This is a genomic window from Stenotrophomonas sp. STEN014, from assembly GCF_056760315.1.
Genome location: NZ_JBRREN010000011.1, coordinates 1 through 57,671 on the forward strand (window position 1 = coordinate 1; position 57,671 = coordinate 57,671).

Below are 57,671 nucleotides of genomic sequence, written 5' to 3' on the forward strand. Positions count from 1 at the left end.
TCTCCTGGTCGTTGTCCACGCACAGCACGCGCATGCCGGCCAGCGAATCGTCATTGCCGAATGCCGAGGACGCCCGTGGCACCGGCGGCGGGGGCCCCCGCGGGGGGCCCCCCCGCGCGGGGGGGGGGGGGGGGGGTTTGGCGCCCCCCCCGCCCCCCCCCTCGGCGGCCCCCCCCCAGCGCCGCAACCGCACGCGACCGTCGAGCAGCGGCTCAGGCATGGCCACCGACCGAGGGCGTTTCCTGCTCCTGCCTGGCCAGTTCATTGGCCACCGTCTCCGGCGACTGCGTGTACGGCGCCAGCAGCGCGTAGAACGCCGGCACCACGAACAGCGACAGGAAGGTGGACACGGTGACACCGAAGATCACCACCACGCCGATGGTGGCGCGGCTGGCCGAACCGGGACCGCCGGCCACGACCAGCGGAATCGCGCCGACCACGGTGGCGATGGAAGTCATCAGGATCGGGCGCAGGCGCACCATCGCCGATTCGACGATGGCCTGGTGCACGCTGCGGCCCTCATCACGCAGCTGGTTGGCGAATTCCACGATCAGGATGCCGTTCTTGGCCGCCAGCCCGACCAGCATGACGATGCCGATCTGGCTGAACAGGTTGAGCGTGCCGCCGCTGATGTACAGCCCGAGCAGCGCGCCGAGCACGCCCAGCGGCACGGTGAGCATGATCACCAGCGGGTGGATGAAGCTCTCGAACTGCGCGGCCAGCACCAGGTACACCACCAGCAGGGCCATGCCGAAGGTCAGCAGCACCGCGCTGCCGGTGCTCTGGTACTCGCGCGACTCGCCTTTCCAGTCGATCTGCGCGTAGTCGGGCAGCTCCTCACGGGCGGCCTCCTGTACCCAGGCGATGGCCTCGCCCAGGGTGTGGCCGGGAGCGAGGTTGGCGCTGATGGTGATCGAGCGCAGCCGGTTGAAGCGGTTCAGGCTGCCGGCCTCGGCCACCTCGCTGAGCGTGACCAGGTTGGACAGCGGCACCAGTTCACCTGAGCGCGCGCGGACCTGGATGGCGGCCAGATCGGCCGGCGAGGCGCGGCCTTCACGCCCGGCCTGCACCAGCACGTCGTACTCCTCGCCGTTGTCGACGAAGGTGGTGACGCGGCGCGAGCCCATCATCGTTTCCAGCGCACGGCCGATGTCGGTCACCGAGATGCCCAGGTCGGCCGCACGCTGGCGGTCGATGTTGACCCGCATCTGCGGCCGGGTTTCCTTGTAGTCCGAATCGGCGCCGACCAGACCGGGGTAGTCGGCCATGCGGGCGAGCAGACGGTCGCGCCACTGCGCGATCTCGGCGTATTCCGGGCCGCCGAGCACGATCTGGAACGGCTGGCCCATGCTGCGCACCAGACCGCCACCGACCATGGTGCGCACGCGCACCCCGCTCAGCCCGTTGAGTTGTTTCTGCAGGTCGTTGGCCACGTCGCTGGTGGCTTCGGTACGGTCACGCCAGGGCTGCAGGAACACGCTGATGCGGCCGGTGTGCATCTCCTCGCTGTTGCCCCAACCGCCGGGCACGCGCGGGTTGGCGCGCACGATCGGTTCCTGCGGGCCCACGAACTGCGCAACGATCCGCTCGACCTGCTGCACCTGGCCGACGGTGTAGTCGAAACCGGCGCCTTCCGGGCCGTCGATCACGATCTGGAACGAGCCGCGGTCCTCGGCCGGGGCCAGCTCCGAGGGTAGCAGGGTGAACAGCCCCCAGCTTGCCCCGAGCGCAGCCAGCATCACCCCGCCGAACACCCAGGTCCGCTGCACATGCCGGTCCAGCACCCGGCCGTAGGCGGCCGAGACACGTTCCAGCTGGCGGTTGATGAAGCCGTGCAGGCGCCCGACCTTGCGCTCGCTGTGCGGCCGGAGCAGCTTGGAGGCCATCATCGGCGTCAGCGTCAGCGCCACGAACGCCGACAAGGCCACGGCCGCGGCCAGCGCCACGGCCAGCTCGCGGAACAGGCGGCCGGTATTGCCTTCCAGGAAGCCCACGGGCAGGAACACCGCCACCAGCACCGCGGTGGTGGCGATCACCGCGAACGCCACCTGCGCGGTGCCGCGCCGGGCGGCCACCAGCGGCGGCTCGCCCAGGTCGATGCGGCGCTGCACATTCTCCACCACGACGATGGCGTCATCGACCACCAGGCCGATACACAGCACCAGCGCCAGCAGGGTGAACAGGTTGATCGAGAAGCCGAACGCGAACAGCGCGATGAACGCGGCCACCAGACACACCGGCACGGTCACCGCCGGGATCAGCGCCGCCCGCATGCTGCCCAGAAACAGCCAGATCACCACCAGCACCAGCAGCATCGCTTCCACCAGCGTGGCGTAGACGCGCTCAACGGCGGCCTCGATGAAGGTGGTGTTGTCGAAGGCGACGAAGATCTGCGTGCCCTTGGGCAGGCTCGGCGCGATGCGTTCGGCCTCGGCACGGGTCAGCCGGGCCACGTCCAGCGCGTTGGCGGTGGAGGTCTTGACGATGCCCAGGCCGATGCCCGGCTCGCCGTTGCTGCGGTAGTAGGCGCGACGCTCGGACGAATCCAGCTCGACCTTGGCCACATCGCCCAGCCGCACCACATAGCCGTCGGCGCCCTTGCCCAGCGGGATGCTGGCAAAGTCGGCCGGGGCCACATAGCTGCGCTCCACGCGCAGGGTGAAGTCGCGGTCGTCCGATTCGATGCGCCCGGCCGGCAGCTCCACGTTCTCGCTGCGCAGCGCGGCTTCCACCTCGCCCACGGTCAGCCCGCGCGCCGCCAGTTGGTCGCGGTCCAGCCACACCCGCATCGCGTAGCGCTGCCGGCCGCCGATGCGGATCTGCGCCACCCCGTCGATGCTGGAGAAGCGGTCCACCACGTAGCGCTCGGCGTAGTCGCTCAGCTCCAGCGTGTCCATCGAGCTGGAGCTCATGTTGAACCAGATGATCGGGTCGGCGTCGCTCTCGACCTTGGCGATCTCCGGCGGGCGCGCTTCTTCGGGCATGCGGTCGGCGACGCGGCTGACCGCGTCACGCACATCGTTGGCGGCGGCCTCGATGTCGCGGTTGGCATTGAACTCGATGCTGACCGAGGCGCGGCCATTGGTGCTGCGCGCGTTGATCGTGTCGATGCCCTCGATGCCGGCCAGCGCGTCTTCCAGCACCTGGGTGACACGGCTTTCGATCACCGCGGCCGAGGCGCCGGTGTAGTCCACCGACACCGACACGATCGGCGGATCGATCGCCGGCAACTCGCGCAGGGTCAGCCGGCTGAACGACATCAACCCCAGCACCACCAGCAGCAGGCTCATCACCACGGCCAGCACCGGCCGCTTGATCGAAAGGTCGGACAGCTTCATCCGGCAGCCGCCTGCGTGGCGGGTGCCTGCGCGGCGGCGGCCGGCTTGGCATCTTCGATCTTGATGCCCGGACGCAGCTTGCCGGTACCGTCGATGACGATGCGCTCGCCGGCGGTCAGGCCGTCAGTGATCTCGACCACGCCGGCGCGGCGGGTGCCGGTCTTGACGTCGACCCGCTCGACGCTGGCGTCGTCCTTGACCCGGTAGATGAAGGAGTCACGGCCGACCTGGACCACCGCGATCTCCGGGATCACCAGCGCCTGCCGCTCGGGGCGGAACAGGCGCACATCCAGCAGCATGCCCGGACGCAGCGCGTGGTCGGCATTGGCGAAATCGGCGCGCACGGTCACCGCGCGGCTGCCCGGATCGACCCGCGCATCGATGGTGCTCACCCGTCCCTCGAAGGTACGCCCGGGCCAGGCGATGCTGCTGCCGACGACCTTGTCGCCAGGCTGCAGCGTCGCCAGCTCGGCCTCCGGCAGCGGGAAATCGACATGCATGCGCGACAGGTCATCCAGCGTGGCGATCGGTGTGCTCGGCGTGAGCAGCGCGCCGGGGCTGACCTGGCGGATGCCCAGCACGCCGGCGAACGGCGCGCGGACCTGGCGGTCACCGATATCGGCACGCATCTGCCGCACGCGGGCCTCGGCGGCATCGCGGATGGCTTTTTGCGTGTCCAAGGTGGAATGGGACACCAGCTGCTGCGCAGCCAGCTCGCGCTGGCGCTGGTACAGCCGGTCGGCCTCGGCGAAGGTCGCCTGGGCCGAGGCCAGCGCGGCCTGCTGGGCGTCGCCGCGCAAGGTGACCAGCGGCGCTCCGGCCGCGACCTGCTGGCCGCTTTCAAAATGCACCGTGTCGACGATTTCGCTCACCTTGGCGGTGATCACCACCGACTCGCGCGCCTTGGTGGTGCCCAGCGCCTGCAAGGTGTCATTCCAGGCCGACAGCTGCACGATCTGGGTGGTCACCGGCACAGCACCAGCGGTCTGGCGTGGCGCCTGGGCGCCTTCACGATTGCAACCGGCCAAGGCCAGCGCCAAGACAGTGCCACCGGCAACGGTGGCGACAAAACGCCCCAACATAGGTAAATCCGTCAGCTACACGATCGGTCAGTCTAGCTGGCCGAAGTGACGGCCGGATGTGCCGTTAGAGGGGGGCGCCCGGATCGGCCCCGCTCCGGGCCGGCCTGACGCTGGCGGCTCAGCGCAGCGCCAGCCGCACCACCTGGTCGACCATCGCGTCCAGCGCCTCGCCATCGGCATACAGGTGCAGCTCCGGGTTCTCCGGCGCCTCGTACGGCGAATCGATCCCGGTGAAATTGGGAATCTCACCGGCGCGGGCCTTGCGGTACAGGCCCTTGACGTCACGGGCCTCGGCCACCGCCAGCGGCACATCGACAAACACCTCGATGAATTCACCGTCGGCAAAGCGCTCGCGGGCCATCTGCCGCTCGGCGCGGAACGGGGAGATGAAGCTCACCAGCACGATCAGCCCGGCATCGGCCATCAGCCGCGCCACTTCGGCCACCCGGCGGATGTTCTCCACCCGGTCCTCGTCGGTGAAGCCCAGATCGCGGTTCAGGCCATGGCGCACGTTGTCGCCATCGAGCAGGAAGGTGTGGCAGCCACGCGCATGCAGGCGTTTTTCCACCTGATTGGCAATCGTCGACTTGCCGGCGCCGGACAGCCCGGTGAACCACAGCACCTTCGGCTGCTGGCCCTTGATCCGCGCGCGCGCGGCCCGGTCCACATCCAGATGCTGCCAGTGCACGTTGCCGGCGCGGCGCAGCGCGAAATCCAGCGTGCCGGCGGCGACGGTGGCATTGGTCTGGCGGTCGATCAGGATGAAACCGCCCAGCGCGCGATTGTGGGCATACGCGGCGAACGCCACCGGCTCGTCCAGTGACAGGTTGCAGTAGCCGACTTCATTGAGTTCCAGCCGCTTGGCGGCCAGTTTCTCCTGAGTGTTCACATCGATGCGGTGTTTGATCTCGCTGATGCTGGCGGCCACGGTGCGGCTGCCGATCTGCAGCCAGTACGGACGCCCGGGCAGCAGCGCGGCATCGTCCATCCACAGCACATGCGCGGCGAACTGGTCGGCCACCTCCGGCGGATCACCGGCGGCGGCGATCACATCGCCACGGCTGACATCGATTTCATCACTCAGCGTCAACGTCACCGCCTGCCCGGCCGTGGCCACGGCCACTTCGCCATTGACGCCCAGCACCTGCCTGACAGTGGAGCGGCGCGCCGAGGGCAGCACCACCACTTCGTCGCCGGCGCGCACCTGGCCGGCGGCAATGGTGCCGGCAAAACCACGGAAGTCCTGGTTGGGGCGGTTGACCCACTGCACCGGCAGGCGCAGCCCGCTGGCCACGTCGTGCCCGCTGATCTGCAGCGTATCCAGATGTTCCAGCAGGCTCGAGCCGTCGTACCACGGCATCAGGCTGGAATGGCTGGACAGGTTCTGCCCTTCCAGCGCCGACAGCGGAATGGCCTGCACATGGGCGATGCCCAGCTGCGCGGCCAGCGCGCGGTAATCGGCGACGATCTGCTCGAACACGCTCTGGTCGTAGCCGACCAGGTCCATCTTGTTCACCGCCAGCACCACCTGGCCGATGCCCAGCAGCGAGATGATGTAGCTGTGGCGGCGGGTCTGCGGCAGCAGCCCCTTGCGCGCGTCCACCAGCACCACCGCCACATCGGCGGTCGAGGCGCCGGTGGCCATGTTGCGGGTGTACTGCTCGTGTCCAGGGCAGTCGGCGACGATGTACTTGCGGCGGTCGGTATCGAAGTAGCGATAGGCCACATCGATGGTGATGCCCTGCTCGCGCTCGGCGGCCAGCCCGTCCAGCAGCAACGCGTAATCGATGCGCTCACCCTGGGTGCCGTGGCGGCGGCTGTCGGCCTCCAGCGCGGCCAGCTGGTCGTCGAACAGGCGCTTGCTCTCGTACAGCAGGCGACCGATGAGCGTGCTCTTGCCATCGTCCACGCTGCCGCAGGTGATGAACCGCAGCAGCGGCTTGGATTCGTGCTGCTGCAGATAGGAGGCGATCTGTGAAGACGGGGTTGCGGCGTTCATCAGAAATAGCCCTCCAGCTTCTTCTTCTCCATCGAGGCGGACTGGTCGTGGTCGATCAGCCGGCCCTGGCGCTCGGAGGTGGTGGACACCAGCATCTCGGCGATAATCGCCTCCAGCGTGTCGGCTTCAGACTCGATCGCGCCGGTCAGCGGATAGCAGCCCAGCGTGCGGAAGCGCACCTTGCGCAGCTGCGGCACTTCGCCCGGCCTCAGCGGCAGGCGCTCGTCATCGACCATGATCAGGCTGCCGTCGCGCTCGACCACCGGCCGCTCGGCCGCCAGGTACAGCGGCACCACCGGAATCTTCTCGCGGTAGATATAGAGCCAGATGTCCAGCTCGGTCCAGTTCGACAGCGGGAACACCCGCACGCTCTCGCCGGCGTGGATGCGGGCGTTGTACAGGTTCCACAGCTCCGGGCGCTGGTTCTTCGGGTCCCAGCGATGGCGGTCATTGCGGAAGGAGAACACACGCTCCTTGGCCCGCGACTTCTCTTCGTCGCGACGCGCGCCACCGATGGCGGCATCGAACTTCCACTTCTCCAGCGCCTGCTTCAGGCCTTGGGTCTTCATCACATCGGTATGCACACCGGCGCCATGACTGACCGGGCCAATGTCCTGGGCGATGCCATCGGGATTGATATGCACCCGCAGCTCGGTGCCGGTCTCGACCACACGGCGGTCGCGGAAGGCGATCATCTCGCGGAACTTCCAGCGCGTATCCACGTGCAGCAGCGGGATCGGCGGCACCCCGGGGGCGAACGCCTTCAGCAGCAGATGCAGCAGCACCGAGCTGTCCTTGCCCACCGAGTACAGCAGCACCGGGTTGTCGAAGGCCGCGGCGACTTCCCGCAGGATGTGGATGCTCTCGGCTTCCAGCCGGTCCAGATGCGACAACGATGCGGTGGCAGTCATTGCTTCACCAAGGTAGTGGCCAGGGCCAGTTGAAGAGGGTATCAGTGCGGCGGGAACGGCTTCCGGCCAGGGCAGCGAGTGTGGCGCGCAGCGACCGCACAACTGAAATGAGCGCACGGCATGACGCGATAACCCCCGGTCCTTTCCGCTGGCGCGGGCCGCTGCCTAGCATCAGCGTCCCTACTCGGACCGGACAGCCCCATGACCTCCGCCGCTGCCGTCGTGCCCCCCAGCCCCTTGCCTGAAGACCGCAGGGTCCTGCTGACACGTCTGGTGGAAGGCCTGGACGGCAACAGCCTGTGGTGGTTGTCCGGCTTCGCCGCGGGCTTGGCCCAGGGGCATCCACCGCCGTCGCTGGCGGTCATCCCCGGCGGCCAGCCGGTCCCGCAGCCGGCCCAGTCGCGGCTGACGGTGATCTACGGCAGCCAGACCGGCAATGCCCGCCACGCCGCCGAGCAGCTGGTGGCCGAGGTCGAGGCCGCCGGCCTGCCGGTACGGCTGGTCCGCGCCGACGCCTACCCGACCCGCGAGCTGGTCAACGAACGCGTGCTCTATATCGTGATCAGCACCCAGGGCGAGGGCGACCCGCCGGATGACGCGATCGGTCTGGTCGAGTTCATCACCGGCAAGCGCGCACCCAGGCTGCCGGAACTGAAGTACGCCGTGCTCGGTCTGGGCGACTCCAGCTATGCCCAATTCTGTGGCATCGCCCGCACGCTCGACACGCGCCTGGCCGAGCTGGGGGCCTCCCGCCTGCAGCCGGCCGGCGAAGCCGATCTGGATATCGATACCGTGGCCGCGCCATGGCGAGTCCAGGCGCTGGCCGATGCCCGCACCCACATCAGCGAGGCGGCCAGCCCGGCACCAAGCAACGTCACCCCGCTGCGCCATGCCAGCGTGTACAGCGCCCGGCACCCGTTCAACGCCGAGCTGCTGTCACGCCAGCTCATCAGCGGCCGCGACTTCAAGGGCCCGGCCTACGCGCACTATGGCGCCGCCGACAAGCGCGTGCATCACCTGGAACTGTCGCTGGAGGGCAGCGGACTGCACTACGAGCCGGGCGACGCGCTGGGCATCGTGCACCGCAATCCGCCCGCGCTGGTGGAGGCGGTGCTGGATGCCACCGGCCTGGACGGTGCCACGGCTGTCGCCCATGACGGCCACCGCCGCCCGCTGTCGCAATGGCTGGCCGAGCACCGCGAACTGACCCGCATATCGCGCCCGCTGCTGGCCGCTGTGGCCGAGCGCAGCGCGCACCCGGAACTGGCGCGCCTGCTGGACCCGGCACAGAAGAACGAACTGGCTGCGGTGTTCGAAGACCACCAGCTCATCGATGTACTGAGGCGCTGGCCAGCCGAGTGGAGTGCCGAGGCCCTGCTGGCCACGGTGCGCCCCGCCGCCCCACGCCTCTACTCGATCGCCTCCAGCCGCAAGCGCGTGGGCGAGGAAGTCCACCTTACCGTCGACGAGCTGCGCTATGACGCGCACGGCAGCGCCCACCAGGGCGCGGCCAGCAGCTTCCTCGCTGCACTGGCCGAAGGCGCCTCGCTGCCCGTCTACATCGAGGCCAACGAACGCTTCCGGGTGCCGGCCGATGCCAGCCGCGACATCATCATGATCGGCCCGGGCACCGGCGTGGCGCCGTTCCGCGGCTTTGTGCAGGAGCGCGCCGAAACCGGCGCTGCGGGGCGCAACTGGCTGTTCTTCGGCGCGCGCCATTTCAATACCGATTTCCTCTACCAGACCGAATGGCAGGACGCCCTGCGCCGCAAGGAATTGCATCGCCTCGACCTGGCCTTCTCCCGCGACCAGGCCGACAAGATCTACGTGCAGCAGCGCGTGCGCACGCGTGGCCGCGACCTGTACGACTGGCTGCAGAACGGCGCACACCTGTATGTGTGCGGCGCGATCGGTATGGGCAAGGACGTGCATGCCGCGCTGCTGGACGTGGTGCGTGAACACGGTGGACTGGATGAGGACGGCGCCCGCGAGTACCTCACGCAGCTGCACACGGAGGGGCGCTATGGCCGGGATGTGTATTGACGGCCGAGTGCGGTCGCCGCGGTCGCGGTGATATGCCTGGCGCCTGAACGGTGCGCCTGCCCCTCCCTTTCCGGCATAGCGAACAGAACATGAGCAACCACTCCGTCGAATCCATCAAGGCCGAAAGCAACCGGCTGCGCGGCTCCCTGCTCGAGAGCCTGGCCGATCCGGTCACCGGCGCGCTGCGCGAGGACGACCAGACCCTGATCAAGTACCACGGCAGCTACCAGCAGGATGACCGCGATGTGCGCGACGAGCGCCGCCGGCAAAAACTCGAACCGGCCTACCAGTTCATGATCCGCACCCGCACACCCGGTGGCGTGGTCAGCCCGGAGCAGTGGCTCAAGCTCGATGCCGTGGCCACCCGCTTCGGCAACCACTCGCTGCGCATCACCACCCGCCAGGCCTTCCAGTTCCATGGCGTGATCAAGCGCGAGCTGAAGGCGACCATGCAGGCGATCAACGCCGCGCTGATCGACACCCTGGCCGCCTGCGGCGACGTCAACCGCAACGTGCTGGTCGCGGCCAACCCGCTGCTGTCGCGCGCACACGCCACGCTGTATGCCGATGCCGCGCGCACCTCCGAGCACCTACTGCCCAACACCCGCGCCTACTACGAGATCTGGCTGGACGAGGAGCGGGTGGCCGGCAGCGGCAGCGAGGACGAGCCGGTCTACGGCGAGCGCTACCTGCCGCGCAAGTTCAAGATCGGCTTCGCGCTGCCGCCGCTCAACGATGTGGACGTGTTCGCCAACGACCTGGGCTTCATCGGCGTGCTGGACGCTGCCGGTGAACTGCTCGGCTATGACGTGACCCTGGGCGGCGGCATGGGCGCCACCCACGGCGATGCCGAAACCTATCCGCGCCTTGCCAACAACGTCGGCTTCATCCCGCGTGATGCCCTGCTGGATGTGGCCACCGCCGTGGTCACCACCCAGCGCGACCTGGGCAACCGCGAACTGCGCAAGCGGGCCCGCTTCAAGTACACCATCGACGACCACGGCCTGGACACGGTGACCGTAGAGATCCAGCACCGTGCCGGCATCACCTTCCAGCCCGGCCGCTCGCAGCCGTTCGTCCACAACGGCGACCGCTACGGCTGGGTCGAGGGTGGCGACGGCCGCTGGCACCTGACCCTGTCGCTGTCCTCCGGACGGGTCGCCGACCGTCCCGGCGCGCCGCACCTGACCGCACTGCGCGAGATCGCCCGCATCCACCAGGGCGAGTTCCGCATGACCGGCAACCAGAACCTGGTGATCGCCGGCGTGCCGGCCGACCAGCGCGACCGCATCGATGCGCTGGTGGAAGCCGCAGGGCTCGACATTGGCAACCGCGCGCCGACCTCACTGGCGCGCGCGGCCATGGCCTGCGTCGCCCTGCCAACCTGCGGCCTGGCGATGGCAGAAGCCGAACGCTACCTGCCCGACTTCAGCGCCAGGCTGCAGCCGCTGCTGGAGCGGCACGGGCTGGTCGATGCGCCGATCCTGCTGCGCATTTCCGGCTGCCCGAACGGCTGCTCGCGCCCCTATCTGGGCGAGATCGCGCTGGTCGGCAAGGCCCCGGGCCGCTACAACCTGATGCTCGGCGCCGATCACCGTGGCCAGCGCCTGAACACGCTGTACCGCGAAAACATCACCGAGCCGGAGATCCTGGCCGCGCTGGAACCGCTGCTGGCCCGCTATGCCGGCGAGCGCACCGGCGGTGAAAGCTTCGGCGACTTTCTGCACCGCGCCGGCATCGTCGAACTGCCCACCTACCCCACCCACCGCCAGATTCCCGTGGAACTGCACGCATGAGTGCCCTGTCCGCCGCCCCCTCCCCTTCGTTCGCTGCCGGCCTGCCGGATGACCTGGGTCCGTTGAACGCGCAGCTCGAAGCGATGGGCGCGGCCGATCGCGTGCGCTGGGCACTGCGACATGCCCCGGGGACGCACGTGCTGTCCTCCAGCTTCGGCGCGCAGTCGGCGGTGACCTTGCACCTGCTCAGCAGCCAGCAACCGGACATCCCGGTGATCCTGGTCGATACCGGCTACCTGTTCCCGGAAACCTACCGCTTCGCCGACGCGCTGACCGAGCGCCTGAAGCTCAACCTCAAGGTCTACCGGCCGCTGGTCAGCCGCGCCTGGATGGAGGCCCGTCACGGCCGGCTGTGGGAACAGGGCGTGGTCGGTATCGAGCAGTACAACAACCTGCGCAAGGTCGAGCCGATGAAGCGCGCGCTGGACGAGTTGCAGGCCGGCACCTGGTTCACCGGCCTGCGCCGTGGGCAGTCAGCCAGCCGCGCCACCACGCCGGTGCTGCAGCGGCGCGGCGAGCGCTACAAGATCAATCCGATCGCCGACTGGAACGACCGCGACGTGTGGCACTACCTGCAGGAACACCAGCTGCCCTACCACCCGCTGTGGGAACAGGGCTATGTCTCCATCGGCGATTTCCACACCACCCGGCGGTGGGAGCCGGGCATGCGCGAGGAGGACACCCGCTTCTTCGGCCTCAAGCGCGAATGCGGGCTGCACGAGGAGATCTGAACCGGCTCAGCGCGCCACGCCCTCCTGGCGTGCCCAGAAATCGCGCAGCTGCTGAAGTCCCGGCGGGTCATCCGCGCCGCCGCCGTCCAACGCGGTCGCTTCGCGGCGCCACTGCTGGCTGCTGAGCTGCTGCAGCACGCTGTTGCCGGTCTGGCGGCAGCCCATGTACCAGTGCCGGAAATACAGCTGCGACACCGGGCCGTGCTGCAGCTCCTGCAGGTCCACATGCAGCCGCGAGGCACGGATACGCGCGTAGATCCGCGCCACCCCCGCTGCCTCCCCCTCGAAATACTGGAAGAAATGGCGCCCGTCATACAGCAGCACGCCGGTGACGCCCTCCATCCGGTTGTGCGCACGCGCGCCCACCAGCAGATGATCCAGCTCGTCGCTGCCGAGCCCGGACACGGCGGTACTGCGATAGGCCACCGCGGCAAATTCCATGCACATCCCCGAGCTCGTAGAAACGGCCTGCAGCGTAGCAAAGCCTCACCGTGGGCAGATGCGCCAGCTCGAACACACCACCGGCCAGACGGCGACGCCAGCGCGGTCGGTTGCCCGCACCGCCTCAGCTGGTGATGGTCTGGGTCAGTTCTTCCCAGCTCGGCGGCCGCGGCCAGTCGGCCGCCTGGTTGCCGTCGAGCACGCGGCGCAGATCGCGCTTGTCGATCTGCGGGGCCAGCACGTGCACCAGTTCCAGCGCGTAGTCGCGCAGCACCCGGTCGCGCGGCAGCACCGCCCAGGCGATGCACTCGGGAATGGCCGCCGGTGCCGGCCATGCGCGCAGATCGCTGTCACCGGCACTGACGGCCATCTCCGCCAGCAGGCCCACACCCAGACCGGTACGCACATAGGTCTTGATCAGGTCCGCATCCAGCGCGGTCAGCGCCAGATCCGGCTCCAGCTTCTGCGCGGCGAAGGCCCGTTGCAATGACGAGCTCGGCCGCGTCGAGGATTCGTAGCTGATCAGCGGATGGGCCGCCAACGCGGCCATGTCCGGCGCCTTGCCCGGGCGGTCCAGCGGATGGCCCCTGGGTACCAGCACCAGCCGCCGCCAGCGGAACAGCGGCACCGCGATGCCGGTGCTCGGTTCGCCGCCGGCCGTACTGATGATGGCGATGTCGGCATCGCCCTGGCTGAGCAGGTCCAGCGCGTCGCTTTCGGCGGCCTGCTGCAGATGCACGCTGACCTGCGGATAGGCCAGCTTGATCCGCGCCACCGCTGGCGGCAGCACGAACCGGGCCTGGGTGTGGGTGGTGGTGAGGATCAGCTGGCCGTGGCTTTCACGGCGCTGGTTGGCCGCATAGGTGCGGATGTTGTTGGCCTCGGCCAGCACCGCGCGAGCACGGCTGATCACCTCCTCACCGGCCGGCGTCACCGACTCCAGGCTGCGCCCCTTGCGTACGAACAGCAGAAAGCCCAGTTCGTCCTCCAGCTGCTTGAGCTGTTTGGACAGCCCCGGCTGGGTGGCATGCACCCGCGTCGCCGCCAGCGTGATGTTCATCTCGGCATCGGCAATGGCGACCAGATAGCGCAGTTGGGTGAGGGTCATCGCGGGAGACGGAACACCGGTCGAGGGGGACGGAGGACTGTAGGTCAAATTTCCCCTTCAGCTTATAACTGAAAGTCATGTGCGAGGTGGCGCAAGTCATTTCCGGGGATTCCGGGCCGCCGGTACGGTCATTCATCCCTTCCGCAGCCCCGTGCCACCGACCTTGGACACCTCCCTGTTTCCGCTGTTTGCCGACCTGCGGGGTCGGGCCGTCCTGGTGGTGGGCGGGGGAGCGGTGGCCGAACGCAAAGTCCAGGCGCTGCTGCGCGCCGGCGCACTGCCACGGGTCGGCGCACTGCAACTGAGCGAGGCCCTGCAGGAACTGGCGCGTTCCCTGCGCATCCAATGGTTGCAGGGGCCGTTCGCACCCCACTGGCTCGGCGAGGATGTCTGGCTGGTGATCGCCGCCACCGATGATCCGGCGACCAACCAGGCCGTGGCGGCCGCCGCGCACGCGCGCCGCCTGTTCGCCAACGTGGTCGACGATGCCGCGCTGTCGGCCTTCCACGTGCCGGCGGTGGTCGAGCGCGGTCCGCTGCAGATCGCCATTTCCAGCGGCGGCGGCGCGCCGATGGTGGCCCGCCACGTGCGCCGCCGGATCGAAGTGCTGTTCGACCAGGCCTGGGGCCAGCTGGCTGCGCTGGTCACCGACCAGCGCGCGCACATCCGCGCCCGCTTTCCGGAGCTGGGGGCGCGCCGCCGCTTCTTCGACCGGCTGATCGACGGCCCGTTGCTGGACCTGCTGCGGCGCCGGCAGTGGGTCGCCGCCGAAGGCCAGCTGCGGCAGGACATGGCCGGCGAACCGACCGCGACGCCCGGCTCGGTGGTGCTGGTCGGCGCCGGTTCCGGCGATCCGGGACTGCTCACGCTCAACGCGCTGCGCGCGCTCAACCAGGCCGATGTGATCCTGCACGACCGGCTGGTCAGCACCGAGGTATTGCAGCTGGCGCGACGCGACGCCGATTTCATTGAAGTGGGCAAATCCGCGCAGGGCCACAGCACCGCGCAGGACCACATCCACGCGCTGATGCTGGAACACGCCCGCGCCGGCAAACGCGTGGTGCGGCTCAAGGGCGGCGATGCGTTCGTGTTCGGCCGGGGGGGCGAAGAACTGCAGTTCCTGCGCGCACACGGCATCGCTTACGAAGTGGTACCGGGCATCACCGCCGCGCTGGCCTGCGCGGCCTATGCAGGCATTCCGCTGACCCATCGCGACCATGCCCAGCAGCTGCGCCTGGTCACCGCGCACTGCAAGGGTTCGCTGGACACGCTGGACTGGAACGCGCTGGCGCTACCGCGGCAGACGCTGGTGTTCTACATGGGGGTGGCGACGCTGGCCCAGATCCGCAGCGGTCTGCTCGCAGCAGGCCTGTGCGCGGCGACGCCGTTCGCCCTGGTCGAAAACGGCTCGCGCACCAGCCAACGGGTAGTCCGCGGCCAGCTGGACACCCTGCCCGAGGCCGCCCACCTGTACCGGGTGCAATCGCCGGCGCTGCTGATCCTGGGCGATGTCGCCGCGCTGGCCGACGAGCTGCACTGGTTCGGTCACGCGCCGCTGCAGGTCCCCCCCACCCTTTCCTCACCTCCCGCAAAGACCTCGCCACCGACACTGGCCGACGCCGCCTGACCGCCTTCCCCGGAGCATTCAATGGCTATCTACAACACTATTCTCGACACCATCGGCAGCACCCCGGTGGTCAAGCTCAACCGGCTCGCCCCGGCCGGCGTGGACCTCTATGTGAAGGTCGAATCGTTCAATCCGGGCGGCTCGGTCAAGGACCGGCTGGCGCTGGCGATCATTCTCGATGCCGAGAAAAAAGGCCTGCTCAAGCCCGGTGACACCATCGTCGAAGCCACCTCCGGCAACACCGGCGTGGCGCTGGCCATGGTCGCCGCCGCACGCGGCTACAAGTTCGTGGCGACGATGGTGGAAACCTTCTCCATCGAACGCCGCAAGCTGATGCGCGCCTACGGTGCCAAGGTGATCCTGACTCCCGCGGCCGAACGCGGCAGCGGCATGGTGCGCAAGGCCAGGGAACTGGCCGACCAGCACGGGTGGTTCCTGGCCAGCCAGTTCGCCAACCCGGCCAATCCGGCCTACCACCGCCAGACCACCGCGGCGGAGATCCTGCGTGATTTCGCCGGCCGGCGCCTGGACTATTTCGTCAGCGGCTGGGGCACCGGCGGTACCCTCACCGGCGTGGGCGAGGTGCTGAAGGTCGCGCGCCCGGACACCCGCATCATCGCCACCGAACCGGCCGGCGCCGCACTGCTGGCCGGCAAGGAGTTCACTCCGCACAAGATCCAGGGCTGGACGCCGGATTTCGTCCCGGACGTGCTCAACCGCGCGGTCTACGACCAGCTGCTGGCGGTGCAGGACGACCGTGCGATCGAGACCGCACGCCGGCTGGCCGCCGAGGAGGGCATCTTCGTCGGCATCTCCGCCGGCGGCACCGTCGCCAGCGCGCTGGATATCGCCGCCGACGCCGACGCCGGCTCGGTGATCCTGGCGATGCTGCCGGACACCGGTGAGCGCTACTTCTCCACCCCGCTGTTCGCCGATATCAACGAGGGCTCGGACGACGACTGGCTGGCCGGCCTGCCGTAATTTGCATTTCAGCAGTGATCACCCATGAAGGCCGCTACCCGCGGCCTTCATGCATTCCGGCAACTGCAATCGCAGGCTGTGAGACACGCCAGCGCCAGGCTTCGCCGGCAGCGGGTGCACGCAGGCGCCCGTCACGTTTCTCTCATACAGGGCGGTGGAAGATCGGGACCATGAGCATCGAAATCTGGCACGGCGACATCACCGAACTGGACGTTGACGCCATCGTCAACGCCGCCAACGAAACCCTGCTGGGCGGTGGTGGCGTGGACGGGGCGATACATCGTGCCGCCGGTCCCGGCCTGCTGGCCGAGTGCTGCCAGCTGCCGGAGCTGCGCCCCGGCGTCCGCTGCCCCACCGGCGAGGTCCGCGCCACCGGCGGCCATGCGCTGCCGGCACGGCATGTGTTCCACACCGTGGGCCCGGTATGGCGCGACGGCCGCCATGATGAGGCCGCGCTGCTGGCCAACTGCTACTGGCAGTCGCTGCGCCTGGCCGAACGGATGGAGCTGCAATCGATCGCGTTTCCGGCCATCAGCTGTGGCGTGTACGGCTACCCTTTGCACCAGGCCGCCGATATCGCGGTGACCGAAACACTGACCTGGCGGAAGAGCCATATCCGCCCGCTGCGCATCATCCTGGTGGCCTACAACGCGGCGGCATTCAAGATCTACCAGCAGGCCCTGAACCGCAGCGGCCAGATCGACAGCAGCGGGGGAAGCTCGGCATTGATGCAGGGGCTGGCGGCCGCGACCTGAGCCGGGAGCCGGGAAGGAAAAACGAAAACGCCGGCACAGGGCCGGCGTTTCGCTGTTTCAGGACACGGAAGAGGCGATCAGCCTTCCCACTTGCCCAGTGCGGCCAGGCCGTTTTCCTTGGCACGCTCGTACACGGTCTTCTGCGCAGCGGCGTAGTTGCCCTTCATGTCCTTGGCCCACAACTTCAGCGCGGCCTGCTGCATGGCGCGGCCGTAGGAGAAGCTCAGCGGCCACGGCAGGGTGCCCAGCTGGTTCATGGCATTGAGGTGGGCGGTGGACTGCTCGTCGCTCTGGCCGCCGGACAGGAACACGATGCCCGGCAGGATCGCCGGTACCACCGACTTCAGGCACATCACGGTCGATTCGGCCACTTCCTCGACATCGGCCTGCTCGTCGCAGCCCTTGCCGGAGATGACCATCGACGCCTTCAGGATGGTGCCTTCCAGCACCACGTTCTGCTGGTACAGCGCATCGAACAGCGCGCGCAGGGTGGCCTCGGTGACTTCGTAGCAGGTCTCGATGTCGTGGTCGCCGTCCATGATCACTTCCGGCTCGACCATCGGCACCAGGCCGGCTTCCTGGCACAGCGCGGCGTAACGGGCCAGCGCGTGGGCGTTGACCTCGATGCAGGTGCCCGAGGGGATGCTCTCGCCGATGTTGATCACCGCACGCCACTTGGCAAAACGCGCACCGAGCTTGTAGTACTCCTGCAGCCGCGCGCGCAGGCCGTCCAGGCCCTCGGTGACCATCTCGCCCGGGCAGCCGGCCAGCGGATGCGCGCCGGTATCGACCTTGATGCCCGGGATCATGCCGTGGTCGGCCATGTACTTGGCGAACGGCACGCCGTCCTTGGTCGACTGGCGGATGGTCTCGTCGTACAGGATCGCGCCGGAGATGTGCTCGTTGAGCTTCGGCGTGGTCAGCAGCAGCTCGCGGTAGGCACGGCGGTTCTCTTCCGTGTTCTCGATCCCGACACTGGCGAAACGCTTGGCAATGGTGCCAGTGGATTCGTCAATGGCGATGATGCCCTTGCCCGGGGCAACCATGGCCTGGGCGGTTTCAGCCAGCAGTTCGATGCTCATCTCTTTACCTGTGACGGAGTGCGGGAAAACCGCGATTATAGCCCGCCCGCCCTGCGGGCTGGTCGCCCGCAGGGTCTGGCGCGGGTTTTGTCCCGTCCCGACAGGACAAAACCTGTCCGCTCCGATCAGCTTCCTGACCGGAGCGGTGACGCATGACGTCAGAGGTCGCCCAGGCCGCTGGCGCGGCCGTCGGCACCGACTTCGAGCAGGCGCAGGGTGTTGGTCGCGCCCAGGGTTTCCATATGCTCGCCGCTGGTGAAGACCACGCGGTCACCGGCCTGCAGCTGCCCGGCCTCGACCAGCAGGCGGATCGCACCGCGGGCGGCTTCGCGCGGGGTCAGGCCGCGGCTGTCGAAGTTGATCGGGAACACATCGCGCATCAGCGCCATCTGCCGGCGCGCGCCATCATGGCGGGTCACCGCGAAGATCGGCGACTTGGCGCGGAAACGCGACAGGAACCGCGCGGTACCACCGGATTCGGTCATCGCCACGATCGCGCGCACGCCCACGTGCTGGGACAGGAACATCGTGGCCATGGCGATGGCCTGGTCAGCCCGTTGCAGGTTGCGCGGCGAGGCGTTGAAGTCGGTTTCGGTCTGGAACTGGCGCTCGGCCCCCAGGCAGATGCGGGCCATCGCCTCGACCGCCTTGACCGGATAGGCACCGGCCGCGGTTTCGGCCGACAGCATCACCGCATCGGTGCCGTCGATCACCGAGTTGGCCACGTCCAGCACCTCGGCGCGGGTCGGGATCGGGCTTTCGACCATCGACTGCAGCATCTGCGTGGCGGTGATGACCACCTTGTTCTGCGCCAGCGAGGCCTTGATGATCTTCTTCTGCAGGCCCGGCAGTTCGGCATCGCCGATCTCCACACCGAGGTCGCCACGGGCCACCATCACCACGTCGCTGGCCTCGACGATCTCCTCCAGGTTCTCGATCGCCTCGGTGCGCTCGATCTTGGACACCAGCGCGGCATAGCAGCCATGCGACTGGGCGATTTCGCGCGCATCGTTCATGTCCTGCGCGTTGCGGCAGAACGACACGGCGATGAAGTCCACGCCGATCTTGGCGACGATGCCGATCAGTTCCTTGTCGCGCTCGGTCAGCGCGCCCAGCGACAGGCCGCCGCCCTGCTTGTTCAGCCCCTTGCGGTCGGACAGAACGCCGTCGTTGAGCACGGTGCTGATGATCCGCTCGCCCTGCACCTCGACCACCTGCAGCTGCATCAGGCCGTCGTCCAGCAGCAGCACGTCACCCGGACCCACGTCCTGCGGCAGCCCCAGGTAGCTGACGCCCACCTGGCTGGCCGTGCCCGGCCCGGCGTTTTCGCTGGCAATCAGGTCGAAGCGGTCACCCGCCTTCAACTGCACCTTGCCCTCGGCAAAGCGCTCGATGCGGATCTTCGGGCCCGGCAGGTCGGCCAGGATGCCCACTTCCATACCGACGCGGGCCGCGGCGGCGCGTACTTCGGCGGCACGCTTGGCCTGACCGGAAGGATCACCGTGGGAGAAGTTCAGACGCACCACGTTCACGCCGGCGCGGAACAGATCGTCCAGCACGCCCGGCGCGTCGGTTGCAGGCCCGAGGGTGGCGAGGATCTTGGTACGGCGCTGGCGTTCGATCATTGTGTGGGGTCTCCCTGAAAGACCATCGAAATTAGCATATTCGCGCTATGACAACGATGTCGCGGCGAGTGTCGCGTGACAAATCCCGCGATGTCCCGCAGACAGCAAAGACAGCCTGGCCAGACATCGGCGTGCGTACGCCATCGCACGTCCTCGACTACGCCCGTAGGCGACACGGCCTTGACCCTTGCCGGTCAGGTGTAAACGACAGAAGTCCCGTCAGGCCATCAGCCCCTTCCCGCGAGACATCCATCTGACACCGCCCGGACAACAAAGACATCGCACCGCATCCCTCTTTTTCGGCGAATCGTCCCACCGTGCGCAAGCGACCAAGCAAAACGCCGGCTCACGCCGGCGTTTTGCGTACCATCAGGCCTGCAGCAGCAGCGGAATATCCTCCGGAGCTGCGGCCAGTGCGTGGACGCCGGCGGCCTCCAGTTCCTGCCGCCCGCCAAAGCCCCACAGCACCCCGATGTTGCGCATGCCATGGTGGCGGGCGCCCTCGATATCCATGCGGCGGTCGCCGATCATCCAGCAATCGGCCGGCTGCAGTGACAGCCGCCCCAGCGCCTCGGCCACCAGCTCCGGCTTGTGGCTGCGCGTTCCACACGGGGTAGCGCCGATCACGTCCTCGAAGCAGTCACCGAACGGCAGATGCGCGACGATCCGCTGCGCGTGCGGCTCGTTCTTGGCGGTGACCACGGCCAGGCGGTGGCCGGCGGCTTTCAACGAACGCACCACCTCGCCGATGCCTGCATAGATCTCGTGCTCCTTCCAGCCGTCGCTGTCGAAGCGCTCGCGGTACAGCTCCACCGCCTGCTCGACCTGCTGCGGATCACCGAACACCGGCGCGAAGCTGGTACGCAGCGCCGGACCGATCCAGCGCCGCAGCTCGTTCTCCGCCGGCACCGGCTGGCCCATCTTCTCCAGCGCATAGGCCACGCAACGAGTGATGCCCACTGACGATTCGATCAGGGTGCCATCCAGATCGAAAAACAGCACATCACGGCTCACGATCCGCGGGCCTCCAGCGCGGCCACGGCCGGCAGGGTCTTGCCCTCCAGGAACTCCAGGAACGCACCGCCGCCGGTAGAGATATAGCTCACTTCCTTGGCGATGCCGTACTTGTCCACCGCCGCCAGGGTGTCACCGCCACCGGCGATCGAGAACGCCTTGGAACTGGCGATGGCGCGTGCCAGCGCCTCGGTGCCCTTGCCGAACGCGTCGAACTCGAACACGCCTACGGGTCCGTTCCAGACCACGGTGCCGGCCTTGGCGATCAGCTCGGCGTATTGCGTGGCGGTGGCCGGGCCGATATCCAGGATCATGTCATCGCTGCCCACCGCAGCCACCGGCTTGATGGTGGCCGGGGCGTCGGCGGCGAAGGCCGGGGCCACCACCACGTCGGTCGGCAGCGGAATCTCGGCGCCGCGCGCCTTGGCGTCGGCGTCGATCTTGCGTGCGGTATCAAGCAGGTCGTTCTCGACCAGCGATTTGCCCACGCCATGGCCTTCGGCCGCGATGAAGGTGTTGGCGATACCGCCACCGACGATCAGCTGGTCGACCTTGCCGACCAGGCTGGACAGCAGTTCCAGCTTGGTCGAGACCTTGGAGCCGGCCACGATCGCCAGCAGCGGGCGCGCCGGGTTGGCCAGGGCCTTGTCCAGCGCGTCCAGCTCGGCCATCAGCAGCGGGCCACCGGCAGCAACCGGGGCGAAACGGATCACGCCGTGGGTCGAGGCCTGGGCGCGGTGCGCGGTACCGAAGGCGTCCATCACGAACACATCGCACAGCGCGGCGTATTTCTTCGACAGGGCTTCATCGTCGGCCTTCTCGCCGACGTTCATGCGGCAGTTCTCCAGCAGCACGATCTGGCCCGGGGCCACGTCCACGCCGTCCACCCAGTCCTTGACCAGCGGCACGTCCACGCCCAGCAGTTCGGACAGGCGCCTGGCCACCGGCGCCAGCGAATCGGCGGCGCTCCACACGCCTTCCTTGGGGCGGCCCAGGTGCGAGGTCACCAGCACCGCGGCGCCCTTCTCCAGCGCCAGCTTCAGGGTCGGCAGCGATGCGGTGATGCGCTGTTCGGAGGTGATCTTGCCGTCCCCGTCGATCGGCACGTTCAGATCCTGGCGGATCAATACACGCTTGCCGGAAAGGTCGAGGTCGGTCATACGAACGATGGACATGGCAGGATCTGCTCCGCAGGTGGGGTAGTCCGGCATTTTCGCCCGCCCTGCCAACCGGGGCAAACTGGAGGTCATTGCGATGCAGACACGTCTGTTCCAACCGGAGCTGCACAGCGCGCGGCTGCGGCTGCGCGAAGTCCGCCCCGACGATGCCCCGGCCCTGTTCGCCATCCATTCCGACCCGGTGGTGATGCGCTACTGGAGCTATCCGGCCTGGACGGAACTGGCACAAGCTCAGGCCAAGATCGCCGAGATCCAGCGCCAGCGCCGCGAGCAGCAGATCCTCATCTGGGCGATTACCGATGCCGGCAGCGACCGGCTGATCGGCAGCAGCGCGGTGTTCGCGATCGACCCGGGGCAGGGCCGGGCCGAGATCGGCTACAGCCTGCACCGCGACTGGCAGGGCCGCGGACTGGCCAGCGAAGCGCTGCGCCTGATCCTTCGCCATCTGTTTGATGGGCTGCAGCTGCGCCGCGTGGAGGCCGATGCCGATCCGCGCAATACCGCCTCGTGCCGGTTGCTGGAGAGATTGGGCTTCGTCTGTGAGGGGCTGCTGCGCGAACGCTGGCGGGTGAACGGCGAGCTGTGCGATACCGCCTTCTACGGTCTGTTGCAGCGGGACTTCAATGCCAGCTGAAGTCGCAAAGCCCCCGCCGGCCCAGGGCCCGCCCCCTCAATCCTGTTTCTTTTGCTCGCCACCGCCACGCACCAGGCTCAACGCGAACCCCGCGACCGCCAGCGCACCCGCCACCAGGACCGCCCACAGCAGCAGACTCTTCCAGTCGTGCGGCGGCTTGGCCGGCTGGTATGCGGCATCGCCGGCCCGCACGGCGCGCTCGCCCAGCATCGCCGTGGCCGGTTGCCACTGCCTGCCATTACGCGCGCGCAGGGCATCGAGCATCGGATCGAGGGCGGCTTGCGTAGCGGCCACATTCGCACTGCCGGCCACCAGCAGATAGGGGGCACGTCCCTGCGCCAGGAACACCACGCTGCCGGGCCGATATCCCAGACGCAGCAGCGGCGCCCCGGCCGGGAGGGAGCCCGGTTCGGCCTGCAACCGCCACTGGCGATCGGTGAGGGTGCCGGAGGTTTCCAACGGCGCCGAGTGCTGCTGGGTGCCCCCCTCACTCAGGCTCCAGGTATTCCAGCCTGCGGTCAGCCGCTGCCAGTCCGGCGTGCGGCCATCGACACCGGGCCGATCCGGATCGCGACTGGACACACTCCAGCTCACGGCACTGTTGGCCGGCATCCGCACATCCAGCCGCTGCACCGGCAAGCGGCCCTGCAACCGGTACAGGTAACCGTCCTTGGCGTTGCCGCCGGCCTCGGCCGTGAGTTCCAGCCACTGCCAGTCGCCGCTGTCCACCGCATCGACCAGTTCACCGCGCAGACCGCGCAAGGCCGGGGCACCGCTGCGCTGCAGCGGCACCAGCCGCAGGTAGCGCAGATCCGTGACGACCTTGAGGGTATTGCTGCGCAGTGCGCGGCCCTGGTTGTTCAGCTGCACCAGACGCACCTGCGGGTCGAGCACCTGCCAGCCACGCAGGTCGTCGCTGGCTTCCAGCCGATAGCCCAGATCCAGTGTCGCCCCGGGATCGGCCCAGTCCACATGCAGCGCGCGAAGCTTGCCGGCGTCCTCGCCCAGATCTACCAGCCAGACCGGATCGGCCGCCCCGACATTGCCGCCGGCCGCGACTGAATTGCGGATCGACAGCAGCTTGCCGCCGCTGTCGCGTTGCACCACCACACTCAGATCGTCATCGGCGGTGGTCGCCGCCACCGGCAACGCGAACCAAGGCAGCTCGACCATGCGCGGCAGCCCGGACACCGGCGTGGCTGCCGCGTAGACCGCACTGGCCACCGGCTTGCCGTCGGCATCGAGCACCCGCACATCGCGCAGATCGCGCCAATAGGCGGCGGCATACACGGAAGCTTCCAGCGGCACGCGATACGCACCGGCGTCGGGCTGGGACAACCGCAACGGCCACTGGGCGGCGAAATCATCGGCGGCCTGCACGCTCATCGGCAGCAGGGCCAGCCACAGCAAACGCTTGATCATGCGGACGCGTCCTCATCGTTGTTCGGGATTGCCGCTGCGCGACGCGGCGGTGCCGGCGCCAGCCAACCCACCAGCGTGCACAACAGGCCGTAGGCGATGAACGCGCCGATGCCGAGCAGATCGCCCAGGTTGTCGCGGTCGATCAGCAGCAGCTTGATCAGCACCACCGCCATCAGGATGGCACCGGCCAACCACAGTCCCCACTGCCCGCGGCGCGAACCGGAGACCCAGCCGACCACCCCCAGCAGGCTCCACACCACGGTCAGACTGGTCTGCGCCAGCTGGCCGCCCAGCAGACGCTCATTCCACGGTTCACCGCCCCAGTGGTGCACCGCACGCAGCGTCATCACCATGACCAGCACCAGCCCGGCCAGCGCCATGCCGACCAGCTGCGCCGGCACACTGCGTTGCTTGTGCCCTTGCCACAGACGCATCGCCGCCAGCACCAGCACCGCGATCTGCGCCAGCTCCAGCGGATTGAATCCCACGATCCACGGCAACGGCGCGGCATCGCCAGCACTGGCCAGGGCGGTCAACCACCACAGGCCGAGTACACCGAATACCGCCGCCTGCAACGCAGGTCGCCAGCGATCAAACGCCGCGCCCAGCGGTTGCGCCAGCCACGACCACCGCCGCAGCGACAGCACCGCCAACAGCAGCCAGGGCAATGCCAGCAGCAGACCGACCCAGCCTTGGGCCAGCGCGAAGCGACCTCCGAGGTGCCAGGCCAGCAGCGACAACACGGTCGGCCACAGCAGCCACCACGCCAGCTGGGCCAGCCCTGCCACCGCGCCGCTACTGGCCCGCAGGCACAGCAGGCTGCGCACGCCCAGCGCGGCGAACAGCGCCCACGCCCACAGCCCGTGCCCGGCGAACGGCTGGCCGTATTCGGACAGCTGGGCAAACGCCACCGGGAATGCCAGCACCAGGCCGCCCAGCGTGGTCAGTGACAACGCCAGAGCCGGCGCACGCCGCTGCACCTCGGCCGCCAGCCAGCCGGTCACCCCCAGCATCAGCAGCACCGCATGCAAGCGGCTGCCGGGCTCGACGAAGTCGCCGATCTCCAGCGCGAGGTTGCCCAGCCACCAGGCCAGCCCCCATCCGTAGGCCACGGCGGCGAGCTGCCGCCTGCCCACATCCCGATACAACCAGGCCGTGGCGAAGCCGGCCAGCGCGACCAGCAGTGCCCCCATGAAGCCGGCATTGGCGATGGCCAGCGTATCGACGTGATGGCCCCGGCTGGTCCCCAGCATCAGGGCGGCTGCGGCGGCGAGCTGCAGACCGATGCCGCTCCAGCGCGCCAGTCGCCAATCCTGCATCAGCCCGAGCCAGACCAGCCCGGCGCCTTCCAGCGCGAATACCGAAGCGGTGGCGCCGGCCGACAACGCCAACGGCACCGCCAGCGTGGCAAAGCCCACCGCGAGGATGGCGTAGCCACGGGCCAGCATCTGCAGCCGGTCGCGGTTGAGCAGCGCGCGGGCCAGCAGCGCATACAGCAGCGCCACGCCCAGCGCGCACAACGCCAGCGGCATGCGCTCGCCCTGCAGCAACCCGGCCTGCAGCGAGAAGGCGACCAGCGGTGTGCCGAACAACAGGCAGCCATCGATCCGCGCATTGCCGGATGTCGCCGCCTTGCGCGCGTACAGCAGTGGCAGCAGCAGGTAGAAGCCGAAGAACAGCAGCAGGAACGGCTCGGTGCTGGCGAACTTGGCCGGCTCGTAGTCCAGCACGCCCCAGACCGTGCCGATGCCCCAGGTGAAGGCGAATCCCAGCAGGTTGAGAATGCGCCACGGCCGCACCCAGGCGATGGCGAAGATACCGGCATTGAGCAGCGCGTAGTACGAGAACAATGCCACCTGGTTGCCGCTGCCACTGGACAGCCAGATCGGCGCCATGAAGCCGGCCAGCACTCCGAGGAGGGCCAGCGTGCGCGACTCCTGCAGCACCGCCATCACCGACAGGCCCGCGATCAGCACCACGCTCAGCCCAAAGGCCGGGACCACGCCGATCATTCCGTAGTTCTTGCAGGCGGCGAACACCACCAGCAGCAGGATGCCGATCATGCCGCCCTGCATCGCCAGGGCGAAGCTGGGATGGCTTTGGCGCTTGCGCCACGCAAATACCAGGCCGGCCAGTGCCGCGGCGCTGACGCCGGCCAGCTTCACGCTGGCCGGCAGGCTGAACCAGCCCTGGTCCGTGGCGTATTTGAGCAGGGCCGCGACACCGGCCAGCATCACCAGCATGCCGACCTTGATCGGCACGTTGCCGGTGGTGAACCACCGCTTGAGGTGTTCGATGCCGCGCTCGATGAAACTCGGCGCGGGCGGTGGCGCCCCTTCCGGCCGCGGGCGCGGCGCGGGCGCAACCGTGGCCGGCGATGGCGGCACGTGCTCGGCAACCGGCCGCTCCGGCAACGGCGGCGGCGCGGGGGTCACCGGCATCACGGTTGAAGGCGGCGGCGCAGCCAGCGGTCCAGGCGGCTGCGGCTCGGCCTGGACCGGCGCGCTCCCGGCGAAGCGGTCATCGGCTTCCGGCGCTCGCCACACAGGCCGCGCGGCGGCGGCCGCATCCTGCGGCGACGGCGCAAGGGCAGCTTCCAGCGCCGCCACCCGGCGCTTGAGCGAGGCCACCGAGACCAGCGCCATCACCAGCAGCACCGGTACCAGCAGTGCCACGGCCAGCAACAACAACCCCACGACCACCAGCGTGTCATCCATTTCCTGTCCCTGTCCCCCGACGGAGGGCCGCCACACCTTATCCGGGTGCGGCGCAAACGGAAACTGCTGGCGCGCGTGGCGAGCGCGTGTGCCGCCAGATCCATACAAGACCGGTCCCGGGCCAGTCCGCCCGGTGACTACCCGGGCAGTCCCCACCCTCGCCGGCCGGGCCTGCGCCACCTCCGGCAGCTTTCCCGCCCGGGCTCCGCGCGGCCTGCTCCGGTTGCGCAGCCAAAACAAAGGGCGCCCGAAGGCGCCCTTTGCTCAGCCCAACACGGTACGGATCAGGCCGCGATCACGCGCACCATTTCCAGGCACTTGTTGGAGTAGCCCCATTCGTTGTCGTACCAGGCCACCAGCTTGACGAAGGTGGTATCCAGCGCGATGCCGGCATCGGCATCGAACACCGAGGTGTGGGTCTCGCCGCGGAAATCGGTGGCCACCACCTTGTCCTCGGTGTAACCCAGGATGCCCTTCAGCGCGCCTTCGCTCTGTGCCTTCACTTCGGCGCAGATCTCGGCGTAGGTGGCTTCCTTCTCCAGCTCGACGGTCAGGTCGACCACCGACACGTCCGAGGTGGGCACGCGGAAGCTCATGCCGGTCAGCTTCTTGTTGAGTTCCGGGATCACCACGCCCACGGCCTTGGCCGCACCGGTGGAGGACGGGATGATGTTCTCCAAGATGCCGCGGCCGCCGCGCCAGTCCTTGTTGGACGGACCATCGACGGTCTTCTGGGTGGCGGTGGCGGCGTGCACGGTGGTCATCAGGCCGCGCTTGATGCCCCACTTGTCATTGATGACCTTGGCCAGCGGGGCCAGGCAGTTGGTGGTGCACGAGGCGTTGGAGATGATGCTCTGCCCGGCGTAGGTCTGGTGGTTGACGCCGAAGACGAACATCGGCGTGTCGTCCTTGGACGGGGCCGACAGCAGCACCTTCTTGGCGCCGGCATCAAGGTGCTTCTGCGCGCTGGCCTTGTCCAGGAACAGCCCGGTGGATTCGATCACCACGTCCACGTCCACTTCGTTCCACTTCAGGTTGGCCGGATCGCGTTCCTGGGTCAGGCGGATCTTCTTGCCGTTGACCAGCAGGTGGCCACCCTCGATGGCGACATCTGCGTTGAAGCGGCCGTGCACCGAATCGTACTTGAGCATGTAGGCCAGATAGTCCGGCTCCAGCAGATCGTTGATGGCCACGATCTCGATGTCGTCGCCGAAGTTCAGCACTGCCGAACGCAGCACATTGCGCCCGATGCGCCCGAAACCGTTGATGCCGACCTTGATTGCCATGTTCACAAGCTCCTGCAGCCGCAAACCCGTTGCGGCGGGGGTGGAAAGGGGCCGTTATTCTAACAGTAGCCGGTCCCGGTTCCGGTGCGGCAGCAGTGCCCCGCAAATGAGCGCCAGCTGAGTGCAAACGCGTGTTTGATCAGGATCAAAGCGCTCCCCGGCCGGCATCCGGACACTGGCGCCACCTCCAACAAGCAATGGAATTACACATGCGCAAGACCTCCGCCCTGCTGCTCTCCAGCCTCGCCGCGGCTATGGCCCTGGCCGCCGCGCCCGCCATGGCCCAGTCCAAGGGCGATTGGACGCTGGGCGTCGGCGTGCACGCGGTTGATCCCACGTCCGACGCCGGTGACCTCAACGGTGCCGCGCTGGGCCTGGGCGCGCTGCCGACCAAGGTGGACAGCGATATCAAGCCGACCGTCACGTTCGAATACTTTGTTGCCGACAACGTGGGCATCGAGGTGCTGGCCGCCCTGCCGTTCAAGCATGAAGTCAGCATCGATGGCGTCGGCAAGGTCGGTGAGACCAAGCATCTGCCGCCGGTGGTCTCGCTGCAGTACCACTTCGCCAACAGCAGCAAGGTCACCCCGTTTGTCGGCCTAGGCGTGAACTACACCAAGTTCTTCGACACCGACAGCAAGGGCGCACTGGATGGCACCAAGCTGAAACTGGAGGATTCCTGGGGCCTGGCCGCCCATGCCGGCCTGGACTACGCCATCAGCGACAAGGGTGCACTGCGCGTGGACCTGCGCTGGGCCGACATCGACACCAAGGTCAAGGTCAATGGCGCCAAGCTGGGCACCGCCAAGATCGATCCGCTGGTCTACGGCGTGGCCTACGTCTTCAAGTTCTGATCCTGCCCCTCCCGGATCATCGCAACGCCCCGGCCCTGGCCGGGGCGTTGTTGTTCCAGCGTCGCCAGATGTGGCAACAGCACCACCTCGCGCAGACGTTAGAATCGGGCCATGAAGAATCTCCCGACCCTGCTGGCCACCGCCAGCCTCGCCCTTCTTGCCAACACCATGGTGGTTTCCGATGCATATGCCTGGGGTGCACAGGGCCACCGGCTGGTCGGCCGGGTCGCCGAAACCGGCCTGAGCCCGACCGCCCGGGCCGAAGTGGACCGCCTGCTTGCCGGCGAACCGGTTCCCTCGCTGGCCGCCATCGCCCCGTGGGCCGACGAACTGCGCGCCAACGATCCCGATCTGGGCAAGCGCTCGGCCAACTGGCACTACGTCAACATGGCCGAAGACGGCTGCGCCTACCAGGCCGCCCGGCATTGCCCGGATGGCAACTGCGTGGTGGAGGCGCTGAAGCAACAGAGCGCCCTGCTGGCCAACCACAAGCTGCCCGATGCAGCACGCCTGCAGGCGCTGAAGTTCGTCGTGCATCTGGTCGGCGACATCCATCAGCCCATGCACGCCGGCTACGGCCACGACCGCGGTGGCAACAGCTACCAGCTGCAGTTCAATGATCGCGGCACCAACCTGCATTCGGTGTGGGACAGCGGCATGTTCTACGCCCTGCAGTTGAATGATGACCAGTTCCTGCAACGCCTGCAGGCACTGCCGGCGCCGACCGGCGTCAGCGCACCGCAGCTGCAGCGTGATGCCGGCCAGTGGGCCGAGCAGACCTGCCATATCGCCACCCGTCCGGGACTGTATCCACCCGGCCGCAAGATCGGCGAGGCCTATGCCGCGACCTGGCGACCGGTTGCCGAGGTACAGGTCCGTCTGGCTGGTGAACGTCTGGCCGCGTTGTTGAACGCATTGCTCGACGGGCAATGATGCCGCCTTTGGAACGTCATCTGAACGATCATATTGAAGAAGCCGCGAGCTCCCGCCCGCGGCTTCTTCATTTACGGCGTCCATCAATTCAAATCGCTGCTTCTCCGTACACGCACCCGGCCCTGCTCCACCTCGAAGGTGAAGCCATACAGCAGCGTCACCGGTACCGGCTCCACCTCGGCAGCACCGGCGCAGTTGCCCGGCGCCAACGCAGCCGTACCTGGCGCAAAGCGGCAGATCGCCGCAGGATGGAACACCCACTTCGCCGTGGCATCCAGTGTTGCCCGCAACAGAGGCGCATGCTCGGGCACCGCGCCGGCGCTGCAGCGGGTGTGCTCAAGCAGCGACTCCGCACGCTCGACGCTCCCGTCAGCCATCACAATCACCCGCACGCACAGCGTGGTGGGTGGCAAGGTCTGACGTTCATAGCCCGGCGGCAAGCTGGGTGATGGCGCCTGCAGGGGCTCCGGCATACGGAACGTTTCAGTGGCGCCCAGCACGTACGGCTCAATCGCTCCGGCGCCGCCGCTCCTCTGCTCGGGTGCCAGCAGCTGCCGCCCGATGTTGTAGCTGCCGGCCAGTTCCCCGTCTGCCACCGGTCGCGTGGCGCAGCCTGCCAGCAGCAACAGCAATGCCCCCGTCATGAGCCGCACGATCAGCTCCCCGAGCTTTCTTCGGTATGCGTGGCGCTCTCATCCAGGTCAAACCAGACCGGTACGCGCACCGCGCCAGCAACGGCCTGGCCATCTTTCTGCGCCGGGTTGAATTTCCACTGCCGTGCGGCTTCCACCGCGGCCGTATCGAATACCCCCTGCGGCTGTGAGGTTTCGACCTTTACATCTGTGGGCTGCCCTTCCGCATCCACCTCGATCCGCAGCACCACCTTGCCGCTGACGCCGTTCTCGAATGCAGCCTTGGGGTACACCGGTGGCGTCATGCGATCGGTCGTCGGATCGTTCTCTCCGGCTTCCGGCTCGACCGAAATCTTTCCTGACGACGCGGCTCTCGAGCTGCCACCAACCTCGTCGGTTTGAAGCTTCAGTGCCAGCAACGAGCTGCCACCACGGGTCGTGACTTCGACAGCAGCCATCTTGCCTGCCGCCACCAGCAGTTCCGGCGAAGACACCAACACCCCATCGGCCTTCAGCGTGCCCTGCAAGCGCAGCTTTCCAGCCTCCGCAGGCACCACAGTGAACTCGGCATCCCATTTCACCCCGTTGGCCGACTCCAGCGTGAAAGCGAACGGCTTGCCTACTGGCTGATGCAGTTCGAACTGCTGCTGCGTTCCATCGGCATCGGCCTGTACCCGCGTTGCGTAGACGGCGCCGGCCTCAGTCATCGCCGCCGTTCCGGGCTGTGCCGCCCATGCGGTGTAGCCCACGCCACCGCAAAGTCCTGCAGACAACACCACCATCGCCAACCACTGCTTCTTCCCCGGTACCGGACGCTTCAACATGGCAATACGCTCCTTCAATGGATGCTGGTTCTGCCAGTGGCACCCCACCGGCAACGGAGACAGCGCCAGCCCGGTCTTGAGCATGGCGTTGCCATAACTGCGACGTGCACCTGCGGTATGGGCGATGACGCGTTCATCGCAGGAAAGCTCCTGATCCTCCCGACACCGGCGCACGGCTGGCCCGAGCAACGGGTTGAACCAGTACACGCATTGCAGCAGTGCCAAGGCGGCATTCACCCAGAGGTCGCCACGGCGCAGATGCAGCTGCTCATGCAGCATCACCAGCTCGCGCTCCTCGGCGTTGTAACGCTGCTCAAAGTCGGCCGGCACCACAATCCGGGGCCTCAGCACACCGACTATCGCCGGCAACCCGGCGACAGTTTGCGCCTGCCAGTGACCATCGTCGCGCTGTGTCAGCGCCCCCAGCCCACGCATGAAGTGACGCTGCTGCCACAGCAACCACACCGCCATCAGCAGCGCACCAGCCAGCCACAGCGCCAACCAGCCCGGCACTCCTTCGGATAGTGCCGCTGCGGCATCGGGAATGGTCTGGCCCACTTGCACGGCCATGTCGGTCGCGGCCATTGGCACCGTCGTCAATCGCGGCGCAGGCAGCCATACCGCGAACAACGCTGCCGGCACAATCAACCACATCAGATACGCGGCACTGGCACCGAGCCAATTGCGAACTGCCCCTCGCAACAGCAGTACCACTACCATCGCCGCGCTGGTGGCGACGGCTCCTTCCAGCAATCCCGCCAGAAAATCAACGCTGGTCATCGTCGAGGTCCTCCAGCAGTTTGCGCAGCTCGGCAACGTCGTCGCGGCTCAATCGCCGATGCTGGCTGAAATGCGCTACCAGCGGCGCAACACGTCCATCGAACAGGCGTTCGATCAGGCTGCTGCTTTCCTCCAGCACCCAGGTGTCGCGTTGCACCAGCGGCGAATACAGATAACGACGGCCATCCTTCTGCGCGGCGATGGCGCCCTTGTTGAGCAGACGATTGAGCAGGGTCTTGACCGTCGCCTCGGCCCATTCGTTGCCGCCGGGCAGTCGCGCAATCACCTCGTCTGCGGACAGCGGATGCAGTCCCCACAGCACCTCCATCACCACCGCCTCGGCCGCGCTGATCTGGATCATCGTTTACGCCTGTAATTTTTTTCGATTACACGCGTAAACAAAATCCCTGTCAAGCGCAACGCCACCGGCACTAAGCTAGGTCCACCCCGGATCGGAGGTGAAGTCGATGGTCAGCCAGAATCCGGCGTCGCGGGCGCCCAGGCGGGTGGCGATCTCGTCGCGCAGCCGGTCCACTTCGCTGATCGAGCCGAAGCTCCACTGCGGGCGGGTGAGGATATGGATCTCGACGAACTGCATGCGTCCCATCTTGGCCACATGGCTGCTGAAGCCGGAGAAGCCATGCTCGGCGACAAAGGCCTCCATCACCTGCCTGACCCGCTCATCCAGCTCCGGCGGCGCCACCTGCAACACCTCGCGCATCGCCTTCCAGGTCGTGTGCAACGGCAGCGGCAACACCGCCAGGCAGATGCCGGCCAGCACCAGCGAATCCAGGTACGGAACCAGCCACTGCCGGTCACCGCCACTGAGCAGCGTGGCGAGCAGGAATGCGCCCAGCACCGCCAGGCTCATCATGCCGCTCAGGAACCAGGCCCGTGCATCCAGGCTCAGCAAGGCCGACTGCAGCTGCCGGGCCTTGGCGCTTACGTAGAGGGACATCACCAGATTCACCACGCTCAGCAGCGCCGACCAGAACAGGGCGATGCCCAGCTTGACCTCATGCCCGCCGGTGGTCAGGCCGATCACCGCGTTGGCCAGCGCGTAGATGCAGGCCAGCGACAGGATCGCCCCGCCCATCGCCTCGACCATCGGCTCCAGGTGCCAGTAGCCGTACTGGAAACGGGAGCTGCCCTCGCGCGCGACCAGCCGCAGCACCGACAGCGCCACCAGGGTCAGCGCGACGTCCACCAGGCTGTAGACGCCATCGAACAGCACCGCCTGCGAGCCGGCGAGCAGGCCACCGAAGAAGCCGGAGGCACTGACCCCGACCGTCACGCCAATGGACAATTTCAGAATGCGCTGCTCTTGGCTTGTGTCCATGGGCGTCCATGACGGCGGGGCTGGCCGGTTTCAGCCCTTCAATACTTCTACTTTATAGGTGGCGATGCCGTCTTCACGCTCGATGATCAGCCCGTGGACATCGGACTCGAATCCCGGGAAGCGGACGTTCTGCTCGCGGGCGATCCGCAGGGACTGGATGATCGGATCATTGGCCCGGCCAAACCGCTCACCGGGCATGATCGTGGGGATGCCCGGGGGATAGGGAACCAGCATGGTGCCGGCCACCCGTCCGCTCACCTCCTCGATATCGACCCGCTCGATATCACCCCGCACCAGATGGTCGTAGGCCTCGGCCGGTGTCATCACCGGCTCGGGGAGTTCCACGTACATCTCCTTCATCACCCTGGCGACTTCGAACTCGGCATTGAACGCGTGCAGGGCCTGGCACAGGTCCCGCAATCCCCAGCCCGCATAGGCGTGCGGATACGCCGCGGCCAGCGTCGGCAGGGCCTGCGACAACGGGGCGTTGCTGTCATAGAGCTGCTTGAAGGCCATCAGCTCGGTGACCAGCGTGCTCCACTTGCCCTTGGTCACACCCATCGAGAACAGGAACAGCACCGAGTAGAGGTTGGTCTTCTCCACGGTGATACCGCGCGTCCACAGGAACCGGCTGAGAACTGCGGCAGGAATGCCGTTCCGCTCCATATGGCCGTCCATCGCCAGCCCCGGGGTGAGCAGCGTGACCTTGATCGGATCGATCAGCACATAGTCGTCGACCAGCCCCTCGAAGCCATGCCAGTGCTCGCCCTTCTGCAGATACCACTGCGAACGCCCGGCGATCTCCGGTGCTGGGCCCTGCTCCTTCGCCAATGCGCGTTCCACCGCGGCGGGCTGCCACACCTTGAACCACCACGTGTCATGGCCCAGATCCTGCTGCACGTGCAACATCGCATGGCGGAACGCGATGGCCTCATCGTGCATCTCCTGCACGAGCGACTGGCCGGCCGAACCGGTCATCATCCGCGACGCCACATCGCAGGAGGCGATGATGCCGTAGTGCGGGCTGGTACTGGTGTGCATCATGAAAGATTCATTGAACCTGGCCACATCCAGATCGCGATTGGCCGAGTTGCGTACATGGATCATCGATGCCTGCGAGAACGCGGCCAGCAGCTTGTGCGTGGAATGGGTGGTGAAGATGATCGCGTCCTGCTCGCGCGCCTTTCCCTTGGCCATGCCGTAGTGGTTCTCATAGAACGGATGGAAGGCGGCATAGGCATACCAGGCCTCGTCGAAGTGCAGGAACTCCACCGTGCTGCCGATGGCCAGGGCGATGCGCTCGGCGTTGTAGCACAGCCCGTCATAGGTGGAATTCGTCACCACCGCGATCCGCGGCTTGATGCCCTTTTTCCAGGCGGCCCGGGCCACGGGATTGGCATCGATCGCCGCCGCCATGATCGCCTTGTCGAACTGGTCCAGACCGATCGGACCGATGATGCCGTGCGCGTTGCGGCTGGGACGGAAATACACCGGAATGCCGCCGGTCATCACCAGCGAATGCAGCAGCGATTTGTGGCAGTTGCGATCGACGAACACGATATCGCCGCGGGCCACGGTGCCATGCCAGACGATCTTGTTGGCGGTCGAGGTGCCATTGGTGACGAAGAAGGTGTGATCGGCGCCAAAGTTCCTGGCCGCCTCGGCTTCGGCGTCCTTGATCGGACCGGTATGGTCCAGCAGCGATCCCAGCTCGGGCACGGAGATGGAAAGATCGCTGCGCAACGTGTTCTCACCGTAGAACTGGTGGAACGCGCGGCCCACGGGAGACTTGGTGAAGGCCACGCCACCGGCATGGCCCGGGGTATGCCACGAATAGCTGCTCTCGGCCGCATGGTGGATCAGTGCCTTGAAGAACGGCGGCAGCAGCTTGTCCATGTAGGATTCGGCCGCGCGCATCACCTGCCTGGCGATGAAATTCTTGGTGTCCTCGAACAGGAACACGTAACCGTGGATGTGCCGGAGCAGTTTGCTGGGCACCTTCTCGATGGTCCGCCGTTCGCCATAGAGGAACACCGGCAGGCCCTTCCGTCGCGCGCTCTGTTCATGCAGGAACGTCTCCAGCCGCTGGAACTGGTCGGGCGTATCTTCGGTCCCGTCGATGGAAATGAGCACCGCCGATGCGGCGATATAGGTTCTCGCGCCGGCCTGGGCATCGGCCAGGGTCAAGCCTGTCAGCACGCGCTGGTCCGTCTTGCGCAGTTCATCGACCAGCTCCCGGATCAGGATCCCGCCAATCCGCGGCGACTCGTAATCGTCATCGATGACGACGATGGGATAGTCCAACGACTTGAAGTACATGGCTGTCTCCTGCATCGGGAAAATGAAGCCGGGGGAGGAACGTCACTTGCCTGCCGGAGGCAGCATCTCGTTGCGCTGCTGCCGGCGCTGTTCGCTGAAGAACGGATAGAACACGGTGATGAACAGCACGAACAGGAAGGCGTACTGGACGATGTTCCCCGCCGATCCGTAGATCGCCCACAGGCAATACACCACGGTCACGCTGGTCAGCGTCCAGAACGCGCCGGTGTGGACGATGGTGTGCGACCGCTCGACCACGAAATAGCAGGCCACGCAGGAATAGATATACGGCAGCAGCGTCAGCACCACGGCCGCGGAGGTGATGACATCGAACTGCGCCGATGCGGTCTCCGAGGTCGAGGTCAGCAGCACCGCACTGGTCATCAGCAGCGCGACCACGAGGATCCCCTTGACCGGCACATCCTGGTCGTTGGTACGCCGGAAGATGGACGGGAACAGGCCGTCATCGGCCGCGGCCTTGGCACTTTGCGCGGTCAGCAGGATCCAGCCCCCCAGCGAGCCGGCCGCGCCGAGGAATGCGCACAGGCTCACCACCCCGCCGCCCCAGCCACCCACCGCCTTGGCCGCAGCCAGGGCGAACGGAGCATCGGAGGTCTGCAGCTCGGCATTGGGAACCATGCCCATGATCACCGAGGAACTGGCGATGTAGGCGACCGCAGCGAGAAAAACGCCGGCCAGTGTTGCCCGCGCCACGTTCTTCTCCGGATTCTCGACCACGCCGGCCGTGACCGAGGCGGACTCCACCCCGATGAACGCCCACAGCGTCAGTGCTGCGGCACTGGAGACAGCACCGAAGTTGGATTTTCCCGAGACGTTGTAGGCGCCTTTGAAAATCTCCATGTCGAAGAAGAACCAGCCGAAGATCGCGATGCCCAGGATCGGAACCAGCGCGAAGCTGGTGGTGACGGTCTGCAGCCGGGTGACGAACTGCGGGCCGATGACATTGGCGTAGCTCAACCCCCACACCAGGATCAGCACCGCGATGCAGCGCACCACCGGATCGGACAGGATCGGAAAGAAGTAGCTGAAATAGCCCACCGCCGCGATCGGGATGGCGACATTGCCGATCCAGTTGGCGAACCAGTAGATGGTGTTGGTCTGGAAACCCATGTATGGGCCGAACCAGTCACGCGCATAGGCATAGGGGCCACCGGCCTGCGGTGCCATATTGCCGAGCTTGGCGAACACGAACGCCAGCAGCAGCGCACCGGCCGTGGTCACCAGCCAGCCCCAGATGGAGGCGGTACCGATCTTCGCCAGACTGGACGGAAGCAGGAACACGCCCGACCCCATCATGTTGCCGGCGACCAGGAAGGTGGCCCCGACGACACCGATCTTCTTTCCTGTTGCCATGACGACACTCCTTCTGGGTGGATGTCGCCCCGCAGCCGAGGCAACAAGGGGGAAGTGGCTCTATTTGATGAAGTTGTATTGCAGGCTTCCCTGCAGCCGCAGCGCATCGGCGCGGGCGCCGTCCTGCTGCTGCAACCGCCCGTAAAGCAGCTCCATGCCCATGATCCACGAGGGCGCCGGGCTCCAGATCAGGTTGAAGGCGCCGTACTGGCTGCGCCGGAACGCGGTGCTGGAAAGTCCGGGATCACGCTCCAGACGCAGATCGCCGTAGACCAGGTTCGATCGCCACAGCGAGGACCAGTAGTGCGTGTAGGCGACATAGCCGCCATGCACGCCAAGCGCCTGCAGACGCCCGTCCGCATCGACAACGCCATCCAGATCCGAGCCGCTGATGTCGGCCACATAGCGGCTGATGCCGCTGCCCGCCACCGCGCCGAACAGCAGCAGATCCTGCCCGGGCAACGACAGCGAACCGGAGAACGACAGCCCAGCGCCGAACACGTCATCCTTTCCGCTGTCGTGGCGATAGCCCAGTCCGCGCCCCAGGGCCGCCAGCTGCAGATGGCCCCAGTCGCGCTCCATCCGCGCGGCGATGCTGACATCGGGAAAGCGGTTGGAAATGCTGGCGTCCGCGTGCGCCGGGGTCAGCTGGCCATCGGGATCTTCGGCCGCCACCGTCAGCGTGTTTCCCTTGCCCAGCGAGAAGCTGTGGTGCACGCCGGCCACCAGCAGGTACGCGGCGCCGCCCGGGCCCTCGAAGTCCAGCGTGTCCGGCAACGCGTCGGCATCCATGAAACTGGAATAGCCGTAGCCCGCATAGGTGTTGCCCAGCTGTCCGTAGGCGTGGCGCAGCCGGAATTCATAGCCCTCGGCGCTGCCGAAAAAATCGTTCTCCAGATAGAAGCGGAGATTTCCGCTGGTGGTCGGGCGCCGCGCCTCGAAGCTGAAACGCGTCTGCCGCGCATGCAGATTGAAACGGGAGGTGTCGTGACGATCGGTGCCCACGGGAATCGTGGAAGTCACGAACTGGTTCTCATCGCCGGCATTGCGCGCGTCGGCAATCGCATCGAGCTTGGCATAGCCGCCCAGCCGGAACAGGGTCCGGGTACCCGGGATAGGAATGAAGCCGCCCAGGTCCGGCTCGGTGGGCGACATCGCGTTGTCGTAGCGGGATGCCGCCGCCGACGGATCGGAAACCGATTCGCGCATCGGCAGGGGGCTGCGTTCCACCGTCCCGGGGTCTGCGACCTGTTGCGCGGGAGCCTGCACCACTTGTTCGCGCTCAGGTGAGGCTGTGCGTTGGCTGTCGTTTTTCTCCAGTACCGCCAGACGCTCATTCAGGGCCTGAAGCGTGCGCTGTACGTGTTCGATCTCGGCCCTCAATCCCTGGACGGTATCCTGCCCGTGGGCCGCCGGGAGGCAGCCTGCCAGAACGATTCCCGCGAGCAATGGGTTCCGCTTCATCATCGGATCCTGGTGCACCATGCAGAAAAAGCTGCACATCGCATGCCGCAGACGCAACACGCCCGATCACAAGGAAGCGGCATCACCATGCCAATGCGCGGGGCTATTGATACGCCGCACGCATGATGGCTTCGTGAAACACCGTTACTGCGCGGGCGCCATCATCTTGATGACTGCGTGCATGGGCCGGTTGCGGCCCGGTTGCGGCCCGGTTGCGGCCCGGTTGTACCGCGCCAGCATCCGCCAACGGCAGGCAGTCGGACACGGACCCCGCGGGCGATCTGCGGTTGCGCCAGATCACCGGTCGGATGCGGATCATGCCTGCGCCTTCCCCGCGGGCGCCGGCCTCCGCACATTCCCCGCCGCATCCGGATGCGTTGCGTAATCGCTACACATCGCACATACGGGCCGGGCGGGAGGATGGATCGGGCGGAGCCTGAGCCTGGGGCCACCCGGCCATCAATCGAGGTGGATATGTCCAAGCGTGAATCGGAAGGGGGACAGGCCCGGAGCCGATATGAAGCGATCTGGCCGCTGCTGCGCTCGGTCACCGCGCTGGCAAGCGTGGTTGCGGCAGGCTTCAATCCGGGAGCTGCCGATGCGCAATCGGTGACGGGAACCGGCGACATTTCCCCGGCTGTTCCGACGCCGCCATCGGGAAACTGGAATATCCGGGCCCGGCTGTATGTCGGGCAGACCGGAACCGGCACCCTGACCATCGCCGGTGGCGGCTCGGTTACCGACACCGTGGGCTTCCTCGGCTATCGCACCGGCAGCAACGGGACCGTCATCGTCACCGGTACCGGCTCGACGTGGACCGATGTCAGCGATGTCTATGTGGGCTACGAGGGCACCGGTCGCCTGCGGATCGAAGACGGTGGCCACGTGAACAGCCGTACCGGGTATGTCGGCGATTTCGCCGGCAGCGCAGGCAGCGTGCTGGTTTTCGGCACAGGCTCGTCATGGGTCAACGACAGCGACCTGGAGATCGGCGTTGAAGGCACCGGCAGGCTTTCGGTGGAGAACGGCGGCGCAGTGGACAATCGCTACGGCTATGTCGGCTCCATCGAGGGTGGCACGGGGAGTGTCACTGTCACAGGCAGCGGCTCGCGCTGGACCAACACGGTCGACCTGCTGGTCGGTTACTCGGGCGCGGGTACGGTCGCTGTCCTGAACGGCGGCAATGTCTACGGAGGTGCAAGCTATATCGGCGCCTTCGCTACGGGAGCCGGCACGGTGACTGTCTCCGGCAGCGGCTCGATCTGGGCCAATACCGGCAACCTCGTCGTCGGGCAAGGGGGCAGCGGCATTCTGACCCTGACCGAACGCGGCAGTGCGCTGGTCTCGACTGCGGTGCTGGGAGCGCTTGCCGGCGCCCGCGGCACCCTCAATCTCGGTGCGGCATCGACCAGTCCGATGGATGCCAGCGTGGCGGGAAAGCTCACTGCCGCCGAACTCGTGTTTGGCGAGGGCACCGGCACGCTGGCCTTCAACCACACCGACAGCGCCTATCGGTTTGACCCCGCCTTGCGCAGCGTGGCGGCAGGTATCCACGCGCTCAACCACTACGCAGGGGTCACTGGACTGAGCGCGGACAGCTCCGCTTTCAGCGGTACCACGACCGTTTCCGGCGGCAGTCTGCAGATTGCCGACCAGCTCGGTGGTTCGGCGATCGTCACCGGTGGCCGGCTGCAGGTGGATGGCACCTTCTCCGGCCCGGTCACCGTGGAGCGGAGCGGCACGCTGGCGGGAGCGGGTACCGTTACCGGCGCCACCGGCTTCAGCGACGGCGGGAAGCTGGAGGGTATCCAGGGCCAGACGCTCAGATTTGGCAGTGATCTGACGCTGGGCGCCAACTCCACGATCAACGCCGCGCTCGGCGGCGCCGATACCCCACCGCTGTTCGACGTCGACGGCGCGCTGACCCTGGACGGCACCCTCAACGTCAACAGCCAGGGGGGCTTCGGCCAGGGCATCTACCGTCTGTTCGACTATGCCGGCACGCTGACCGACAACACCCTGGATATCGGCGCCACGCCCAGCGGCGTGTCGGCTACCGACCTCCTGCTCCAGACCGGCAGCGGCCAGGTCAACCTTGTCTATACCGCTGGCGACACGCTCAACTTCTGGGACGGTGGCAATGCCGGGCTGCATAACAACGGGGTGGTCGATGGCGGCGGTGGACGCTGGGATGCCAACGACGGCAACTGGACCACGGTCACTGGTGCGGTCAACGGTCCGTTCCTGCCCAACCCGAACTTTGCCGTGTTCCAGGGCCGCGGCGGCAGCGTCACGGTGGACAACACACAGGGGCAGATCGGCATCACCGGGCTGCAGCTCGCCACCGACGGCTATTCCCTCGTCGGCGGCGAGCTGGTGCTGCAGGGCGGTACCGAAAGCATCATCCGCGTCGGCGACAGCTCGGCGGCACGCACCGGCATGGTCGGCACCATCGCCTCGGACCTGAGCGGCGCCAGCACGCTGGTGAAGACCGACTTCGGCACCTTGCTGCTCACCGGCAGCAACCGCTACAGCGGCGGCAGCGAGGTCCGCGGCGGCGTGCTGGCGGTACGCAGCGATACCAACCTGGGTGCCGCGGCAGGCGGGCTGACGCTAAATGGCGGCACACTTGCCAGCATCGCCAGTTTCGATAGCACCCGTGCCATCACACTCGCCCAGAGCGGCGGCATCGACGTGGTTGCCGGTACCCGGCTGGGCCTCGGTGGCCCCATCACCGGAAGCGGTGACCTGCGCAAGCTCGGCGCCGGCACGTTGGTGCTCAGCGGCAGCAACCGATACGGCAACACCCGGGTCGAGGCCGGCACGCTGATCGGCGACACCGATACGATCCGCGGCAACCTGCTCAACAATGGCGTGGTGGTGTTCGACCAGGCTGCCGACGGCGTCTGGAACCGCCAGTTCGCCGGTGGTGGCAGCCTGGTCAAACGCGGCAGCGGGACCTTGTCGCTGGACAGCAGCAGCGACCAGAACTGGCACATCGAAAGCGGCCGTCTGATCAGTGCCGGCGGACGGTTTTCCGGCGCGGTGCAGATCGACGCGGCCGGCACCCTGCAGTTCGACCAGACCGCCGATGGCGCCTACGCGGGCGTACTTGCCGGCAGCGGTGTTTTCGCCAAGACCGGGGCAGGACTGCTGAACCTGTCCGGCGACAGCCGTAGCTTCAGCGGGCAGACACAGCTGCAAAGTGGCACCTTGGCCATCGCAAGCGATGGCTGGCTGGGTGGCACGTTGACCGTCGCCAGTGGCGCCACCTTGCAAGGCACCGGGACAGTGGGGACAACCACCGTGCAACGCGGAGCCGGCATCGCACCCGGCGATGGCATCGGCACGCTGCGGGTTGCCGGCGACCTCATGTTCCAATCCGGGTCGACCTACCGCGTGGAGGCCGACCCGGCTTCGGTGACCAGCGACCGTATCGCGGTGACCGGCACCGCCACGCTGGCCGGTGCGGTGGTGCACGTCGGCCCCGATGGCGACTTTGCGACCAACCGCCAATACACGATCCTGACCGCCAACGCGCTGCTCGGCCAGTTCGACACGGTCAGCTCCGACTTCGCCTTTCTCGATCCCACCCTGCGCTACGGCGCGCAGGATGTGATCCTGCAACTTGAACGCAAACAGAGCGGCGGCGCGTTTGTCGATGCGGCGGTGACCTCCAACCAGCGCGCGAGCGCCGCCGGTCTGGACAGCCTGCCCATGGACGACCCGTTGCACCAGTACATCCTGACCTTGCCCGACGGCGCGCCACCGGCCGTGTTCGACAATCTTTCCGGCGAACTGCATGCCAGCCTCGCTGCCGGCCTGCTCGCCTCCGGCAGCGGCATGCGCGAACGGCCGGTGGCGCACCTGCGTGGCCGCCTGGCGAATCCGGACCCGGCCCCGGTGTGGACCGAGCTGACAGGCAACTGGCAGACCCTGCGCGGTGACGGCAACGCCGCCGAGCTGGTGCAACACCGCCACGGTCTGGTCCTCGGCAGCGACCGGGCCGTCGGCGATGACTGGCATATTGGCGGCGCACTGGGCTACAGCGACGTGGATATCGGCATCGATGACCGCCAGTCCGAGGCCGATATCCGCAGTTACAGCGGGGCGCTGTTCGGCGGAAGGTCGTTCCAGGCCGGCAGCGGCGCGCTCGCTCTGCTGGGCGGCGCGATCCACACCCGGCACAACATCGACACCCGTCGTCATACCCCCGTGGCCGATGCGCCGCAGCGACTCACGGCCGGCTATGGCGGCCACACCACCGAGCTGTTCATCGAACTGGGCTACGTCATTGCCCTTTCGCCGCGCAGCTCCATCGCCCCGTTTGCCGGGCTGGGCTGGAGCGAAGTGCGTACATCCGGCTTCACCGAAGCGGGCGGCTCGGCGGCATTGACCGGGCAACGCACGCACGACACGCAGAGCAGCAGCGCCCTGGGCCTGCGTGGACAGACCGAAGGGGTGCTCGGGCAAACCAGGGGGCTGCTGAAGGCAACCCTCGGCTGGCAGCATGCGTTTGGTGAGGGGCGCGCATCCCGGACCCTGGCCTTTGCGGGCGGCCAGGCGTTTACCGTGGCCAGCGTTCCGTTGGCCCGCGATGCCGCGATAGTCGAACTGGGCGCCGATCTGCAGATTACCCCGTCCACCACCCTGGGCCTGGGCTACAGCGGCCAGTTCGCCAGCGGCAACCGCGAGCACCGCGGCGTGCTGAGCCTGCAGTGGCGCTTTTGAAAACCCGCATTGGCCATCGACGGCACTGGGCGGAGCTGCCGCAGCACCGGTCATGACAAGCGCCGCCCGGCCAAAGCCACTCGCCGGGGCGCCACAACAAGAAAAGGCCGGGGAGTTCCCCGGCCTTTTGCATAGCTCAAACCGCAGCAGCGATTACTTGCCGACCTGCGCCTTGGCCGCCGCGACCACCGCCTCGGTGGTGATGCCGAAGTGCTTGTACAGCTGGTCGGCCGGAGCCGAGGCACCGAAGCTGTCCAGGCCGATCACCGCACCGTCCAGGCCGACGTAGGCACGCCAGAAACCCGTGACGCCGGCTTCCACCGCCACGCGGGCGCGGATGGCGTTGGGCAGCACCGATTCGCGGTAGGCCGCGTCCTGGCGGTCGAACACGTCGGTGGACGGCATCGACACCACGCGGGTCTTGATCCCGGCCGCGTCCAGCTCGGCCTTGGCGGCCATCGCCAGACCCACTTCCGAACCGGTACCGATCAGGATCACATCCGGGGTACCGGCCGCGTCGGCCAACACATAGCCGCCGCGTTCGATCTGCTTGACCTGCTCGGCGCTGCGCGCCTGGGCCGGCAGATTCTGGCGGCTGAACACCAGGCAGCTCGGGCCATCCTTGCGGGTGATCGCCGCCTTCCAGCTGACCGCCGATTCGGCCGCATCACACGGGCGCCACACATCGTTGTTGGGGATGTAGCGCAGCGAGGCCAGGTGCTCGACCGGCTGGTGGGTCGGGCCGTCTTCGCCCAGACCGATCGAGTCGTGGGTGAACACGTGGATGACCTGCGCCGGGATCAGCGCACTCATGCGCAGCGCGTTGCGGGCGTAGTCGCTGAACACCAGGAAGGTGGCGTCGAACGGCAGGAAACCGCCGTGCAGGGCCAGGCCATTGGCGATGGCGCTCATGCCGAACTCACGCACGCCGTAGTGCACGTAGTTGGCATCGGGGTCTTCGCCGACCACGGTCTTGCTGGCCTTCCACAGGGTCAGGTTGGAACCGGCCAGATCGGCCGAACCACCGATGATTTCCGGCAGCAGCGGCGCGAACGCTTCAATGGCGTTCTGCGAGGCCTTGCGCGAGGCGATGTTCGGCGCTTCGGCCTGCACCTTGGCGATGTAGGCATCGGCCTGGGCGATGAAATCTTCCGGCAGCTCGCCATGCGAACGACGGGTCAGCTCTTCGGCCTGGGCCGGGAACTGCGCGGCGTACTTGTCGAACTGCTGTTCCCATTCGGCCTGACGGAACGTGCCGGTGCCGCCTGCACGCCAGGCGGCGTAGATGGCTTCCGGAATCTCGAACGGACCATACGGCCAGTCCAGCTGCTTGCGGGTGGCGTCCAGTTCGTCCTTGCCCAGCGGTGCACCGTGGCTGGATTCCTTGCCGGCCTTGTTCGGCGAGCCAAAACCGATGGTGGTCTTGCAGCAGATCAGGGTCGGCTTGTCGGCCTGCGACAGCGCCGCATCGATACCGGCCTTGATGCTTTCCGGATCGTGCCCATCCACGCCCCGCACCACGTTCCAGCCATAGGCCTCGAAACGCTCGGGCGTGTTGTCGGTGAACCAGCCTTCCACTTCACCGTCGATGGAGATGTTGTTGTCATCCCAGAAGCAGACCAGCTTGCCCAGGCCCCAGGTGCCGGCCAGCGAGGCGGCTTCGTGCGAAACGCCCTCCATCAGGCAGCCGTCGCCCAGGAACACCCAGGTGCGGTGATCGACGATTTCGAATTCGGGGCGGTTGTAGCGCTGTGCCAGCAGCTTCTCGGCCAGCGCGAAACCCACCGCGTTGGCCAGACCCTGGCCCAGCGGACCGGTGGTGGTTTCCACGCCGGGGGTTTCGTGGTGTTCCGGATGACCGGCGGTCTTGCTGCCCAGCTGGCGGAACGCCTTGAGCTGCTCGATCGGCAGGTCGTAGCCGCTCAGGTGCAGCAGTGCGTACTGCAGCATCGAGCCGTGGCCGTTGGACAGCACGAAGCGGTCGCGGTTGAACCACTTCGGATTGTTCGGGTTGTGGCGCAGATAGTCATTCCACAGCACTTCGGCGATGTCGGCCATGCCCATCGGCATGCCGGGATGACCGGAGTTGGCGGCTTGGACCGCATCGGCGGCGAGGAAACGGATGGCGTTCGCCAACTGGCGGCGGGTGGGCTGCGTCATGGTTCGTCGTGTCGGGAGGCTCCCGCGGAGCTGCGGGCGGCCTATTGTCCCACAGAGCACCCGGCCGGTCAGGCCGGAACCCGGCCCTGTCAGTGATGAAATCCGCTTGTTTCACAATGCGGAACGGCCGCCCTTCACAGAGCGGCCGTTCATTCATATCTGCGGCAGCCGCCGATCAGTCGCGGGGGTGGTGGCGACCGACGGTTTCGTCGCTTTCGCCGCGTGCCACCAGCGTGGTCAGGGCCAGATCGCCGGTCACGTTCAGCGCCGTGCGGCACATGTCCAGGAAATGGTTGACGCCCAGGATCAGGCCGATGCCGACCGGATTGACGCCGACCATGGCACAGATCAGCGCCACCACCGGCAGCGAGCCCGACGGCACGCCGGCGGTGCCGATACCGCCCAGGATGCAGACCACCATCACCATGAACTGCTGGCCGATGCTCAGGTCCACGCCGAAGAACTGGGCCAGGAAGATCACCGTGACGCCCTCGAACAGCGCGGTGCCGTTCTGGTTGGCAGTGGCACCGACGGTCAGCACGAAGCGCGAGACCTTGCGCGGGAAACCCATCTGGTCGGCCACGCGCATGGCCGTTGGCAGGGTCGCGTTGGACGAGGCGGTGGAGAACGCCATCAAGGTGGCTTCCTGGGTCTGCCGGAAGAACTGCAGCGGCGAGCGGCCAGCCAGCTTCACCGCGATGCCGTAGCTGATGAACATGTGCAACGCCAGCGCCAGCACCACCACCCCGACGTAGGCGCCCAGTTTGACCAGCAGGCCGAAGCCGAAGATCGCGGCCAGGTTGAACATGAAGCAAGCCACCGCATAAGGCGCCAGGCGGATGACCAGATTGATCAGGGTCATCGAGATCTCGAACAGACCCTCGATCGCCTTGCGCAGCGTGGCCACTTTTTCCGCCGGCGAGAGCACCATGCCGATGCCCAGCATAAGCGCGAAGAACATCAGCGACAGGATCTTGCCGTTGTCGGCGGCAGCAGCCAGCACGTTGTTGGGAACAATGGACAGCAGCATCTCCAGGCCCTTGGGCTGGGTGCCGACGCCGGCCACGATCTCCTTGCTGCGCTCGGCGTTCTCGGCCAGCAGCTGTGCGGCCACCGCCGGGTCCACGCCGGCACCGGGCTTGAGCACATTGACCAGCACCAGACCGATCAGCACCGCCACGCCGGACAGCACGATGGTGTAGGCCAGCGACTTCCAGCCGATGCGTCCCAGCGCGCGGATATCGCCCATCTCCGAGACCCCCATCACCAGCGCCGAGAAGATCAGCGGCACGATGAGCATGAAGATCAGGTTGAGGAACAGCCCGGAAACCGGCGTGGTCAGGTAGCTGGTGACCAGATGCACCCAGGACGCCCCGGGACTCAGCATGTGCACAAGCAAGCCAAGCAGCAGACCGATACCGAAGCCGATCCCGATCTTCCAGTGGAACGGCATGCTGGCGGGGGTCTTTGCTGCATTGACCATAGGTATATGTCTCTCCGATGAAGGGGGCAGCTTAGCAGAGGCCTACAGCTGCCTTTTTCCGCGCGCCTGCGGGTAAAGAGGGTCGAGCAGCGGCTTCTCCGCCACCTCCCGCACCCGCCAGCGCGGCCCCTGCCGGAACACCTCGCGCAGCCGCACCCGTGCCTGGACGATATCGCCCTGGCCTGCCCAGCGTGCCCGTTGCATACGCTCCAGCGCCTGCCGCTGGTCGGCATCCTCCAGTTCGGCCAGCAAAGCATCCAGGCTGTCGACCCCGGCCATGGCGAGGAGGATATGGACCACTTCCTCCAGCCCGCCAGCATCGAGCGCACGGCGCAGATCGGCTTGACTGTAGCGTGTGCCAGGCGCCGGCGACGACAGCGCGGCGGCGGTTTCCGGCGGTGCAAGCGGGCGTTTGCGCAGCAGCGCCCACACCAGCGTCAACAGCCACAGCAGCGCGAAACCGGCCGCCAGTCCGCGCCACAGCCAACGGTTTTCGGCCGGCGACGGCGCTGTCACCACGGCACTGTCCTGCGACGCGGACACGGCCGGCGGCTGCACCACCGGCGGCGCCACCAGTCCCGGGCTGCCGGCGGCAACCTGCAGCTGCAGATCCGGCACCGAGGCGGTGCGCGCCTGCCCGGCCTGCACATCCCACCAGGCCATCTGCACGCCGTTGAGCGACAGCACGCCCGCCTGCTGCGGCACGATCGAATAGCGGCGGGTGAGCTTCAGCTGCGGGCTGCTGCCGCTGAAGGTCTCGTCATACTGCGGCGGCTCGGCAAACACCTGCGCCGTATCGCCCAGCGAAGGCACCGGCAGTTCGGGGAACTGCGCCCTCGTGGCGCCGGTCGCGATGGCCTCCACCTCGAAGCTCACCGCCTCGCCGACCCGTGCCGACTGCGGCGCGGCCACATAGCGCAGGCGCAGCTCCTTGAGCGGCAGCCACGGCTGCGGCGCAGCGGCCGGTACCGCCCGCACCTGCAGGGTCTGGTCCGGTGCGCGGGCACTGAGCCGGCCACTGTCGCGCCCGAAAAAATCATCGAAGAAACCGCCCACGCCGGTACCGCTGAAACGCGCACCGGCCAACACCAGCGGACCACTGCGCTCGGGGATCAGCAGATAGCGCCGCTCGACCACGTTGTAGCGGCGGCCATTGATCTCACGCGTGGAACTGCGATCCTCGCCGATCCGCTGCAGCGATGCGCCCGCCGGGGTATCGAGCACCAGTTCGCCCGACGCCAGCTGGGTGGCGAAATACAGCCGTACCACCACGCCCACGCTCTGCTGCACGTAGGGCCCGGTGGCATCGACCTCGGTTTCCACGAAAGTCATGGTGTCGGCATCGCGCTGCGGGGCCGCCACCGCGCGGACGTCCAGCCGCAGTGGTGCGCTCCGCTCGCTGCCCACCCGCAGCGCCGGTACCACCAGCACACCGGCATGGCGCGGCGTGAGCGATACCTCGAACAGCGACTTCTGGACACGTTGCCCGTTGGCCAATTGCCACTGCCGGCTGCTGCGTTGCCCATTGAGGATGAAATCGGCCTGTAACGGCGTGTAGTCGGGACTGACCCCGGCCTGGTCGGTTTCGATCAGCAAGGTGGTGCTTTCACCCTCGGCCAGGCTGTCGCGGTCCAGCCACATGCGGGTTTCGGCCATCGCCAGTCCGCTGCCCAGCAGCCACACCGCCAGCAGCGGCCACAGCAGCCACCCCCGTGTTTTCCGGCTCTTCATCGCCCTTCCCGCTTGCGCCGCTCGTACTCGAGCTGGAATTTGGTTTTCAGCAGATTGCCCGGCTCATCCGGCACGCGCTGCATCCAGGCCTCGACCGCCTGGCGCCGCTCGCGCTCTTCGGCCGTCACCGGCGGACCTTGCCGTGCCGGTTTTCCATTTGCCTCGCCCTGCGGCCCCTGGCCCATCGCCTGGCGCATGCGCTCCCGCTGGGCCTGGTCGGCGGCCTGCTGCTTGCCGGCATCTTCGCCCTGCGGCGCAGACGCCGACGGGGATTGCGGCGGGCCACTCTGCGGCGGCGAGGGCTGAGGCGCCTCCTCGCGGTCCTTGCCCGGCGCCGACGGAGAGGACGGAGCCCCATCGCTCTGCGGCTGCCCCTTCTTATCTGGCTGCAAGGGCGAAGACGCCTGCTTGCTCTGGCCCTCGCTCTGGCCCTCGCTCTGACCTTGCCGCCCCTCTTGGCCCTGTTGCGATTGGCGTTTGCGCGCGGCATCCACGGCCGCGCGATTGGCCAGCGCGTCGGGCATTCCCGGCTGCTGCTTCAGGGCGCGGTCGTACGCCTTGATGGCTTCGTCGTACTTGCCCTGACGCGCCAGCGCATTGCCGAGGTTGTACCAGCCCTGATCCGTAGCGATGCCTTCGAAATGGCGTTGTGCGCCGGCAAAATCGCCCTTGCGGTAGGCATCCACACCCTCGGCAAGACGCTGGTGATCCCGCTGGTCAGCCCGCTGCCACCAGTTCGACTCCGCCGCCTGTGCCGGCAGTGCGAGCGGCAGCAGCACGCACAGCAACAGCGCCGCGGTCCCACCGACGCGCCGGAAGGCGAGCAACGCCAGCAGCATCAGCGGCAGCAGCAGCCAATAACCTTCGTCCTGCCAGATCTTGCCGGTCTTCTCTTTCGGGCTGTCGCCGCCGTGCAGGCGCGGCTCCAGCACGCCCAGCGCCTGCAGATCCGCATCGCTCGCCGTCAACTGCAGGTAGCGACCCGCACCAGCACTGGCCAGCGCCTGCAGCGCCGGGGCATCCAGATGGGTCTGAACGATCTGTCCGCGCCGGTCACGATAGGCCGCGCCTTTCACCGTGCCGAGCCCCAGCACCGAAACCCGGTAGCCGGCCGCCACAGCCCGCGCTGCCGCGGCACGTGATCCGGCGTCGGCCGCGCCGGTCAGCAGCAGGATGTCCCCGTGGCGCGCCTGCGCCTGTTGCAGCAATTCCACCGCCCAGTCGATCGCGCCGCCCGCGTTCTGCCCGTCCACCGGCATCACCTCCGGCGCCAGCGCGTCCACAAACAACGCCACGTTGGCCGCATCGGCGGTCAGCGGCGCGACGGTGAACGGCTCGCCGGCATACACCAGCAGCGCCACCTCGCCGCCTTGGCGCTCACGCAGCAAGGTCGCCAGCTTGGCGCGTGCCTGCAGCAGACGCGATGGCGGCAGATCGGTCGCGCTGATGCTGCTGGACAGATCCAGCGCAATCACCAATGGCGTTTTCGATTCCCAAAGCGGCTGCTCCAGCTGTCGCCAGCTCGGTCCGGCCAGCGCGACAACCGCGAGCGCCAAGCCGGCCAGCAGGGCCAGCCCGCCCGCGATGCCGCCACCGCGCCCGGCGTGCAGCAGATGCGGCAACAGGTGCGGATCCACCGCGGCCTGCCAGCGGCTGCGACGTCGCCGCCGGTACCAGCCGACCAGTACGGCCGCAGGCAGCAACAGCAGCGCCCAAAGCCACTGCGGGCGCAGAAAATGCAGGCTGTTCCAGAGATCCAGCACACTCATAGGCGTCGCCCCGGCCATGCCAGCCCCGACACTGCGAACAGCAGCGCCAGCGCCAGCGGCAACGGGTAGCGCTCGATCTTCGGGCGCACCACCGGACCGCTCGCGGCGACCGGCTCCAATCGATCCAGCTCGGCATAGATGCCCGCCAGTTCGTTGGTGTTGCGCGCACGGAAGAACCGCCCGCCGGTCTGCTCGGCGATCGTTGCCAGGGTTTGCTCATCGATCGGGTCTTCGCCGGTGGGCAACTTCATGCCAAACATGCGGATCTCGCCACTGCCCCCGAACGCGATGGTATGCACGCGCACGCCTTCGACCTTGGCCAGCTCGGCCGCTTTCAACGGCTCCAGCACGCCGGCGGTGTTGACGCCATCGGTGAGCAGAATCAGCACCCGCTGCCCCTCGGGTTGCTCGCGCAGGCGCTTCACCGACAGCGCGATGGCATCGCCCAGTGCGGTCTCGCGCCCGGCCAGCCCGACCACACTGTCCCGCAGCTGCTCGCGCACGCTGGCGCGATCACTGGTCAGCGGCGTAAGCGCATAGGCGCGCTGGCCGAACACCAGCAGACCGATACGATCGCCCTCGCGCCGCTCGAGAAAATCCGCCAGCACCGCCTTGGCGGCCGTCAGCCGTTCGACCACCCGCCCGCCCAGCTGCATATCCGGTTCGCTCATGCTGCCGGACAGGTCCACCGCCAGCATCATCTGCCGCGCCTGGCGCGGTGGCTCGATCGGCTCGCCCAGCTGCTGCGGGCGCGCGGCAGCGGCGAACAGGCACAGCCAGCCCAGCCACAGCAGCAGCCCGCGCAATGCCGGCAGGCGGCGCGCCGCCAACATCCCCTGGAAGCGCGTCATTTCATAAGGCATGCGCAACGCCGGTGTGTGATCGTCACGCAGCGGCCACCAGCGCATCAGCCACGGCAAGGGCAATGCCAGCCACACCCACGGCCAGGCGAATACCGGCAAGGCTTCACTCAACCAGGACAGGTACGGGCTGCTCATCGATGCCCCGCCATCAGTTCCAGAAACCGGCGCCGCGCCAACACCAGTGCACGGGCGGCCGCCACTTCATCGACCGCCGGCCGAAATCCGCCATCCAGCAGCCACCGGCCATCGCCGGCAGTGAAGTCGGCACCGCCGCTTCCGTCGAGAAAGCGCAGCCACGTCTCATCCTGCAGACAGGCCGCTTCGGGTTGCATGCGCGCCGCCGCACGCCGCAGCAGCTCGGAGGCGGCCGCCAGCTGCGCGGCGCCGGGGCCTGCGGCGCTTATCTGGCGATCGAACAGCAGTGTCCAATTCCGCCGCCGACGCCTGCGCCGGGACCACCATGCGCCGCCGGCCAGCACTACCAGCGCCAGACACCCCAGCACCAGCCACCCGCCGGGCGCCAACGGCCACCAGCCCGGCGCTGCAGGCAGATGTACATCACGCAGCGGCAACTGGAGGGGCGTCATCTCTGCGCTCCGCCCGATCCACCGTTCAACCACGCGTCACTGGGTGCATCACTGGACAGTACCTGTACCCGCACGCGTCGCCCCGGCAGCATCCGGCACAGGGTTTCAACCGGTGCGATGAAAGCCGCATGCCATGCCTCGCGGGTGGGCGCCGATGCCAGGTCAAGCTCCAGGCGACCGTCCGGGGTAGCCAGCGGCAGCACACATGCGGAGGGCGCCAGTTCCAGGGCATCCACCAGCAGGATCAGGTGCACATCCACATGCATCGACAACGCCGACCAGATGGCGGCGGGGACGGCCAGCGCGCTGGCCGGATCGGCCATCACCACCACCCGGGCTCCGGGATGCGCCAGCCGTGCGGCTTGCTCCAGCGCGGTCGGCAACCCGGCATCGGCCGCTGGCGGTTCGCGATACCAGCGCACCAGCGCATCCAGCACCCGCAGCGCTCCACGCGTGCCGCCGGCCGGAGGCACCGGCGACTCTTCGCGGGTGCCGCGCAGCGCGGCCAGGCGGTCACCCTCGCGCAACGCCGCCCACACCGCCACCGCACCGGCACGCGCGGCCTGCACCGATTTGAAGCGCACGCGGGTGCCGAAATACAACGCGGCCGAGGTATCGGCCACGATCAAGGTGACACGCTCGCGCTCGGTCTGGAACGTCTTGGTCTGGGTGGCGTTGGTGCGCGCACTGAGCTTCCAGTCGATATGCCGGGCATCGTCGCCGGCCACATATTCGCGCGACTCGGCGTACTCCATGCCGCGACCACGCATTGCCGAAGCGGCCTGACCGGAAACCCCCTGCCGCCCGCGCCGCCGGCTACGTCCGCGAACCGCAGTGCCACGCAGCGCGATCAACTCCGCCAGCGTTGGCACGACACCCTCGCTGGAAGTGGCCGACGCGGCCGGCATCACCTGCGGCTGCACCGGCCTCATGCCACCACTCCTGCGGTGGCGGGGATCGCCGTGGCGCGCGGCAATAGAGTTTCATGCCCGGCATCAACCGCCATCGTCAGGTACTCAGGGCAACGGCACGCGATCGATCAGGGCGGCCACGAGCCGATCCCCGTCCCAGCCCTCCGCAGCCGCTTCGTAGCTGGGCAGCACCCGGTGACGCAGCACATCCGGCGCGACCGCACGCACGTCATCCGGCGTGACATAGTCGCGCCCGCACAACCACGCACGGGCTCTGGCGCAGCGCTCCAGCGCGATCGAGCCACGGGGACTTGCCCCCCAGGCGATACGTCGTGCCAGCACCGGGTCGTAACCGCTGGCATCGCGTGAGGCCAGCACCAGCTCAATGAGATAGCGCTCCAGCTGCGGTGCCATATGCAGCTCCAGCACCGCGCGGCGCGCCTGCTCGATCTTCTGCAGCGAGAGCTTTTCGTGCGGCGGTGTTGTCGGTGCCAGTTCGCGCAAGGCCCGTTCGCGCGCAAGCCGCAGGATTTCCGCCTCCGCCCCCGCATCGGGGTAGCCGATACGCACGTGCATCAGGAAACGGTCCAGCTGCGCCTCGGGCAGCGGGAAGGTTCCTTCCTGCTCGATCGGATTCTGCGTGGCCATGACCAGGAAGATGGAAGGCAGCGGATAGGTGTTGCGACCGACCGTCACCTGCCGTTCGCCCATCGCCTCCAGCAGCGCGGACTGCACCTTGGCCGGCGCGCGGTTGATCTCGTCGGCCAGCAGGATCGGATGGAACACCGGGCCCGGCTGGAACTCGAACCGCCCTTCCTGCGAGCGCCAGATATCGGTGCCGGTGAGGTCGGCCGGCAACAGGTCCGGGGTGAACTGGATACGGGCGAAACTGGCGTCGATGCGCGAGGCCAGGGCGCGGATCGCGGTGGTCTTCGCCAACCCTGGGGCGCCCTCGACCAGCAGATGTCCGTCGGCCAGCAACGCGATCAACAGCCGCTCCACCAGCACCGACTGACCGACAATCTCGCTCGAAAGCGCGTCACGCAAGGACGCGAACTCCCGCTGCAGCCCTTCATTGATTGCGGGTGCAACGGCCGGCTCAGGAAGATGCGGAGGTAGATTCATAGGCGCATTTTGACCGATCTGCCGTGAAAGGGCTCCCCATCAGCCGCAAACAAAAAAAGGGCCGCTAAAAAGCGGCCCTTTCTGTTCCCACGCTGGACTCAGTTGGCGGCTTTTGCGACGCGAAGGATCTTCGGCGTCACAAATACCAGCAACTCGGCCTTGTCCTTGTTGCGACCGCGCTTCTTGAAGAGATTGCCTAGGAACGGGATGTCCCCCAGGAACGGCACCTTGCTGACGCTGCTGCGGTCAGTGAACTCGTAGACACCACCGATCACAACCGTCTGGCCATCTTCAACCAGCACTGCCGTATTGATCTCGCGGCGATTGATGATTGGCACGGTACCGTAGTCGGTGACCTCCAGGAACGTATCAACCTCGTCCTTCTTCACATTCATGTTAAGAAAAACGCGATTGTCCTGGGTGATGGTCGGGGTGACTTTCAGCTCCAACAGGACTTCCTTGAACTGGACATTCGCCGTCGGTGCGCCACCCAGGCCACCACCGCCTGAAATCGTCACATAACCAATTTCCTTACCCTGCTTGATCACGCCCTCGCGCTGGTTGGCGGTGACGATACGGGGATTGGAAACAACCTCACCACGCCCCTCCTCCTGCATCGCGGACAACTCGACATCCAACGAAAAGTTGGCGCCAAGCAATGTATAGGCCAAAGCACCCACCGGACTCTTGGTATAGGTGTTCGCCGGCAGGTTGACGTTCAACCCTTCATTGGTGATAAGCCCGTCATTGATGATCGATGAGTTACCCCCCAAAGAGCCGCTGATGGCCTGAGTGCGATCACCGATGCGACGTCCCTGTACACCAAACTTCGCACCAAGGTCACGGGCAAACGTATCCGTCGCGATAACGATACGTCCTTCAATCAACACCTGGTCGACCGGACGATCGATAACTTTGATCAAATCGCGCATTTGAGCGATCTTCTTCGGAATATCGCTGACCATCAGCGTATTGGTACGCTCGTCCGCGACAATCATCCCTCGCGGAGACAGGAATCCGTTTTCCTGCTTATCGTTGTTGCCGCTGCTACCGCTGCTGCCACCATTGCCGCTGTTGCCGATTCCCTTTGCCTCAGTCAAGGCTTTGAAAATGGCTTCCGCGCTGTGGTAATTGATCTGAATGTAGTCGGTCACAAGGTCCACGCGATTGTCGATCGCGATACGCGCGTCTTCCTTGTCCTGCTCAAACTTCGCCAATTCCGGCTGCGGGGCAACCCATATGACGCCGCCCTCACGGCGCTTGTCCAGCCCCTTGGCACGCAGCACGATGTCCAGCGCCTGATCCCACGGCACGTTGACCAGACGCAGCGTCACATTGCCTTGGACAGTGTCCGAGGCGACGACGTTCAGGTTGGACTCCTCCGCGATCAACTGCAGGACGGTGCGGACTGGCACGTCTTGGAAATTGAAGGTCACCGGCCGTCCGCTGTAACCACGCGCAGCAACCGTCGCCGCGGCCTGGGCGACCGTCTTGGCGGTTACCGCACCGGTCGCCACTTCCGCCTGGCGCGGAGAAATCTCCACCACATACTCGTTGCCGGTCTGGTAGGCGAGCGAGTCGAACGGCGCGCCGGTGCTGAGTACCAGCTGCGCGCCGGTGCCGGACGGCTTCGCGTCGATGCGCTGAACCGGTGTAGCGAAATCCATCACGTTCAACGGACGCTGCAACTCGGCCGGCAGGGTCGCGTTACCCACGTCGATCACCACATTGGTGCCTTGATTGCGCAGATCCGGGCTCGCCCCTTGACCATCGAACTGGAGAATCAAGCGGCCTGCGCCGTCGTCTCCGCGTTTGAAGTCGATCTTCGTCACCGCCACCGTTGCCGCGGCGGGTTTAGCCGCAATCGTAGCGGTGGCGGGCATGGCAAACGCCATCGTTGTCGAGCCGCAAGCCAACACCAGCGCCACTCCCAGAGCGCGGGCATTAGCCATCGCTTGGCGCCGGACGGGACGCAGGCTCAGGGCTTTTGAAAAAGTCATCGTGCTATCCCCTAGTCAATCATCGATCATCAAGCGCGAGCGAGGCCGGACGTTCCAGCCAGCCCCCCGCACCATCCGGCACAAGTTCAATCAGTTCAATGCCATCTTCGCGGACGCTGGTCACCCGGCCATCGCTCTGGCCCATATAGATGCCTGGACGCACGCGGTAGGTCACCTTGTCTGGCCCCATCACCAGCGCAACTGCTCCGGCTCCCCGACCGATCGTCCCGACCATATCCAGACTGTCGAGCGGGAAAGCTTCCAACGGTTCTTTGCGACGATCCGGATCCGGGCGCAGCGAGCTGCCGCCTTCCGGATTCACCCATGCGTCGCTGAAGGGATCGCGCAGCCCCTGGGCCGCATACTCGAATGTCTCGAACTGCTGCATTACCGGCAATGGATCCAACGGCTCAGCAGGACGGGCGCGCACATCGGCAACCCAGTTCTGCAGATTCGGAGCATCACCCGGCGTGCTGACCACGCTGCGCGCGCAGCCAGCCACAACCAGCACCAGCGCGACGGCTCCCATCAACCGATAAGGAAGGAACTGGCTCATTTTTTGGCCCCCTTCTTTGCTTGCTCGGCCGCGGCCTTCTCCTGCGCCTCAAGCTCGGTATCGTCGAGGTAACGATAGGTCTTGACCGTACCGGAAAGTTCCAGAGCACCGCTGCGCGCCGAGATTCCGACCTTCGGATCCTTCGGCTTCAAATTGATGTCATGCATCGTCAGGATCACCACGCGAGGCAAGGACGCCACCCCGCTGACAAACGCACCGAACTGGTGATAACTGCCCACCAGCCGCAGTGCGATCGGCTTCTCCGCGTAGAACTCCTTCGGAGACTCCGCGCCCGGCTGGAACAACTCGTTGTTCAAGCCACTGGACAGGGCGGTCTGCGAAACGTCGATGATCAGGTCCGGCATTTCGGTCTTGCTGGGCAGCTGCCGCAGCATCTGCTGCAACACCTGCTCCATCTGTGCCAGCTGCTGTTTCAGGGGCTCCAGATTTACTGCTTTTTTCTGTTCATCTTCGAACTTGCTACGCAGGCTGACTTCATCGCGCTCCAGCCCCTCAAGCTCATCCGCCTTGCTGCGAATCACCAGCAAATAGGAAAGCACTAGGATCAGAAGTGCCAGAAATGCACAGAAAATCATCTTGAACTTCTGAGGCCAATTGCCAATGTTGTTGAAATCAAGCTCATTGAGCTTCATTTTCTTCTCGCTCATGAGCGAACCTCTTTAGCTGCTGCAGGGGCAATTGCCTGTTCATTGGCAGCCTCGGCCGCCTTGGAGGCGTTTGCCGACTCAGCGGTGGAAGGTTCCCCTGTGGAGGCCGGATGCTCGACAGCGCCAACATCTTCTGCTCCCGCAGCTTCACCCGGCGCCGGCAACTTCACTCTCAGCTCGAAGACATACGGCAAGGACTTGATATCCAGCGCACTGCCGGAATTGGCCTCCTGCGCTTTGGCCTCGATGATCGACAGCTCCGGATTGGTCATCCAGCCCGAGCTCTCCAGGTTGCGCATGTAGGTACTGACACGCGCGTTGGATTGGGTCCGCCCCTCGAGCGTCAGGATGTCGCCCTCCTGCTTGAGCGCGGTCAACACCACCCCGTCCGGGATGGTCCGCACCAGCGAGTCGAACAGATGCACCATCTGCGACCGCTTGCCCTGCAATTCTTCAATCACCTTCTTGCGCGCAAGCAGGCGATCCTTCTGGCGGTCAAGGCGCTCGATTTCCTTGTTCTGCTCCTGGACCTTGGCGATTTCGGCCTCAAGGAACGCATTGCGCTCGTTCTGGCCACTGATCTGACGGTCGTAGTAGAACCAGCACAGCAGGGACAGCAACACGCCCGCCACCGCGGCAAAACCCAACATTCCATAGAATTCGCGCTGCCGCTGTTTGCGTCGTTCAGCGCGCCATGGCAATAGATTTATCCGTGCCATCAGTCAAACCCCCGCATGGCCAGGCCGGTTGCGATCATCAGGGCCGGAGCATCCTGGGCCAGCGCATGGGCCTGCACTT

General features: G+C 66.9%; 43 protein-coding genes (1 of these 43 running past the window's edge). 10 read left to right on the forward strand and 33 right to left on the reverse strand.

Going from position 1 to position 57,671, the window contains the following annotated elements; genetic code table 11:
• Positions 1–212: 212 nt before the first annotated feature.
• The 4 genes from ACVOMC_RS13915 to cysD form a co-directional block, all read right to left on the reverse strand.
• Positions 213–3,338: an efflux RND transporter permease subunit gene (locus tag ACVOMC_RS13915; RefSeq protein WP_481524421.1), complete on the reverse strand. Its 3,126-nt coding sequence runs from the start codon at positions 3,336–3,338 to the stop codon at positions 213–215.
• Positions 3,335–4,420: an efflux RND transporter periplasmic adaptor subunit gene (locus tag ACVOMC_RS13920; RefSeq protein ID WP_481524422.1), complete on the reverse strand. Its 1,086-nt coding sequence runs from the start codon at positions 4,418–4,420 to the stop codon at positions 3,335–3,337. The genes ACVOMC_RS13915 and ACVOMC_RS13920 overlap by 4 nt, the downstream gene beginning before the upstream one ends.
• A gap of 118 nt (positions 4,421–4,538) precedes the next feature.
• Positions 4,539–6,419 carry a sulfate adenylyltransferase subunit CysN gene (gene cysN, locus ACVOMC_RS13925; protein ID WP_481524423.1) on the reverse strand — a complete coding sequence of 627 codons (1,881 nt, stop codon included), beginning with the start codon at positions 6,417–6,419 and terminating at the stop codon, positions 4,539–4,541.
• Entirely contained in the window at positions 6,419–7,330 is a 912-nt protein-coding gene (gene cysD, locus ACVOMC_RS13930; RefSeq protein WP_481524424.1) for a sulfate adenylyltransferase subunit CysD, read from the reverse strand. Before cysD ends, cysN begins: the two co-directional genes overlap by 1 nt.
• A gap of 201 nt (positions 7,331–7,531) precedes the next feature.
• On the opposite strand from cysD, the gene ACVOMC_RS13935 reads away from it, so the two are divergent.
• The 3 genes from ACVOMC_RS13935 to ACVOMC_RS13945 all read left to right on the forward strand — a co-directional run bounded on the left by ACVOMC_RS13935 (position 7,532) and on the right by ACVOMC_RS13945 (position 11,900).
• Complete coding sequence (locus tag ACVOMC_RS13935; protein ID WP_481524425.1) at positions 7,532–9,373, forward strand: assimilatory sulfite reductase (NADPH) flavoprotein subunit; 1,842 nt, start codon at positions 7,532–7,534, stop codon at positions 9,371–9,373.
• 89 nt (positions 9,374–9,462) lie between these two features.
• Positions 9,463–11,169: an assimilatory sulfite reductase (NADPH) hemoprotein subunit gene (gene cysI / locus ACVOMC_RS13940; protein ID WP_481524426.1), complete on the forward strand. Its 1,707-nt coding sequence runs from the start codon at positions 9,463–9,465 to the stop codon at positions 11,167–11,169.
• Positions 11,166–11,900, forward strand: coding sequence for a phosphoadenylyl-sulfate reductase (locus tag ACVOMC_RS13945; RefSeq protein ID WP_481524427.1), 735 nt, complete (start codon positions 11,166–11,168; stop codon positions 11,898–11,900). Before cysI ends, ACVOMC_RS13945 begins: the two co-directional genes overlap by 4 nt.
• A gap of 6 nt (positions 11,901–11,906) precedes the next feature.
• On the opposite strand, the gene ACVOMC_RS13950 is transcribed toward ACVOMC_RS13945, so the two are convergent.
• Entirely contained in the window at positions 11,907–12,341 is a 435-nt protein-coding gene (locus tag ACVOMC_RS13950; protein ID WP_481524428.1) for a BLUF domain-containing protein, read from the reverse strand.
• Between the two features lie 124 nt (positions 12,342–12,465).
• Positions 12,466–13,449 (reverse strand): LysR family transcriptional regulator, encoded by a 984-nt coding sequence (locus ACVOMC_RS13955; protein WP_057505629.1) that lies wholly within the window; start codon positions 13,447–13,449, stop codon positions 12,466–12,468.
• 163 nt (positions 13,450–13,612) lie between these two features.
• Between ACVOMC_RS13955 and cysG the strand changes: the two genes are divergently transcribed.
• From cysG to ACVOMC_RS13970, 3 genes are all read left to right on the forward strand, one after another.
• Positions 13,613–15,076 (forward strand): siroheme synthase CysG, encoded by a 1,464-nt coding sequence (gene cysG, locus ACVOMC_RS13960; protein ID WP_481524429.1) that lies wholly within the window; start codon positions 13,613–13,615, stop codon positions 15,074–15,076.
• A 21-nt stretch (positions 15,077–15,097) separates the two neighbouring features.
• A complete protein-coding gene (cysK, locus tag ACVOMC_RS13965; protein WP_481524430.1) occupies positions 15,098–16,057 on the forward strand; it encodes a cysteine synthase A in 960 nt (319 codons plus the stop codon).
• 170 nt (positions 16,058–16,227) lie between these two features.
• Positions 16,228–16,812 (forward strand): O-acetyl-ADP-ribose deacetylase, encoded by a 585-nt coding sequence (locus tag ACVOMC_RS13970; protein WP_481524431.1) that lies wholly within the window; start codon positions 16,228–16,230, stop codon positions 16,810–16,812.
• 77 nt (positions 16,813–16,889) lie between these two features.
• Here the strand turns inward: ACVOMC_RS13970 and ACVOMC_RS13975 are convergent, their stop codons facing one another.
• The 4 genes from ACVOMC_RS13975 to ACVOMC_RS13990 all read right to left on the reverse strand — a co-directional run bounded on the left by ACVOMC_RS13975 (position 16,890) and on the right by ACVOMC_RS13990 (position 21,708).
• A complete protein-coding gene (locus tag ACVOMC_RS13975) occupies positions 16,890–17,894 on the reverse strand; it encodes a class I fructose-bisphosphate aldolase (RefSeq protein ID WP_057505625.1) in 1,005 nt (334 codons plus the stop codon).
• Between the two features lie 158 nt (positions 17,895–18,052).
• Positions 18,053–19,519 (reverse strand): pyruvate kinase, encoded by a 1,467-nt coding sequence (gene pyk / locus ACVOMC_RS13980; protein ID WP_054658804.1) that lies wholly within the window; start codon positions 19,517–19,519, stop codon positions 18,053–18,055.
• Between the two features lie 369 nt (positions 19,520–19,888).
• Positions 19,889–20,533 carry an HAD-IA family hydrolase gene (locus ACVOMC_RS13985; protein WP_481524432.1) on the reverse strand — a complete coding sequence of 215 codons (645 nt, stop codon included), beginning with the start codon at positions 20,531–20,533 and terminating at the stop codon, positions 19,889–19,891.
• Positions 20,530–21,708 (reverse strand): phosphoglycerate kinase, encoded by a 1,179-nt coding sequence (locus ACVOMC_RS13990; protein WP_481524433.1) that lies wholly within the window; start codon positions 21,706–21,708, stop codon positions 20,530–20,532. Before ACVOMC_RS13990 ends, ACVOMC_RS13985 begins: the two co-directional genes overlap by 4 nt.
• 79 nt (positions 21,709–21,787) lie before the next feature.
• Here ACVOMC_RS13990 and ACVOMC_RS13995 point away from each other — a divergent pair, with 79 nt between their 5' ends.
• Entirely contained in the window at positions 21,788–22,345 is a 558-nt protein-coding gene (locus tag ACVOMC_RS13995; protein ID WP_481524434.1) for a GNAT family N-acetyltransferase, read from the forward strand.
• Positions 22,346–22,381: 36 nt separating this feature from the next.
• Here ACVOMC_RS13995 and ACVOMC_RS14000 read toward each other — a convergent pair whose 3' ends face one another.
• The 3 genes from ACVOMC_RS14000 to gap form a co-directional block, all read right to left on the reverse strand.
• A complete protein-coding gene (locus ACVOMC_RS14000) occupies positions 22,382–23,767 on the reverse strand; it encodes a DUF3999 domain-containing protein (protein WP_481524435.1) in 1,386 nt (461 codons plus the stop codon).
• Positions 23,764–26,484 (reverse strand): DUF2339 domain-containing protein, encoded by a 2,721-nt coding sequence (locus ACVOMC_RS14005; protein WP_481524436.1) that lies wholly within the window; start codon positions 26,482–26,484, stop codon positions 23,764–23,766. The genes ACVOMC_RS14000 and ACVOMC_RS14005 overlap by 4 nt, the downstream gene beginning before the upstream one ends.
• Positions 26,485–26,768: 284 nt before the next feature.
• Complete coding sequence (gene gap / locus ACVOMC_RS14010) at positions 26,769–27,770, reverse strand: type I glyceraldehyde-3-phosphate dehydrogenase (RefSeq protein ID WP_057505643.1); 1,002 nt, start codon at positions 27,768–27,770, stop codon at positions 26,769–26,771.
• Between the two features lie 209 nt (positions 27,771–27,979).
• Between gap and ACVOMC_RS14015 the strand changes: the two genes are divergently transcribed.
• On the forward strand, positions 27,980–28,624 hold the full coding sequence (locus ACVOMC_RS14015) for an OmpW/AlkL family protein (RefSeq protein ID WP_054657438.1): 645 nt from the start codon (positions 27,980–27,982) through the stop codon (positions 28,622–28,624).
• A gap of 111 nt (positions 28,625–28,735) precedes the next feature.
• Positions 28,736–29,557: a S1/P1 nuclease gene (locus tag ACVOMC_RS14020; protein ID WP_481524437.1), complete on the forward strand. Its 822-nt coding sequence runs from the start codon at positions 28,736–28,738 to the stop codon at positions 29,555–29,557.
• Between the two features lie 83 nt (positions 29,558–29,640).
• Here ACVOMC_RS14020 and ACVOMC_RS14025 read toward each other — a convergent pair whose 3' ends face one another.
• From ACVOMC_RS14025 to ACVOMC_RS14055, 7 genes are all read right to left on the reverse strand, one after another.
• Positions 29,641–30,201 (reverse strand): hypothetical protein, encoded by a 561-nt coding sequence (locus ACVOMC_RS14025; RefSeq protein ID WP_481524438.1) that lies wholly within the window; start codon positions 30,199–30,201, stop codon positions 29,641–29,643.
• 11 nt (positions 30,202–30,212) lie between these two features.
• Positions 30,213–31,793 (reverse strand): TonB family protein, encoded by a 1,581-nt coding sequence (locus ACVOMC_RS14030; RefSeq protein ID WP_481524439.1) that lies wholly within the window; start codon positions 31,791–31,793, stop codon positions 30,213–30,215.
• Positions 31,780–32,154: a BlaI/MecI/CopY family transcriptional regulator gene (locus ACVOMC_RS14035; RefSeq protein WP_481524440.1), complete on the reverse strand. Its 375-nt coding sequence runs from the start codon at positions 32,152–32,154 to the stop codon at positions 31,780–31,782. The genes ACVOMC_RS14030 and ACVOMC_RS14035 overlap by 14 nt, the downstream gene beginning before the upstream one ends.
• A gap of 75 nt (positions 32,155–32,229) precedes the next feature.
• Positions 32,230–33,132, reverse strand: a complete 903-nt coding sequence (locus ACVOMC_RS14040) for a cation diffusion facilitator family transporter (protein ID WP_481524441.1) — start codon at positions 33,130–33,132, stop codon at positions 32,230–32,232.
• 30 nt (positions 33,133–33,162) lie between these two features.
• Positions 33,163–35,451: an Orn/Lys/Arg family decarboxylase gene (locus tag ACVOMC_RS14045; protein WP_481524442.1), complete on the reverse strand. Its 2,289-nt coding sequence runs from the start codon at positions 35,449–35,451 to the stop codon at positions 33,163–33,165.
• 42 nt (positions 35,452–35,493) lie between these two features.
• Positions 35,494–36,825, reverse strand: coding sequence for an arginine/agmatine antiporter (gene adiC, locus ACVOMC_RS14050; protein WP_481524443.1), 1,332 nt, complete (start codon positions 36,823–36,825; stop codon positions 35,494–35,496).
• 60 nt (positions 36,826–36,885) lie between these two features.
• On the reverse strand, positions 36,886–38,289 hold the full coding sequence (locus ACVOMC_RS14055) for a DcaP family trimeric outer membrane transporter (protein WP_481524444.1): 1,404 nt from the start codon (positions 38,287–38,289) through the stop codon (positions 36,886–36,888).
• A gap of 474 nt (positions 38,290–38,763) precedes the next feature.
• On the opposite strand from ACVOMC_RS14055, the gene ACVOMC_RS14060 reads away from it, so the two are divergent.
• Positions 38,764–43,020: an autotransporter family protein gene (locus tag ACVOMC_RS14060; protein WP_481524445.1), complete on the forward strand. Its 4,257-nt coding sequence runs from the start codon at positions 38,764–38,766 to the stop codon at positions 43,018–43,020.
• Between the two features lie 153 nt (positions 43,021–43,173).
• On the opposite strand, the gene tkt is transcribed toward ACVOMC_RS14060, so the two are convergent.
• The 13 genes from tkt to ACVOMC_RS14125 form a co-directional block, all read right to left on the reverse strand.
• The gene (gene tkt, locus ACVOMC_RS14065) at positions 43,174–45,180 is read right to left on the reverse strand and encodes a transketolase (RefSeq protein WP_481524446.1); all 2,007 of its coding nucleotides are present in this window, start codon (positions 45,178–45,180) and stop codon (positions 43,174–43,176) included.
• Positions 45,181–45,355: 175 nt separating this feature from the next.
• Positions 45,356–46,663, reverse strand: coding sequence for a dicarboxylate/amino acid:cation symporter (locus tag ACVOMC_RS14070; RefSeq protein WP_481524447.1), 1,308 nt, complete (start codon positions 46,661–46,663; stop codon positions 45,356–45,358).
• Between the two features lie 42 nt (positions 46,664–46,705).
• Entirely contained in the window at positions 46,706–48,394 is a 1,689-nt protein-coding gene (locus ACVOMC_RS14075; protein WP_481524448.1) for a BatD family protein, read from the reverse strand.
• On the reverse strand, positions 48,391–50,163 hold the full coding sequence (locus tag ACVOMC_RS14080) for a VWA domain-containing protein (protein ID WP_481524449.1): 1,773 nt from the start codon (positions 50,161–50,163) through the stop codon (positions 48,391–48,393). Before ACVOMC_RS14080 ends, ACVOMC_RS14075 begins: the two co-directional genes overlap by 4 nt.
• Entirely contained in the window at positions 50,160–51,146 is a 987-nt protein-coding gene (locus ACVOMC_RS14085; RefSeq protein WP_481524488.1) for a vWA domain-containing protein, read from the reverse strand. Before ACVOMC_RS14085 ends, ACVOMC_RS14080 begins: the two co-directional genes overlap by 4 nt.
• 11 nt (positions 51,147–51,157) lie before the next feature.
• On the reverse strand, positions 51,158–51,613 hold the full coding sequence (locus ACVOMC_RS14090) for a DUF4381 domain-containing protein (RefSeq protein ID WP_481524450.1): 456 nt from the start codon (positions 51,611–51,613) through the stop codon (positions 51,158–51,160).
• Positions 51,610–52,545, reverse strand: coding sequence for a DUF58 domain-containing protein (locus tag ACVOMC_RS14095; protein WP_481524451.1), 936 nt, complete (start codon positions 52,543–52,545; stop codon positions 51,610–51,612). The genes ACVOMC_RS14090 and ACVOMC_RS14095 overlap by 4 nt, the downstream gene beginning before the upstream one ends.
• A gap of 84 nt (positions 52,546–52,629) precedes the next feature.
• Positions 52,630–53,649, reverse strand: coding sequence for an AAA family ATPase (locus ACVOMC_RS14100; protein ID WP_054657075.1), 1,020 nt, complete (start codon positions 53,647–53,649; stop codon positions 52,630–52,632).
• Between the two features lie 98 nt (positions 53,650–53,747).
• Positions 53,748–55,649 carry a type IV pilus secretin PilQ gene (locus ACVOMC_RS14105; RefSeq protein ID WP_481524452.1) on the reverse strand — a complete coding sequence of 634 codons (1,902 nt, stop codon included), beginning with the start codon at positions 55,647–55,649 and terminating at the stop codon, positions 53,748–53,750.
• Between the two features lie 19 nt (positions 55,650–55,668).
• On the reverse strand, positions 55,669–56,178 hold the full coding sequence (locus ACVOMC_RS14110; RefSeq protein ID WP_481524489.1) for a pilus assembly protein PilP: 510 nt from the start codon (positions 56,176–56,178) through the stop codon (positions 55,669–55,671).
• Positions 56,179–56,201: 23 nt separating this feature from the next.
• The gene (locus ACVOMC_RS14115; RefSeq protein ID WP_481524453.1) at positions 56,202–56,873 is read right to left on the reverse strand and encodes a type IV pilus inner membrane component PilO; all 672 of its coding nucleotides are present in this window, start codon (positions 56,871–56,873) and stop codon (positions 56,202–56,204) included.
• Positions 56,870–57,592, reverse strand: coding sequence for a PilN domain-containing protein (locus ACVOMC_RS14120; protein ID WP_481524454.1), 723 nt, complete (start codon positions 57,590–57,592; stop codon positions 56,870–56,872). The genes ACVOMC_RS14115 and ACVOMC_RS14120 overlap by 4 nt, the downstream gene beginning before the upstream one ends.
• Positions 57,592–57,671 carry the final stretch of a pilus assembly protein PilM gene (locus ACVOMC_RS14125; RefSeq protein ID WP_054657067.1) on the reverse strand. 979 nt of this gene lie beyond the right edge of the window, so the window shows 80 of its 1,059 coding nt (coding positions 980–1,059); the start codon falls outside the window, past its right edge — the gene reads right to left on this strand; its stop codon occupies positions 57,592–57,594. Before ACVOMC_RS14125 ends, ACVOMC_RS14120 begins: the two co-directional genes overlap by 1 nt.

Coding starts and splice junctions, on each gene's coding strand:
- ACVOMC_RS13915 (WP_481524421.1), bottom strand. CDS start 3,338: ATGAAGCTGTCCGACCTTTCGATCAAGCGGCCGGTGCTGGCCGTGGTG.
- ACVOMC_RS13920 (WP_481524422.1), bottom strand. CDS start 4,420: ATGTTGGGGCGTTTTGTCGCCACCGTTGCCGGTGGCACTGTCTTGGCG.
- cysN (WP_481524423.1), bottom strand. CDS start 6,419: ATGAACGCCGCAACCCCGTCTTCACAGATCGCCTCCTATCTGCAGCAG.
- cysD (WP_481524424.1), bottom strand. CDS start 7,330: ATGACTGCCACCGCATCGTTGTCGCATCTGGACCGGCTGGAAGCCGAG.
- ACVOMC_RS13935 (WP_481524425.1), top strand. CDS start 7,532: ATGACCTCCGCCGCTGCCGTCGTGCCCCCCAGCCCCTTGCCTGAAGAC.
- cysI (WP_481524426.1), top strand. CDS start 9,463: ATGAGCAACCACTCCGTCGAATCCATCAAGGCCGAAAGCAACCGGCTG.
- ACVOMC_RS13945 (WP_481524427.1), top strand. CDS start 11,166: ATGAGTGCCCTGTCCGCCGCCCCCTCCCCTTCGTTCGCTGCCGGCCTG.
- ACVOMC_RS13950 (WP_481524428.1), bottom strand. CDS start 12,341: ATGGAATTTGCCGCGGTGGCCTATCGCAGTACCGCCGTGTCCGGGCTC.
- ACVOMC_RS13955 (WP_057505629.1), bottom strand. CDS start 13,449: ATGACCCTCACCCAACTGCGCTATCTGGTCGCCATTGCCGATGCCGAG.
- cysK (WP_481524430.1), top strand. CDS start 15,098: ATGGCTATCTACAACACTATTCTCGACACCATCGGCAGCACCCCGGTG.
- ACVOMC_RS13970 (WP_481524431.1), top strand. CDS start 16,228: ATGAGCATCGAAATCTGGCACGGCGACATCACCGAACTGGACGTTGAC.
- ACVOMC_RS13975 (WP_057505625.1), bottom strand. CDS start 17,894: ATGAGCATCGAACTGCTGGCTGAAACCGCCCAGGCCATGGTTGCCCCG.
- pyk (WP_054658804.1), bottom strand. CDS start 19,519: ATGATCGAACGCCAGCGCCGTACCAAGATCCTCGCCACCCTCGGGCCT.
- ACVOMC_RS13990 (WP_481524433.1), bottom strand. CDS start 21,708: ATGTCCATCGTTCGTATGACCGACCTCGACCTTTCCGGCAAGCGTGTA.
- ACVOMC_RS13995 (WP_481524434.1), top strand. CDS start 21,788: ATGCAGACACGTCTGTTCCAACCGGAGCTGCACAGCGCGCGGCTGCGG.
- ACVOMC_RS14000 (WP_481524435.1), bottom strand. CDS start 23,767: ATGATCAAGCGTTTGCTGTGGCTGGCCCTGCTGCCGATGAGCGTGCAG.
- ACVOMC_RS14005 (WP_481524436.1), bottom strand. CDS start 26,484: ATGGATGACACGCTGGTGGTCGTGGGGTTGTTGTTGCTGGCCGTGGCA.
- gap (WP_057505643.1), bottom strand. CDS start 27,770: ATGGCAATCAAGGTCGGCATCAACGGTTTCGGGCGCATCGGGCGCAAT.
- ACVOMC_RS14015 (WP_054657438.1), top strand. CDS start 27,980: ATGCGCAAGACCTCCGCCCTGCTGCTCTCCAGCCTCGCCGCGGCTATG.
- ACVOMC_RS14020 (WP_481524437.1), top strand. CDS start 28,736: ATGAAGAATCTCCCGACCCTGCTGGCCACCGCCAGCCTCGCCCTTCTT.
- ACVOMC_RS14025 (WP_481524438.1), bottom strand. CDS start 30,201: ATGACGGGGGCATTGCTGTTGCTGCTGGCAGGCTGCGCCACGCGACCG.
- ACVOMC_RS14030 (WP_481524439.1), bottom strand. CDS start 31,793: ATGACCAGCGTTGATTTTCTGGCGGGATTGCTGGAAGGAGCCGTCGCC.
- ACVOMC_RS14035 (WP_481524440.1), bottom strand. CDS start 32,154: ATGATCCAGATCAGCGCGGCCGAGGCGGTGGTGATGGAGGTGCTGTGG.
- ACVOMC_RS14040 (WP_481524441.1), bottom strand. CDS start 33,132: ATGGACACAAGCCAAGAGCAGCGCATTCTGAAATTGTCCATTGGCGTG.
- ACVOMC_RS14045 (WP_481524442.1), bottom strand. CDS start 35,451: ATGTACTTCAAGTCGTTGGACTATCCCATCGTCGTCATCGATGACGAT.
- adiC (WP_481524443.1), bottom strand. CDS start 36,825: ATGGCAACAGGAAAGAAGATCGGTGTCGTCGGGGCCACCTTCCTGGTC.
- ACVOMC_RS14055 (WP_481524444.1), bottom strand. CDS start 38,289: ATGAAGCGGAACCCATTGCTCGCGGGAATCGTTCTGGCAGGCTGCCTC.
- ACVOMC_RS14060 (WP_481524445.1), top strand. CDS start 38,764: ATGTCCAAGCGTGAATCGGAAGGGGGACAGGCCCGGAGCCGATATGAA.
- tkt (WP_481524446.1), bottom strand. CDS start 45,180: ATGACGCAGCCCACCCGCCGCCAGTTGGCGAACGCCATCCGTTTCCTC.
- ACVOMC_RS14070 (WP_481524447.1), bottom strand. CDS start 46,663: ATGGTCAATGCAGCAAAGACCCCCGCCAGCATGCCGTTCCACTGGAAG.
- ACVOMC_RS14075 (WP_481524448.1), bottom strand. CDS start 48,394: ATGAAGAGCCGGAAAACACGGGGGTGGCTGCTGTGGCCGCTGCTGGCG.
- ACVOMC_RS14080 (WP_481524449.1), bottom strand. CDS start 50,163: ATGAGTGTGCTGGATCTCTGGAACAGCCTGCATTTTCTGCGCCCGCAG.
- ACVOMC_RS14090 (WP_481524450.1), bottom strand. CDS start 51,613: ATGACGCCCCTCCAGTTGCCGCTGCGTGATGTACATCTGCCTGCAGCG.
- ACVOMC_RS14095 (WP_481524451.1), bottom strand. CDS start 52,545: ATGAGGCCGGTGCAGCCGCAGGTGATGCCGGCCGCGTCGGCCACTTCC.
- ACVOMC_RS14100 (WP_054657075.1), bottom strand. CDS start 53,649: ATGAATCTACCTCCGCATCTTCCTGAGCCGGCCGTTGCACCCGCAATC.
- ACVOMC_RS14105 (WP_481524452.1), bottom strand. CDS start 55,649: ATGACTTTTTCAAAAGCCCTGAGCCTGCGTCCCGTCCGGCGCCAAGCG.
- ACVOMC_RS14110 (WP_481524489.1), bottom strand. CDS start 56,178: ATGGGAGCCGTCGCGCTGGTGCTGGTTGTGGCTGGCTGCGCGCGCAGC.
- ACVOMC_RS14115 (WP_481524453.1), bottom strand. CDS start 56,873: ATGAGCGAGAAGAAAATGAAGCTCAATGAGCTTGATTTCAACAACATT.
- ACVOMC_RS14120 (WP_481524454.1), bottom strand. CDS start 57,592: ATGGCACGGATAAATCTATTGCCATGGCGCGCTGAACGACGCAAACAG.